Source organism: Paracidovorax konjaci (assembly GCF_900112675.1).
GTDB lineage: Bacteria > Pseudomonadota > Gammaproteobacteria > Burkholderiales > Burkholderiaceae_C > Paracidovorax > Paracidovorax konjaci.
In genome coordinates this window covers 1-56513 of sequence record NZ_FOMQ01000004.1, presented here as the reverse complement: position 1 = coordinate 56513, position 56513 = coordinate 1, and the positions used below count along the sequence as shown (strand labels likewise).

The 56513-nt window shown below is 63.7% G+C and carries 51 protein-coding genes and 6 pseudogenes (1 of these 57 running past the window's edge); 44 read left to right on the top strand and 13 right to left on the bottom strand.

The features are described 5' to 3' along the window. The 3 genes in view from BM144_RS06790 to BM144_RS06780 are tightly spaced (each overlapping or abutting the next) and all read left to right on the top strand, a layout consistent with a single transcriptional unit that may run on beyond the window. Nucleotides 1–266 carry the 3' portion of a Na+/H+ antiporter subunit E gene (locus tag BM144_RS06790; protein ID WP_092950554.1) on the top strand. The gene continues 229 nt to the left of window position 1, outside the view, so only the last 266 of its 495 coding nucleotides appear in the window; its start codon lies beyond the left edge, outside the window; it ends in the stop codon at nt 264–266. Continuing rightward, nucleotides 263–553 (top strand): K+/H+ antiporter subunit F, encoded by a 291-nt coding sequence (locus BM144_RS06785; protein WP_092950553.1) that lies wholly within the window; start codon nt 263–265, stop codon nt 551–553. Before BM144_RS06790 ends, BM144_RS06785 begins: the two co-directional genes overlap by 4 nt. Continuing rightward, a complete protein-coding gene (locus BM144_RS06780) occupies nt 550–924 on the top strand; it encodes a monovalent cation/H(+) antiporter subunit G (protein ID WP_092950552.1) in 375 nt (124 codons plus the stop codon). The genes BM144_RS06785 and BM144_RS06780 overlap by 4 nt, the downstream gene beginning before the upstream one ends. A 74-nt stretch (nt 925–998) precedes the next feature. Here the strand turns inward: BM144_RS06780 and BM144_RS06775 are convergent, their stop codons facing one another. Then, nucleotides 999–4685 carry a hydantoinase B/oxoprolinase family protein gene (locus BM144_RS06775; RefSeq protein WP_092950551.1) on the bottom strand — a complete coding sequence of 1229 codons (3687 nt, stop codon included), beginning with the start codon at nt 4683–4685 and terminating at the stop codon, nt 999–1001. A 163-nt stretch (nt 4686–4848) separates the two neighbouring features. Between BM144_RS06775 and BM144_RS06770 the strand changes: the two genes are divergently transcribed. The 6 genes from BM144_RS06770 (at nt 4849) to BM144_RS06745 (ending at nt 11217) form a co-directional block, all read left to right on the top strand. Then, complete coding sequence (locus BM144_RS06770) at nt 4849–6684, top strand: M14 family metallopeptidase (protein WP_092950550.1); 1836 nt, start codon at nt 4849–4851, stop codon at nt 6682–6684. Between the two features lie 216 nt (nt 6685–6900). Next, on the top strand, nt 6901–7899 hold the full coding sequence (locus BM144_RS06765) for a TRAP transporter substrate-binding protein (RefSeq protein ID WP_092950549.1): 999 nt from the start codon (nt 6901–6903) through the stop codon (nt 7897–7899). A gap of 7 nt (nt 7900–7906) precedes the next feature. Next, nucleotides 7907–8440, top strand: coding sequence for a TRAP transporter small permease (locus BM144_RS06760; RefSeq protein ID WP_092950548.1), 534 nt, complete (start codon nt 7907–7909; stop codon nt 8438–8440). Between the two features lie 102 nt (nt 8441–8542). Continuing rightward, nucleotides 8543–9859: a TRAP transporter large permease gene (locus BM144_RS06755; protein WP_175525966.1), complete on the top strand. Its 1317-nt coding sequence runs from the start codon at nt 8543–8545 to the stop codon at nt 9857–9859. A gap of 34 nt (nt 9860–9893) precedes the next feature. Beyond that, nucleotides 9894–10274 carry a fluoride efflux transporter CrcB gene (gene crcB, locus BM144_RS06750; protein WP_092950547.1) on the top strand — a complete coding sequence of 127 codons (381 nt, stop codon included), beginning with the start codon at nt 9894–9896 and terminating at the stop codon, nt 10272–10274. 79 nt (nt 10275–10353) lie between these two features. Beyond that, nucleotides 10354–11217, top strand: a complete 864-nt coding sequence (locus tag BM144_RS06745; RefSeq protein WP_092950546.1) for an LOG family protein — start codon at nt 10354–10356, stop codon at nt 11215–11217. Between the two features lie 75 nt (nt 11218–11292). On the opposite strand, the gene BM144_RS06740 is transcribed toward BM144_RS06745, so the two are convergent. The 4 genes from BM144_RS06740 to pncB form a co-directional block, all read right to left on the bottom strand. Next, entirely contained in the window at nt 11293–12492 is a 1200-nt protein-coding gene (locus tag BM144_RS06740) for an MFS transporter (protein WP_092950545.1), read from the bottom strand. 1 nt (nt 12493) lies between these two features. Continuing rightward, the gene (locus BM144_RS06735) at nt 12494–13918 is read right to left on the bottom strand and encodes a DNA recombination protein RmuC (RefSeq protein ID WP_092950544.1); all 1425 of its coding nucleotides are present in this window, start codon (nt 13916–13918) and stop codon (nt 12494–12496) included. 121 nt (nt 13919–14039) lie between these two features. Continuing rightward, nucleotides 14040–15020, bottom strand: coding sequence for a 2-hydroxyacid dehydrogenase (locus BM144_RS06730; protein WP_092950543.1), 981 nt, complete (start codon nt 15018–15020; stop codon nt 14040–14042). An 85-nt stretch (nt 15021–15105) separates the two neighbouring features. Beyond that, nucleotides 15106–16314 (bottom strand): nicotinate phosphoribosyltransferase, encoded by a 1209-nt coding sequence (pncB, locus tag BM144_RS06725; protein WP_092950542.1) that lies wholly within the window; start codon nt 16312–16314, stop codon nt 15106–15108. Nucleotides 16315–16643: 329 nt separating this feature from the next. Between pncB and ggt the strand changes: the two genes are divergently transcribed. Then, a complete protein-coding gene (gene ggt / locus BM144_RS06720; RefSeq protein ID WP_092950541.1) occupies nt 16644–18653 on the top strand; it encodes a gamma-glutamyltransferase in 2010 nt (669 codons plus the stop codon). 102 nt (nt 18654–18755) lie between these two features. Here ggt and BM144_RS06715 read toward each other — a convergent pair whose 3' ends face one another. After that, nucleotides 18756–19244: an acyl-CoA thioesterase gene (locus BM144_RS06715; RefSeq protein WP_092950540.1), complete on the bottom strand. Its 489-nt coding sequence runs from the start codon at nt 19242–19244 to the stop codon at nt 18756–18758. Between the two features lie 214 nt (nt 19245–19458). On the opposite strand from BM144_RS06715, the gene BM144_RS06710 reads away from it, so the two are divergent. The 6 genes from BM144_RS06710 (at nt 19459) to hemP (ending at nt 22848) form a co-directional block, all read left to right on the top strand. Beyond that, entirely contained in the window at nt 19459–20037 is a 579-nt protein-coding gene (locus tag BM144_RS06710; RefSeq protein ID WP_092950539.1) for a phasin family protein, read from the top strand. 245 nt (nt 20038–20282) lie between these two features. After that, entirely contained in the window at nt 20283–20555 is a 273-nt protein-coding gene (locus tag BM144_RS06705) for a (2Fe-2S)-binding protein (protein WP_092950538.1), read from the top strand. Between the two features lie 119 nt (nt 20556–20674). Then, on the top strand, nt 20675–21376 hold the full coding sequence (locus BM144_RS06700; RefSeq protein WP_092950537.1) for an energy transducer TonB: 702 nt from the start codon (nt 20675–20677) through the stop codon (nt 21374–21376). 35 nt (nt 21377–21411) lie between these two features. Continuing rightward, nucleotides 21412–22128, top strand: coding sequence for a MotA/TolQ/ExbB proton channel family protein (locus BM144_RS06695; protein WP_092950536.1), 717 nt, complete (start codon nt 21412–21414; stop codon nt 22126–22128). 6 nt (nt 22129–22134) lie between these two features. Next, on the top strand, nt 22135–22542 hold the full coding sequence (locus BM144_RS06690) for an ExbD/TolR family protein (RefSeq protein ID WP_092950535.1): 408 nt from the start codon (nt 22135–22137) through the stop codon (nt 22540–22542). Between the two features lie 93 nt (nt 22543–22635). Continuing rightward, entirely contained in the window at nt 22636–22848 is a 213-nt protein-coding gene (hemP, locus tag BM144_RS06685) for a hemin uptake protein HemP (protein WP_092950534.1), read from the top strand. A gap of 182 nt (nt 22849–23030) precedes the next feature. Here the strand turns inward: hemP and BM144_RS06680 are convergent, their stop codons facing one another. Then, nucleotides 23031–23438, bottom strand: a complete 408-nt coding sequence (locus BM144_RS06680) for a GlcG/HbpS family heme-binding protein (RefSeq protein WP_092950533.1) — start codon at nt 23436–23438, stop codon at nt 23031–23033. A gap of 250 nt (nt 23439–23688) precedes the next feature. On the opposite strand from BM144_RS06680, the gene BM144_RS06675 reads away from it, so the two are divergent. From BM144_RS06675 to BM144_RS06655, 5 genes and pseudogenes are all read left to right on the top strand, one after another. Further along, entirely contained in the window at nt 23689–24381 is a 693-nt protein-coding gene (locus BM144_RS06675; protein ID WP_092950532.1) for a Bax inhibitor-1/YccA family protein, read from the top strand. Between the two features lie 146 nt (nt 24382–24527). Then, on the top strand, nt 24528–24938 hold the full coding sequence (locus tag BM144_RS06670) for a hypothetical protein (RefSeq protein WP_092950531.1): 411 nt from the start codon (nt 24528–24530) through the stop codon (nt 24936–24938). 212 nt (nt 24939–25150) lie between these two features. Further along, the gene (locus BM144_RS06665) at nt 25151–26353 is read left to right on the top strand and encodes a tyrosine-type recombinase/integrase (RefSeq protein ID WP_092950530.1); all 1203 of its coding nucleotides are present in this window, start codon (nt 25151–25153) and stop codon (nt 26351–26353) included. Next, nucleotides 26350–27414, top strand: a complete 1065-nt coding sequence (locus BM144_RS06660; RefSeq protein ID WP_092950529.1) for a PDDEXK nuclease domain-containing protein — start codon at nt 26350–26352, stop codon at nt 27412–27414. Before BM144_RS06665 ends, BM144_RS06660 begins: the two co-directional genes overlap by 4 nt. Nucleotides 27415–27722: 308 nt before the next feature. Beyond that, nucleotides 27723–28213 (top strand): annotated as a pseudogene (locus BM144_RS06655) (JAB domain-containing protein). A gap of 66 nt (nt 28214–28279) precedes the next feature. Here BM144_RS06655 and BM144_RS06650 read toward each other — a convergent pair. Beyond that, nucleotides 28280–30583: an ATP-binding protein gene (locus BM144_RS06650; protein WP_092950528.1), complete on the bottom strand. Its 2304-nt coding sequence runs from the start codon at nt 30581–30583 to the stop codon at nt 28280–28282. A 548-nt stretch (nt 30584–31131) separates the two neighbouring features. Here BM144_RS06650 and BM144_RS06645 point away from each other — a divergent pair. The 3 genes and pseudogenes from BM144_RS06645 (at nt 31132) to BM144_RS06635 (ending at nt 35013) form a co-directional block, all read left to right on the top strand. Then, nucleotides 31132–31961 (top strand): annotated as a pseudogene (locus BM144_RS06645) (DUF932 domain-containing protein). A gap of 81 nt (nt 31962–32042) precedes the next feature. Next, a complete protein-coding gene (locus tag BM144_RS06640) occupies nt 32043–34127 on the top strand; it encodes a ParB/RepB/Spo0J family partition protein (protein ID WP_092950527.1) in 2085 nt (694 codons plus the stop codon). Nucleotides 34128–34699: 572 nt separating this feature from the next. Then, nucleotides 34700–35013: pseudogene (locus BM144_RS06635) on the top strand (DUF736 domain-containing protein). 42 nt (nt 35014–35055) lie between these two features. Here BM144_RS06635 and BM144_RS06630 read toward each other — a convergent pair. The 3 genes from BM144_RS06630 to BM144_RS06620 are packed head-to-tail and all read right to left on the bottom strand — an operon-like array spanning nt 35056 to nt 36546. Next, nucleotides 35056–35952 (bottom strand): TIR domain-containing protein, encoded by an 897-nt coding sequence (locus tag BM144_RS06630; protein ID WP_092950526.1) that lies wholly within the window; start codon nt 35950–35952, stop codon nt 35056–35058. Next, nucleotides 35952–36239, bottom strand: coding sequence for a YuaX family protein (locus tag BM144_RS06625; protein WP_028624774.1), 288 nt, complete (start codon nt 36237–36239; stop codon nt 35952–35954). Before BM144_RS06625 ends, BM144_RS06630 begins: the two co-directional genes overlap by 1 nt. A 13-nt stretch (nt 36240–36252) precedes the next feature. Continuing rightward, complete coding sequence (locus BM144_RS06620; RefSeq protein ID WP_092950525.1) at nt 36253–36546, bottom strand: helix-turn-helix domain-containing protein; 294 nt, start codon at nt 36544–36546, stop codon at nt 36253–36255. A 271-nt stretch (nt 36547–36817) separates the two neighbouring features. Between BM144_RS06620 and BM144_RS06615 the strand changes: the two genes are divergently transcribed. The 14 genes and pseudogenes from BM144_RS06615 (at nt 36818) to BM144_RS06540 (ending at nt 46261) form a co-directional block, all read left to right on the top strand. Continuing rightward, entirely contained in the window at nt 36818–37165 is a 348-nt protein-coding gene (locus BM144_RS06615) for a DUF2958 domain-containing protein (RefSeq protein ID WP_092950524.1), read from the top strand. 292 nt (nt 37166–37457) lie between these two features. Next, nucleotides 37458–37697 (top strand): annotated as a pseudogene (locus BM144_RS06610) (DNA -binding domain-containing protein); the annotation flags it as partial. Between the two features lie 83 nt (nt 37698–37780). Then, entirely contained in the window at nt 37781–38062 is a 282-nt protein-coding gene (locus tag BM144_RS06605) for a helix-turn-helix domain-containing protein (protein ID WP_003462972.1), read from the top strand. A 26-nt stretch (nt 38063–38088) separates the two neighbouring features. Continuing rightward, nucleotides 38089–38937, top strand: coding sequence for a replication initiator protein A (locus tag BM144_RS06600; protein WP_217644328.1), 849 nt, complete (start codon nt 38089–38091; stop codon nt 38935–38937). Between the two features lie 265 nt (nt 38938–39202). Beyond that, nucleotides 39203–39830, top strand: a pseudogene (gene parA / locus BM144_RS06590) (ParA family partition ATPase). Then, nucleotides 39827–40114 (top strand): chromosome partitioning protein ParB, encoded by a 288-nt coding sequence (locus tag BM144_RS06585; RefSeq protein ID WP_092950522.1) that lies wholly within the window; start codon nt 39827–39829, stop codon nt 40112–40114. The pseudogene parA and the gene BM144_RS06585 overlap by 4 nt, the downstream one beginning before the upstream one ends. Beyond that, nucleotides 40111–40656 (top strand): DUF2840 domain-containing protein, encoded by a 546-nt coding sequence (locus tag BM144_RS06580; RefSeq protein WP_092950521.1) that lies wholly within the window; start codon nt 40111–40113, stop codon nt 40654–40656. The genes BM144_RS06585 and BM144_RS06580 overlap by 4 nt, the downstream gene beginning before the upstream one ends. Beyond that, complete coding sequence (locus BM144_RS06575; protein ID WP_092950520.1) at nt 40653–41252, top strand: S26 family signal peptidase; 600 nt, start codon at nt 40653–40655, stop codon at nt 41250–41252. The genes BM144_RS06580 and BM144_RS06575 overlap by 4 nt, the downstream gene beginning before the upstream one ends. Before the next feature lie 460 nt (nt 41253–41712). Then, nucleotides 41713–43716, top strand: a complete 2004-nt coding sequence (locus BM144_RS06565) for a relaxase/mobilization nuclease domain-containing protein (RefSeq protein WP_092950518.1) — start codon at nt 41713–41715, stop codon at nt 43714–43716. 123 nt (nt 43717–43839) lie between these two features. Then, nucleotides 43840–44454, top strand: a complete 615-nt coding sequence (locus tag BM144_RS06560) for a DsbA family oxidoreductase (RefSeq protein WP_092950517.1) — start codon at nt 43840–43842, stop codon at nt 44452–44454. 68 nt (nt 44455–44522) lie between these two features. Then, a complete protein-coding gene (locus BM144_RS06555) occupies nt 44523–44843 on the top strand; it encodes a DMT family transporter (RefSeq protein ID WP_092950516.1) in 321 nt (106 codons plus the stop codon). A gap of 54 nt (nt 44844–44897) precedes the next feature. Continuing rightward, entirely contained in the window at nt 44898–45284 is a 387-nt protein-coding gene (locus BM144_RS06550) for a DMT family transporter (protein WP_092950515.1), read from the top strand. Next, nucleotides 45281–45769, top strand: a complete 489-nt coding sequence (locus BM144_RS06545; protein ID WP_217644327.1) for a nucleoside deaminase — start codon at nt 45281–45283, stop codon at nt 45767–45769. The genes BM144_RS06550 and BM144_RS06545 overlap by 4 nt, the downstream gene beginning before the upstream one ends. 78 nt (nt 45770–45847) lie before the next feature. Continuing rightward, on the top strand, nt 45848–46261 hold the full coding sequence (locus BM144_RS06540) for a MarR family winged helix-turn-helix transcriptional regulator (RefSeq protein WP_092950513.1): 414 nt from the start codon (nt 45848–45850) through the stop codon (nt 46259–46261). Between the two features lie 197 nt (nt 46262–46458). On the opposite strand, the gene BM144_RS06535 is transcribed toward BM144_RS06540, so the two are convergent. Then, the gene (locus BM144_RS06535) at nt 46459–47781 is read right to left on the bottom strand and encodes an efflux transporter outer membrane subunit (protein ID WP_092950512.1); all 1323 of its coding nucleotides are present in this window, start codon (nt 47779–47781) and stop codon (nt 46459–46461) included. Nucleotides 47782–47938: 157 nt separating this feature from the next. On the opposite strand from BM144_RS06535, the gene BM144_RS06530 reads away from it, so the two are divergent. The 6 genes and pseudogenes from BM144_RS06530 to BM144_RS06505 all read left to right on the top strand — a co-directional run. Beyond that, nucleotides 47939–48493 (top strand): TetR/AcrR family transcriptional regulator, encoded by a 555-nt coding sequence (locus BM144_RS06530; protein WP_092950511.1) that lies wholly within the window; start codon nt 47939–47941, stop codon nt 48491–48493. 142 nt (nt 48494–48635) lie between these two features. Further along, complete coding sequence (locus tag BM144_RS06525) at nt 48636–49652, top strand: efflux RND transporter periplasmic adaptor subunit (RefSeq protein WP_245783568.1); 1017 nt, start codon at nt 48636–48638, stop codon at nt 49650–49652. Then, the gene (locus BM144_RS06520) at nt 49649–52768 is read left to right on the top strand and encodes an efflux RND transporter permease subunit (RefSeq protein ID WP_092950509.1); all 3120 of its coding nucleotides are present in this window, start codon (nt 49649–49651) and stop codon (nt 52766–52768) included. The genes BM144_RS06525 and BM144_RS06520 overlap by 4 nt, the downstream gene beginning before the upstream one ends. A 185-nt stretch (nt 52769–52953) precedes the next feature. Next, nucleotides 52954–54180, top strand: coding sequence for a patatin-like phospholipase family protein (locus tag BM144_RS06515; RefSeq protein ID WP_245783567.1), 1227 nt, complete (start codon nt 52954–52956; stop codon nt 54178–54180). A 16-nt stretch (nt 54181–54196) separates the two neighbouring features. Beyond that, the gene (locus BM144_RS06510; protein ID WP_092950507.1) at nt 54197–55549 is read left to right on the top strand and encodes an NAD(P)/FAD-dependent oxidoreductase; all 1353 of its coding nucleotides are present in this window, start codon (nt 54197–54199) and stop codon (nt 55547–55549) included. A gap of 142 nt (nt 55550–55691) precedes the next feature. Next, a pseudogene (locus tag BM144_RS06505) lies at nt 55692–56180 on the top strand (LysR family transcriptional regulator); the annotation flags it as partial. Between the two features lie 9 nt (nt 56181–56189). Here BM144_RS06505 and BM144_RS06500 read toward each other — a convergent pair. Further along, a partial coding sequence (locus BM144_RS06500) for a transposase (RefSeq protein ID WP_139225677.1) occupies nt 56190–56513 on the bottom strand: 324 nt, incomplete at its 5' end.

Sequence of the window (56513 nt, the reverse complement as noted above, 5' to 3'; positions counted from 1 at the left end):
TGAACGTGGTGCGCTTCCTGGCGTTTCCGTCGCGGCGCGCCCACGCACCGGGCTTCGTGCAGATCCCGCTCGACCTGCGCGATGCCAACGGCCTGGCCGTGCTGGCGGTGATCGTCTGCATCACACCGGGCACGTCCTGGGCCGAACTGTCGCTGGACCGGTCGGTGCTGATGCTGCACGTGCTCGAACTCGACAGCCCCCAGGCCGTGATCGACCACGTCAAGCAGCGCTACGAGCGCCCCCTGATGGAGATCTTCGAATCATGACGATGACCACCAGCCCCGTGCTTTCCTGGGCCCTGCCCATCGCGTTGGGGATGCTTTCCCTGGCGATCGTGTGCGCCCTGGTGCGCATGCTCAAGGGCCCCTCGGCGCAGGACCGCGTGCTGGCGCTGGACTGCATGTACCAGAGCGGCATGCTGTCCATGCTGGTGCTGGGCATCTACTACGGCAGCACGCATTACTTCGAGGCGGCGCTGCTCATCGCGCTGCTGGGCTTCGCCAGCTCCACCGCGATGGCGAAATTCCTGCTGCGCGGCGAGGTGATCGAATGAACGGCGCCACGCTGCCGCTGTGGGCCGAGATCGCCGTGGCGGTGCTGGTCATCGCGGGTGCGGGCATCGCGCTGCTGGGCTCGATCGGGCTGCTGCGCCTGAAGACCTACTTCGAGCGCGTGCACGCGCCCTCGATCATCGCCACCATCGGCTGCTGGTGCATCATGCACGGCACCCTGCTGTACTTCTCGGTGGCGGGGCACGGCCTGGCGCTGCACCCGCTGCTCATCGCGCTGTTCGTGGCCGTGACGGTGCCGGTGACCAACATCTTCCTCATGCGCGCCGCCCTCTTCCGCGCGCGGCGCGCCGGCCGGGACGTCCCGCCCAGCCTCAGCCGGGACGCGGACAAGACCGCCGAGCGCGATTCCTGAGCGCATCCATTGCCGTCATTTGCTACGAAAATAATAGCAAACTATTCAATGGATACGTCGGCATGGAGGGTCTTTTACCCTGAATCCGGCGATCCGAAGCCCCCGCCGCCCGGCGTGTGGATCTCGAACACGTCGCCTGGCTGCATGGGGGCCTGGCCGATGTGCCCCAGCACTTCCACCTTGCCATGAGCGCGCACCACGCGGTTGAGCCCCGGCTGGCCCGCGCTGCCACCCGCCATGCCAAACGCGCCCGACTGCCGCCCGTTCGAGAGGATGCCCGCCATCATCGGCTCCAGGAAGCGGATGCGCCGCACGCCGCCGTCTCCGCCCTTCCAGCGCCCGGCCCCGCCCGAGCCCGCGCGCAGAGCGTAGCTCTCCAGCCGCACCGGGAAGCGGAACTCCAGCACCTCCGGATCGGTGAGGCGCGAATTGGTCATGTGGGTCTGCACCACGCTGGTTCCGCCGAAGCCGTCCACCAGCGCGCCCGCATCGTCGAACACGCCGCCCGCGCCGCTGCCGCCGGCGATGGTCTCGTAGTACTGGTGGCGCTCGTTGCCGAAGGTGAAGTTGTTCATGGTGCACTGGCTGGCGGCCGAAACCCCCAGGGCGCCAAGCAGTGCGTTGGTGATGCAGGTGGAGGTCTCCACGTTGCCGGCCACCACCGACGCCGGTGGCAGCGGGTGCAGCATCGAGCCGGGCGGGATGACGACGCGCAGCGGCTTGAGGCAGCCCGCGTTGAGCGGGATGTCGTCGTCCACCAGCGAGCGGAACACATACAGCACCGCCGCCATGCACACCGCCGTGGGCGCGTTGAAGTTGTTGTCCTGCTGCGGGGAGGTGCCGGTGAAGTCGATCACCGCGCTGCGGTCGGCCGCATCGATGCGCACCGCCACCTGGATGCGGGCGCCGTTGTCCAGCGGCAGCGTGAAGCCGCCTTCGCGCACGCGGGCGGCGAGGCGCGTGATCGCGCGGCGCACCGACTCCTCGGCGTTGTCCTGCACGTGGCGCATGTAGGCCTGCACCACGGGCAGCCCGAACTGCGAGACCATCCGGCGCAGCTCCTGCACGCCCTTTTCGTTGGCGGCGATCTGCGCTTTCAGGTCGGCCAGATTCTGCTGCGGGTTGCGCGCCGGGTAGTCGCCGCTGGCCAGCAGCGCCAGCATCTCCGCTTCGCGCAGCACGCCGCCCTCCACCAGCTTCACGTTGTCGATCTGCACGCCCTCTTCCTCGATGCGCGTGGAGAACGGCGGCATCGAGCCCGGCGTGGCGCCGCCCACGTCGGCATGGTGGCCGCGGCTTCCCACGTAGAAGGTCGGCCGCGCGCCGCTGCCTTCCGCATCGCCGCCGAGGTAGACCGGCGTGATGACGGTGATGTCGGGCAGGTGCGTGCCGCCATGGTAGGGATCGTTCAGCACGTAGACGTCGCCGGGCCGCATGCGCGCGGCGTTGCGCGCGATCACGGTCTTGATGCTCTCGCCCATGCTGCCCAGGTGCACGGGCATGTGCGGCGCATTGGCGATGAGCTGGCCTTCGGCATCGAACAGCGCGCAGGAGAAGTCCAGCCGCTCCTTGATGTTGACCGAGTGCGCGGTGTTCTGCAACTGCAGGCCCATCTGCTCGGCGATGTTCATGAAGAGGTTGTTGAAGACTTCCAGCAGCACCGGGTCCACCGTGGTGCCTGCCGCGTGGCGCCGGCTGCGCTCCGCGCGTCGCTCCAGCACGAGGTGGTCCAGCGCGGTGAGCGCCGCCTCCCAGCCGGGTTCCACGACGGTGGTGGCCGTGGGCTCCGCGATGATGGCGGGGCCGGGCACCACGTCGCCGGGGCGCAGGTCTTCGCGCACCACCAGCGCGGCATCGTGCCAGCGGGGTTCGCCGTCCGCGCCTTCGGTGTAGACACGCACGGTGCCGCGGCGCGGCGCCTCGCGCGGCGGGTGCAGCGCCTGCCGCGACTCGGCCGGTGCGTCGCCCGCCAGCACGGCCTCCACCGACACCGCCTCCACCACCAGCGCGCGGCCCGGCATCAGGAAGGCGAAGCGCTGCCGGTAGGCGGCCTCGAACGCGGCCACCACGCCGTGCGGCGCGCCGAACGGCACGGCCAGCGCGGCGTCGGAGCCAGCGTAACGCACATGCACGCGGCGGTGCACGGCGATGGCGCGGCCCTCGCCGCCACCCTCGGTGCCCTTGCCAAAGCGCTGCGCTTGCAGCTCGGCCTGCGCCTGCCCGGCCAGCGCATCCAGGGCCGCGGCCACCTGGGGCCACGCGTGCGCCTCCAGCGGCACCTCCACCGCCTGTTCGCGGATCACGCCCTGGTCGGCCAGCCCCATGCCGTAGGCCGAGAGCACGCCCGCGAGCGGATGCACGAACACGCGCTGCATGCCCAGCGCATCGGCCACCAGGCACGCATGCTGCCCGCCCGCGCCGCCGAAGCACTGCAGCGTGTAGCGCGTCACGTCGTAGCCGCGCGCCACGGAAATCTTCTTGATCGCATTGGCCATCTGCTGCACGGCGATGCGGATGAAGCCGTGGGCCACCTCCTCGGGCGCGCGGCCGGTGCGCTCCGCCCAGTCGCCGAACCGCTCGCGCACCACGCCGGCATCGAGCGGCGCATTCGCGGCGGGCCCGAAGACGTGCGGGAAATGCGCGGGCTGGATCTTGCCCACCATCACGTTCGCATCGGTCACGGCCAGCGGGCCGCCGCGCCGGTAGCAGGCCGGCCCCGGGTGCGCGCCCGCGCTCTCGGGCCCCACGCGAAAGCGCGCGCCGTCATACCCCAGCAGCGATCCGCCGCCAGAGGCCACGGTGTGGATGCCCATCATCGGCGCGCGCATGCGCACCCCGGCCACCTGGGTTTCGAACTCGCGCTCGAACTCGCCCGCGAAATGGCTCACGTCGGTGGAGGTGCCGCCCATGTCGAAGCCGATCACGCGGTCGAAGCCCGCGCCCTGCGCGGTGCGTGCCATGCCCACGATGCCGCCCGCGGGGCCCGACAGGATCGCGTCCTTGCCCTGGAAGCGCCGCGCATCGGCCAGCCCGCCGGAGGACTGCATGAAGTAGAGCGGCACGCCGGGCATCTCGGCCGCCACCTGGTCCACGTAGCGGCGCAGGATCGGCGAGAGGTAGGCATCGACCACGGTGGTGTCGCCACGCCCGACGAACTTCATGAGCGGGCTCGTCGCGTGCGACGCGCTCACCTGCGTGAAGCCCACCTCGCGCGCGATGCGGGCCGCCGCCGCTTCGTGCGCCGTGAAGCGCCAGCCGTGCATGAAGACGACCGCCACGCTGCGCAGCCCCGCATCGAAGGCCGCCCAGAGCCGCTCGCGCAGGTGCGCCTCGTCCAGCGGCTGCTCGACTTCGCCGTGCGCGCCCACGCGCTCCTGGGCCTCGATCACGCGGCTGTAGAGCAGCTCGGGCAGCACGATGCGCCGGTCGAAGAGCCGCGGCCGGTTCTGGTAGGCGATGCGCAGCGCATCGCGAAACCCGCGCGTGGTCACCAGCAGCGTGGGCTCGCCCTTGCGTTCCAGCAGTGCATTGGTGGCCACCGTGGTGCCCATCTTCACGCACTCCACCCGCTCGGGCGTGACCGGCGCACCGGCATCCAGCCCCAGCAGGTGGCGGATGCCCGCCACGGCCGCGTCGCGGTACTGCTCGGGGTTCTCCGAGAGCAGCTTGTGCGTCGCGAGGGATCCGTCGGGCCTGCGACCCACGACATCGGTGAAGGTGCCTCCACGGTCCACCCAGAACTGCCACGTGTTTCCTGCCATGCTTCGTCCTTGCGTCGAATTCCAGTCTGCGGCGCGCGGTGTGCGCACGCGCGGCCATCGGTTTCCATAATGTAGGGCGCCCGGCACCCTGCGCCCGGCATCGTGCTTTGCAGGGTCCGTGCCCGCCCCGCCTCGTTCCGCACCGCCGCCCACCACACGCCCCATGACCTCCTGCGCTCCATCCGACACCACCGTCCTGCTCGACGCCACCGAACCCCGCACGCTCGATACCTGGATCGACCGCTTCACCCAGCCCGGCTGGCAGGGCCGCTTCGTGGAAGGCTGGCTCTTCGAAGGCCCGGCCGAGCGCCGCGCGGCCGAGCAGCGCCTGGCCGCGGCCGGCGTGCATGCGCGGCTGCGCAGCGCCTACAAGCCGCTCGTGCACTGGTTCCTGGAAGAGCTGCCCGCCGGCCCCGGCGGCGGGCGCCCCGTCTCGGTGCAGGTCCGCTACCCGGTCCACCCCGGTGCGGGGCCGCAGCGCTTCCTGCTGGAGGCCTACCCGCTCGCCGCGCTGCTGCCGGGCTGCGAACTGTCGTTCGATGCCGGCGGGGACGATCTGCACTACGACGTGGCGCTCCGCTTCGGGGACGGCACCCGCCAGTCGCACCGCGTGTTCGCCCCCAACCAGGTGCGGCCCGACGTGCTGGACACGCCCCAGCTCTCGCCCACGGGCTGGCTGCGCGCGGGCGGCTCGGCCGGCGCGGCCGACCTGCTCGACGCCGCGCAGGACACCGAATTCGAGCGCCTCTTCTGGCGCGCCATGGAGGCCGTGTGGGCGCATCCGTGGCCGCGGCAGGAGCCGTATTTCGACCGGCTCGACCTGCGCGTGGACCTGCCCGGCTACGAAGTCCCGCTGGACCTGCCGGGCGAATGCGTCAGCACCTTCGAGGCCCTGCACGAAGACTTCTACTTCGGGTTGCTCGAATTCTTCCAGCGCCACTCCGGCCGCCCGCCGGGCGACCGGCGCCTGCAGCCGGGCCAGCTCGTGCCCGACATCCGTCCCGCCGCGGCCGGTGCGCCGCCGCGCGTGCGCGTGGCCATGCGCCCCTTCGACACCGCCGCGCAGGATGCCGCCGCCTGGGCCGATACGGATGCGGAGCTGCCGCTCGACGCCATGGGCAAGGCCCCACCCCCCTCCCGCATCGCCCGGGAGCTGCAGCAGTGGGGCGGCGAGCCCTTCGGCGCGCAGTCCCGCCAGGGCCGCGCGGTGTGGGGCCGCTACCTGCGCGGCACCGCGGCGCCGGTGTTCGTGAGCGGGGGCCAGCACGCCAACGAGACCTCGGGCGTGGTGGGCGCGCTGCGCGCGGCCCGCGCCCTGGCCGCGCAGCCCGGCGCGCACATCGCGCTGCTGCCGCTGGAAAACCCCGACGGCTACGCACTGCACCGCGAACTGGGGGCGCACCATCCGCGCCACATGCAGCACGCCGCGCGCTACACGGCCCTGGGCGACGACGTGGAGTACCGCGAAGCCAGCCTGCCCTACGAGCGCGAGGCCCGCGAACAGGCGCTGGCCCTCTCCGGCGCGCAACTGCACGTCAACCTGCATGGCTATCCCGCACACGAATGGACGCGGCCGCTCACGGGCTACGTGCCCCGCGGGTTCGGCCAATGGACCATTCCCAAGGGCTTCTTCCTGATCCTGCGCTACCACGCGGGCTGGGAGGCGCCAGGCCGTGCACTGCTCGAACGCGTGGCCGCCGCGCTGCAGGAAGTGCCGGGCCTGGTCGATTTCAATGCGCGCCAGATCGCTCTTTATGAGCGCCATGCCGGGCCGATGCCCTTCGAAGTGCTGCACGGCACGGCCTGCACGCAATCGGAAGTGCCGCGCGGCGCCCCCGTGACGCTCATCACCGAATTCCCCGACGAAACCGTGGACGGCGACGACTTCAGGTTCGCCCACACCGCGCAGTGCGCGGCCGTGCTGGCGGCCGTGCGTGCCTGGCAGGACATCGTGGCGGAACGCGCCCCCGACGGCCCGCCGCCGGCAGGAACGCGGTAGGCGGTATCGGCCGGCCCGTGCACGGATCGGTGCCCGGCTCTGGCACGGGATGTGCATAGCGCATGCACGGCACTGGGGGCATCCGGGTCGCACCCGAGGGTCCCTGCACCGGCACCGCGCGTACATTCGATGCGCCCCTCGTGGGACGTGTCGGCGTTCGCACGGCGCCGGCCTGCCCTGCCCCTTCTGGTCGATTCCACTTCTCCGGAGCACACGATGAAGCGTAGAGCCGTTCCCCTCTTTGCCCTGGCCCTGGCCGGCGCGCTGTCCGCAACGTCCGCCTTCGCGCAGGCCCGCTGGGACCTCGCGGCCGCCTATCCGGCGACGAACTTCCACACCGAGAACCTCATGCAGTTCGCCAAAGAGGTCGAATCGGCCACCGGCGGCAAGCTGCGCATCACGGTGCACGCCAATGCCTCGCTCTTCAAGGCCAACGAGATCAAGCGCGCCGTGCAGGGCGGGCAGGCCCCGGCGGGCGAGATCCTGCTGCCCAACTTCGAGAACGAGAACCCGGTGTACGGCGTGGACGGCATCCCCTTCCTGGCCACCTCGTATGCCGACTCCCGGCGCCTGTACGAAGCGCAGAAACCCGTGCTGGAGCGGCTGCTGGGCGCACAGGGCCTGCGCCTGCTCTACACCGTGGCGTGGCCGCCGCAGGGCATCTACACCAAGAAGGAGATCGCCTCGGTGGCCGACCTGCGCGGCATCAAATGGCGCGCCTACAGCCCGGCCACCGCCAAGATCGCGGAACTCATCGGCGCGCAGCCCGTGACCATCCAGGCGGCCGAGCTGTCGCAGGCCATGGCCACCGGCGCCGTGGAGTCGATGATGACCTCAGGCTCCACCGGCTACGACAGCAAGCTCTACGAAAGCATCAAGTACTTCTACGACACCCAGGCCTGGCTGCCCAAGAACGCCGTCATCGTGAGCCGCAAGGCGTTCGACGCGCTCGACAAGCCCGTGCAGGACGCGCTGCTGAAGGCCGCGGCCGATGCCGAAGACCGCGGCTGGAAGTCGAGCGCCGAGAAGAACGACTGGTACAAGAAAGCCCTCACGGACAAGGGCATGAAGATCCTGCCGCCGCCGGCCAAGCTCACGGCCGACCTGCGGCAGGTGGGCGACGTGATGCTGGCGGACTGGCTCAAGAAGGCGGGCCCGGACGGCGAGGCCATCATCGCGGCCTACCGCAAGTCCGTCCCGGCCGCCGCGAAGTGAGCCCCGCATGCGGCGCTTCCTCGACCGGCTCTACTTCGCGGCGGGCGCGCTCGGCGCCACCTTCGTCGCGCTGATCTGCGTGCTCATGGTCGCGCAGAGCGTGCTGCGCGAGATGGGCGTGCGCACCGGCGCGCTCAACGACGTGGTGGCCTGGTTCTGCGCCGCCGCCGCGTTCTTCGCGATGGCCCATGCCTTCAAGCACGGCGATTTCGTGCGCGTCACGCTGCTGCTGGAGAAGCTCCCGCCGCGCACGCGCCACGCGTTCGAACTGGTCGCGCTCGCCATCGGCACGGTGGCCACGGCCTACCTCGCGTGGTCCGCCTGCCTCTTCACCTACGAGAGCTGGGAGTTCAACGACGTGGCCCAGGGCCTGCTGCCGCTGCCCATGTGGATCCCGCAGCTGAGCTTCGCACTCGGCTCCGTGCTGCTGCTGGTGGCCGTGGCGGACGAGCTGCTCATCGTGCTGCGCGGCGGCAAGCCAACCTTCGTGCGCGCGGTGGACGAACGCCACGCCCGCGGGGATTTCTCCGCCGACATCTGAGGGCCTGGCGGCCCCTCCGCCCGCCTGCCCGCCTTTCCTCGTCCTTCTCTTTTCCGAGCAACCCCGCCGGCGCCTTGCACGCGCGGCAGAAAGACCTGTGCCATGGACATCCTGCTGGTGGGCGGCATCCTGCTGCTCCTGATGATCGTGCTGCTCGCGGGCGGCGTCTGGATCGCGATGACGCTCGCCATCTGCGGCTGGGTGGGCCAGGCGTTCTTCACGACCACGCAGCCCGGCAAGAACCTGTTCTCGGCCTTCTGGGAAAGCAATGCGAGCTGGGAACTGGCCGCGCTGCCGCTCTTCATCTGGATGGGCGAAATCCTGTTCCGCACGCGCCTCAGCGAAGAAATGTTCGAGGGCCTGCGGCCCTGGCTCAACCGCGTGCCGGGCCGGCTCATGCACACCACGATCCTGGGCTGCGGCATCTTCGGCTCGGTGTCGGGTTCGTCGGCCGCCACCTGCGCCACGATCAGCAAGGTGGCCCTGCCCGAGCTGCTGCGGCGCGGCTACGACGAGCGCCTCGCGCTCGGATCGCTCGCCACGGCGGGCACGCTGGGCATCCTGATCCCGCCCTCCATCACCATGGTGGTCTACGCGGTGGCCGCCGATGCATCGATCATCCGCATCTTCCTGGCCGGCTTCCTGCCCGGGCTGCTGCTGATGCTGCTGTTCTCGGGCTACATCGGCTGGTGGAGCCTGCGCCACCCCGACCGCGTGCCGCCCGCCGATGCGCCCACCACGCTGCGCGAGAAGATCCGCCGCTCCGGGCAGCTCATCCCCGTCACGGTGCTGATCGTGTTCATCGTCTGGGTGCTGGTGGCGGGCTACGCCACGGCCACCGAATGCGCGGCCTTCGGCGTGGTGGGCTCGCTGGGCCTCGCGCTCTGGAGCCGCTCGCTCACCTGGAAGAACTTCTCCGAAGGCCTCATGGGCGCCACGCGCACGAGCTGCATGATCATGTTCATCCTCGCGGGCGCGGCCTTCCTCACCAAGACCATGGCCTTCACGGGCATCCCGCGCGAACTGGCCGAATGGGTGGATGCGATGCACCTGCCGCCCTACGCGCTGATCGGCGTGCTCACGCTGGTCTACCTCGTGCTCGGCACGGCACTGGACGGCATCAGCATGATCGTGCTCACCAGCGCCGTGGTGCTGCCCATGATCCAGAAGGCCGGCTTCGACCTGGTGTGGTTCGGCATCTTCATCGTGCTGCTGGTGGAGATCGCCGAGGTCACGCCGCCCGTGGGCTTCAACCTCTTCGTGCTGCAGAACATGACGGGCAAGGACAGCAACACCATTGCGCGCGCCGCGATCCCGTTCTTCGTGTGCCTCGTGGTGTGCATCGCGCTCATCACCGTTTTCCCGCAGATCGTCACGGTGCTGCCGGACCTCGTGATGGGCAAGGACGGGGGCGGCTGAAAAGCACGGCCGCGTGTCCTGAGATACTCCGGGGATGTGGCTGCACATCACCGTCATCTGCCTTGCCGCCTGCGTGGGCGCCCTGATGCGCTGGGGTTTCGCGCTCTGGCTCAATCCGGGCGGGGCGATCCCCTGGGGCACCCTGGCCGTCAACCTCATCGGCGGCTACTGCATCGGCGTCGCGCTCGCGGTCTTCACGAGCCGCCCGGACATCGATCCGGCCTGGCGCCTGCTGATCGTCACCGGCTTCCTGGGCACGCTCACCACCTTCTCGAGCTTCTCGGGCGAGGTGGTCACGATGCTCATGCAGCAGCGGTTCGGCCTCGCGTTCGCCACCATCGGGCTGCACCTGGGCGGGTCGCTCGCGCTCACCTGGGCGGGCATGCGCACCGCGCTGTGGTGGATGGCCCGCTGATGGATGCCCTCTCCCGCCCCCTTCCGTTTCTCTTCCGCGCTGCCACGGCCGCGCCATCTTCGTACCGCACCATCGCTTCATGGAATCCAACACCGACCTCAACGACAGCCGCCTGGCCAATGCCTGGGCCGAACTCCACAACCACGCCGTCAACGGCAACCCGCTGCACGCGGACGCCTACCGGCTCGCGTTCGCCGACCCCGAATTCATGCTGCGCCGCGAGACGCGCGGCATCCGTTTCCAGCTGGAGATGCTCAAGCCCGACCTCGGCCAGACCGCCCAGGGCATCGAGAACACCGTGGTGGTCTACGGCAGTGCCCGTTTCCTGGCCCCGGAAGACGCCGCGCAGCAATTGACCGACGCCGAGGCCAGCGGCGACGCGGCCCGCATCGCCCGTGCGCGGCTCGCCGTGCGCAACGCCGGCTATTACGACCTCGCACGCCGCTTCGCCCGCGTGGTGGCCGAATACAGCGAGCAGCGCCCGCCCGCAGAGCGCATCTACATCTGCACCGGCGGCGGCCCCGGCATCATGGAAGCCGCCAACCGCGGCGCGCACGAAGTGGGCGCGCTCAACGTGGGGCTGAACATCGCGCTGCCGCACGAACAGAGCGGCAACCGCTACATCTCGCCCTCGCTCTCGTACAAGTTCCACTACTTCGCGCTGCGCAAGATGCACTTCATGATGCGCGCCAAGGCGCTCGTCGCCTTCCCGGGTGGATTCGGCACGCTGGACGAACTGTTCGAAGTGCTCACGCTGGTGCAGACCGGCAAGGCCAAGCCCGTGCCGATCGTGCTCTTCGGCACCGAGTTCTGGAAGAAGCTCGTCAACTTCGAGGCCCTGGTCGAGGAAGGCACCATCTCGGCCGCCGACCTGAACCTGTTCCGCTACACGGACGATCCGGAAGAAGCGTGGGGCTTCATCAAGGCGTTCTACAAGCTGTGAAGCCATCCTGAGAGGCCGCGGCATTCGAACTGCCGGGTGCGGGCCGTTCTCAAGAGCGGTGTGCGGGCACGCGCTTCACGGGTGCGGTCCGGGCGCGGTGGCCTGACGGGCGCCCGCGGTTCCCAGCTTCCGCGCCGACCGCGATCCGATCCCGACGATGCCCCCCACCACCCAGAACAGCCCGGCCACGCCGATCAGCGCCCCGGCCGACCCGAACAGCACGGGCATCGCCACGCTCGATGCATTGATCGCCATGAGCCGCAGGCCCAGCGCCTCGCCGTGGCGGTGATGCGGGGTCATCTGGTGCAGCATGCTCATGATCATGGGCTGCACCGAGCCGAGCGCGAAGCCCAGCAGCACCGAGCAGGCGCCCAGCGCCCAGGCCGAGGGCAGCAGCGGATAGACCGCGAACAGCACGGCGGTGGTCAGCATCGCCCACACCACCACCACCGATTCCTGCAGCCGCGCGGCCACGATGGGCATCAGCACGCGGATGGCCGCCGCCGCGATGGCGAAAGCCCCCAGGATGGAGCCGATCACCGATGCGGAGAGGCCCCGCTCGTGCCCCAGTAGCGGCACCACGAAGGTGTGCACGTCCCAGCACGACGAGAGCAGCCAGTTCACGATCAGCAACCGGCGGAATCCCGGATCGCCCAGCAGATCCCACGCGCGCCGCCGGGGCCCGCCCTCGGCGGCGATCACGGGCGGCAGCTCCACCGTGGCACGCACCCAGAACCAGGTGGCCACGGGCAGCAGCGCCATCAGCGCGAACGCGGCGCGGTAGCCTTCGGTGCTGCCGGGCGCGGGACCCGCATGGTCGATCAGGAGGCCCGCGAAGAACGGGCCCACGAAATTGGAGACGGCCGGCCCGATGGCCAGCCAGCTGAACACGCGCCGCAGCTGGGTGGAGTCGTGCGCCGCACGGCCCACGTGGCGCTGCAGCGCGATCATGGCTGCGCCCGTGGCGCCGCCGGTCATGAGCGCCGCCAGGCAAAGCACCGGAAACACCGGCCACACCACGGCCGCCGCAGCGCCCGCACAGGCCAGCAGCACCGACCCGCCCACGGGCCGCTTCAGGCCGTGGCGGTCGGCATAGCGGCCGGCCGGCAGCGCGAGGAACACCTGGGTGAGCGCGAACAGCGCCAGCAGAACGCCGACCGCCGCCGCGCTGTAGCCCTCGCGCAGCGCCAGCAGCGGCGCCGCCAGCCGCATGCCGGTCATGCAGGCGTGGATGCAGATCTGGCCGGCGATGAGCCGCGCGAGGGCCATGTCCATCTCAGGCGGCCTCCTCTTGCGAAGCCGCTGCCGCCACGCCAAGGGTCGGCGGCGCGGCCGCCGGCGGCGCCGGCAATTCCTGCACGTCGCGCAGCCGGCGCTGGATGGCGCGCGTGCGCACGCCGACCTCGTCGAAGCGCTTGGCCGCCGCATCGATGGACTTGCGCGTGGCCTCCACCACGTCGCCGAACTTGGCGAACTCGGTCTTCACGGCGCCCAGCAGGCCCCAGACCTCGGAAGAGCGCTTCTCGATCGCCAGCGTCTTGAAGCCCATCTGCAGGCTGCTCAGCATGGCCGCGAGGTTGGCGGGGCCGGTGACCACCACGCGGCATTCGCCCTGCAACGCCTCCACCAGGCCGGGCCGGCGGATCACCTCGGCGAAGAGCCCTTCGGTGGGCAGGTAGAGCACCGCGAAATCGGTGGTGTGCGGCGGCGAGACGTATTTGGAGGAGATCTTGCGGGCCTCCAGCCGGATGGCGGCCTCCAGCGCGTTGCCGGCCGCCTGGATCGCCACCTTGTCGGCCGCATCGTGCGCGTCGAGCAGCCGCTGGTACGACTCCACCGGGAACTTCGCGTCAATGGGCAGCCATACGGGCTCTTCCTGGCCACGGCCCGGCAGGCGGATGGCGAACTCCACCAGCTCATCGCTGCCCGGCACGGTCTTGACGTTGCGCGCGTACTGGTCCGGCGCCAGCACGTTGTCGATGATGGCGCCCAGTTGCAGTTCGCCCCAGGTGCCGCGCGTCTTCACGTTGGTCATCACGCGCTTGAGGTCGCCCACGCTGCCGGCCAGCGTCTGCATCTCGCCCAAGCCGCGGTGCACCTGCTCCAGCCGGTCGCTGACGAGCTTGAACGACTCGCCCAGCCGCTGCTCCAGCGTGGCGTGCAGCTTCTCGTCGACGGTGCGGCGCATTTCCTCCAGGCGCGCGGCGTTGTCGGCCTGGATGGCGGAGAGGCGCTCCTGCAGCGTGCCGCGCAGCGACTCGGAGGTCTGCGCCAGCTCGGCGCGGAAGGCACCCAGGGCCTCGTTCAGCTCGCGGCGCGCCACCGCGGCGTCGGCCTGGGCCTGCGCGAGGCGCTGCGCCAGCTTGGCCTCGAAGGCGTCGAAGCCCTCGCGCAGTTCCGCGCGGCCCGCCCGCGCGTCGTGCACGGCCTGCGCGAGCCGTTCGTCCACGGCCCCGCGCTGCGCCTCGAAGTGGCTCTGCGTGGCATGCGTGAATCCGCGCAGCTGCTGCGCCATGCCATCCAGCGCGCCGTCGTTCTTGGCCACGGCCAGCTGGGTGGCCTGCGCCACCTGCTCCAGGCGCTGCAGGCGCATCGCCCACTCGGGAGGAAGCTCCGGCCGCGGGTTGCGCAGCAGCAGCACGGCCAGGAGCACGGCGATCAGCACGAGCATCGCGAATACGGCCAGCATTTCAATCGACATGGGTCTCGGTCCACTCCATCGCTATCAAATTAATAGCAAACTATTGAATAAATCCGGCGGCATGGAGGCTGCCGGGCTTGAAACGGCTCTACAGGCCCTGCGCTGCGGGGCCAGGCCTTCTTCAGCGCGGCCGGGGCGTGTTCACCGGCGTGAGCGGACCGCGGCCGCCGAAGAAGGCGATCAGGTTGTCGGCCGCGAGGTGGGCCATGGCCCGGCGGGTCGGCACGGTGGCGCTCGCGATGTGGGGCGTGAGCACCACGTTGGGCACCGTGAGCAGGTCGGGGTGCACCTTGGGCTCGCCCTCGAACACATCCAGGCCCGCGGCGGCGATGCGGCGCTCGCGCAGCGCCTGGGCCAGCGCCGCATCGTCCACGATGCCGCCGCGCGCGATGTTGATGAGGTTGGCCGTGGGCTTCATCTGCGCCAGTTCCGCCGCGCCGATCGCATGGTGCGATTGCGGGGTGTAGGGCAGCACCAGCACCAGGTGGTCCGCCGTGCGCAGCAGCTCTTCCTTGCCGACGTAGCGGGCCTTGCATTCGGCTTCCAGCTCGGGCGAGAGGCGGGACCGGTTGTGGTAGACCACGTTCATGCCGAAGCCGTGCGCGCCTCGGCGCGCGATGCCCTGGCCGATGCGGCCCATGCCCAGGATGCCGAGCGTGGAGCCATGCACGTCCGAGCCCGCGAACATGTCATAGCTCCACTTGCTCCAGAGGCCCTGGCGCAGGTAGATCTCGCTCTCGGTCACGCGGCGGGCCGTCGCCATGAGCAGCGCGAAGCCGAAGTCCGCCGTGGTTTCGGTCAGCACGTCGGGCGTGTTCGTGGCCTGCACGCCCGCGGCGGTGAGCGCATCCACGTCGAAGTTGTTGTAGCCCACAGCCATGTTGGCCACGATGCGCAGGCGCGGGCAGGCCGCGATGAGCGCCGCGTCGATGCGCTGGCTGCCGGTGGTGAAGGCGCCGTCCTTGTCGGCCAGCCGCGCGGCCAGCTCCGCGGGCGTCCAGATCACGTCCTCGGGGTTGGACTCCACGTCGAAGTGCTGGGCCAGCTTGTCCACCACCTCGGGGAAGATGGCACGGGCGACGAGGATGCGGGGTCGGGTCATGGAGCGGTTTCCTGCAGTGGAGGGTGAAGAAAAGGCGGTGGGAAAAAGGCGGGCGGGCAGCCCGGAAGGCGCCGCGCCGCGGAGGTCATGCGGACGCGGGCACGTCGAACACCTGGCGCAGGTAGGCTAGGTACTTCTCGTCGTCGCACATGCCCTTGCCCGGCGTGTCGGACAGCTTGGCCACGGGCTGGCCGTTGCAGCGCGTCATCTTGATGACGATCTGCAGCGGCGTGCAGCCCAGGTCGTTGGTGAGGTTGGTGCCGATCCCGAAGGCGAGCTGGCAGCGGCCATGGAACTGGCGGAACAGCTCGATCGTGCGCGGCACGGTGAGCGCGTCGCTGAAGATCAGCGTCTTGGTGAGCGGATCGACGCGGTTGCGGCGGTAATGGTCCAGCAGGCGCTCGCCCCAGGCGAAGGGGTCGCCGCTGTCGTGCCGCGCGCCGTCGAACAGCTTGCAGAAATACAGGTCGAAGTCGCGCAGGAACGCGCTCATGCCGTACACGTCCGACAGCGCGATGCCCAGGTCGCCCCGGTATTCGCGCGCCCACATCTCGAAGCCGTAGATCTGGCTGTCGCGCAGCCTCGGCCCCAGCGCCTGGCAGGCCTGCAGATACTCGTGCGCCATGGTGCCGAGCGGCGTGACGCCGAGCTTCATCGCATAGAGCACGTTGCTGGTGCCGGCGAACTGGCCCGGGCCCGCCCTGCCGTCGGTGCGGCGCTCGCCCGTGCCCAGCCGGGCGATCAACGCGCGCAGCACTTCTCCGTGCCATGCGCCGCTGAAGCGGCGGCGCGTGCCGTAATCGGCGATCTTCAGTTCGCCCAGGCCCTCGCCCTGCAACTGCGCGATCTTGGTGTCGAGCCGCTGCCGGCCTTCGGGGAAGTCGGGCGCCTTCTGCGTGTTGCGGAAGTAGACCTCGTTCACGATCGCCAGCACCGGGATCTCGAAGAGGATGGTGTGCAGCCAGGGCCCGGCGATGCGGATGTCGATCTCGCCGGTGGGCAGCGGCGTGACGGTGATGTATTTCTCGTTGAGGCGGAACAGTCCGAGGAAATCGACGAAATCGCTCTTGATGAATCGCAGCGACCGCAGGTACAGCAGCTCGGCGTCCTGGAACTGCAGGCTGCACAGCGCCCGGATTTCCTCGCGGATCTCCGCCGCGTAGGGAGCGAGCTGCACGCCCGGATTGCGGCACTTGAAGCGGTACTCGACCTGCGCCCCGGGAAACTGGTGGAGCACCACCTGCATCATGGTGAACTTGTACAGGTCGGTGTCGAGCAGGCTGGTGATGATCATGGCGGAGGCATCGGCACGGCGCGGCGCCGGGAGGCGGTGGCGCGGAGAGAGGGGGAGCTGCTGGGGCCGCGGAGCGACTTGGGCATTGTGTCACCAAGCGCGCACCTGCGTGGGGCACGCGCGTGGTGCAGAACTTGCAATCCCACAGAGGTCCTGCACGCCCCCTGGTCCGTTCCAAGCATTGCGCAGGTTCCGCTGCACGGACCGCATTACCGGCAACGAAAGCGAGCCCTGCGCCGCAGGCGCATATGCTTATGCGGCGCCGACGGCGCAACACGCGCTTACATTGCATCCCCGTTTCCGTTTCCTTCACAAGAAAGTGTTTCCGGATGAATCCACTCTGCACGTCCCAAACCCCTTCCCTGGTCCGGCCCGCCTGGAGCTTCACCGCGGTACTGACCGCCGCCTTGCTGGCGCTGGCCGGCTGCGGCGGCAGCGGTGGCGGCAGCGCCTCCGCGCCGGTCAGCACCGACGGCGCCTGTGCCGTCACGAGCGACAGCGGCCTGGTCACCGTCGGCTCCGGCCTGCCCGGCGACCCTGCAGCACCCGAGCCGGCTTCCGGCTACCGCGTGGGCAAGACCGCCGTGCATGCCAAGCAGTACATGGTGACGACGGCCAACCCGCTCGCATCGCGCGCGGGCTGCGAAGTGCTGCGCAAGGGCGGATCGGCCGTGGATGCGGCGGTGGCCGTGCAGATGGTGCTGGGCCTGGTGGAGCCGCAATCCTCCGGCCTGGGCGGGGGCGCGTTCATGCTCCACTACGACGCGGCGCAGAAAAAGGTGCAGGCCTATGACGGCCGCGAAACCGCACCGGCCGCCGCCACCGAGAACTACCTGCGCTGGGTGAGCGACACCGACCGCACCGCGCCGCAGCCCGGCGGCGCCCGTGCCAGCGGCCGCTCCATCGGCACGCCGGGCGCCGTCCGCATGCTCGAACTGGCCCACCGCGACCACGGCAAGACCACCTGGGGCGATCTGTTCCAGCCCGCCGAACAACTGGCGCGCGACGGCTTCCAGATCGGCGGCCGCATGGCGGCAGCCATCTCCGGCGCCACCACCGGTCTCTCGCGCGACCCCGAGGCCGTGGCCTATTTCTTCAATGCCGACGGCACGCCCAAGGGTCTGGGCACGGTGATCCGCAACCCCGCATATGCCGACACGCTATCGTCCATCGCGCGCAACGGCGCCGACGCGTTCTACAACGGCGCCATCGCGCAAGGCATCGTCAACAAGATCAAGGCCACGAGCGGCGGCTCGCCGGCCGTGGCCATCACCCCCGGCCTTACGGAACTGAGCGACCTCACCAACTACCGCGCCAAGCGCCGCGACCCGGTCTGCACCACCTACCGCGAATACTGGGTGTGCGGCATGTCGCCACCGTCGTCGGGCGGTATCGCCGTGGCGTCCGCGCTCGGCATCCTGGAGAACTTCGACCTCTCCGCCCACAAGCCCACGGCCATCGACATCGAAGGCGGCAAGCCGACGGTCATGGGCGTGCACCTGGTGAGCGAAGCCGAACGCCTGGCCTATGCAGACCGCGACAAGTACATCGCCGACACGGATTTCGTGTCCCTGCCAGGCGGCTCGCCCGCCCTCATGCTGGGCAAGAGCTACCTGCGCAGCCGCGCCAACCTGATCAGCACCACCCGCAGCATGGGCACTGCGGCAGCGGGCGACTTCGGCACCAGCGCCGCGGGCGTCGTGCCGATCGAGGAACGCGGCACCACGCACTTCACGATCGTCGACAAGGACGGCAACGCCGTGGTCATGACCACCACCGTGGAAGCCGGCATGGGCTCGTTCCACATGACGCAGGGCTTCCTGCTGAACAACCAGCTCACCGACTTCTCGGCCACGCCGACCGATGCCGCCGGCCTGCCGGTCGCCAACCGGGTCGAGCCCGGCAAGCGCCCCCGCAGCTCGATGGCGCCAACCCTGGTGTTCCGCAAAGCGGCCGACGGCAGCATGGGCGAATTCCTCATGGGCACGGGATCGCCGGGCGGCGGCACCATCATCCAGTACGTGGTGAAGACCGTGGTGGGCGCGCTCGACTGGGGCCTGGACGCACAGCAGGCCACCTCGCTCGTGGACTTCGGAGCCAGCAACAGCGCCACCACCTCGGTCGGAGGGGAGCATCCCAACGTCAACACCAGCAACAACGGCAACAACGATCCGCTGATCACCGGCCTGCGCGCGCTGGGGCACACGGTGTCCACCACGGCGCAGTCGAGCGGAACGGCGACCATCATCCGCGTGCGGCGCAACGGCGAGAACGTCCTGCAAGGCGGCGCCGACCCCCGCCGCGAAGGCGTGGTGCTGGGCGATACCTTCAAGCCCTGAAGTCAGGCCGGCGGCGCCCCATCGGCGGGGCCCGCCACCGGTCCGGCCAGCCCGGCGGGAGCGCGTGCGCGCCCGCCGGGCTTTTTTCCGTGGGCAGATCGTTCAGTCCGCCGCGCCCGGGGACGCCGGCACGCGCAGCGGCTCCAGCACGCGCCGCAGTACGTCGGGCAGGGCGCGCGGGCGGCGGTCGGCGCGCCCGACATACACATGCACGAAATGCCCCGATGCTGCCGACAGGGGCTCGCCTTGGGCGAACAGGCCGACCTCGTAGCGCACGCTGCTCGATCCCAGGCGTGCCACGCGGATCCCGGCCTCGATGGTCTGCGGGAAGGCCAGCGGCGCGAAGTAGCCGCACTGCGTTTCGACCACCAGCCCGATGGTCTCCCCGGCATGGATATCGAGCGCGCCCTGCTCTATCAGGTAGGCGTTCACGGCCGTATCGAACCAGCTGTAATAGACGACGTTGTTGACGTGACCGTAGACATCGTTGTCGGCCCAGCGCGTGGTGATGGCGCGGAAGACGGGGTAGCGGTCGCGGGTTTCGGGTCCACGCCGGGGCGCGGCAAATTCGGCAGAGGGCGATGCGGTCATGGAAAGATTCTGCCAGCGGCCCTTCGCACCCGGGACGCGCTGCACGGAGGCCGGTTTTGGGGAGCCGCCTCTAAAAATGCTGCAATGCAGCAAAAACGCTTGCATCCCTCGCTCAAGTTTTTAGAATCGTGTCCATGCTGCACTGCAACATGCAACGGGTGTAGCACTGGTCCACCATCCGTCCGACGAGGACAACTTCCCGAGGAGATACACCATGTCGCTCACCCCAGAACAAGTCATCGCTTCCCAAAAGGCCCACCTCGACACCCTGTTCGGCCTGACGAACAAGGCCTTCGAAGGCGTCGAAAAGCTGGTCGAACTGAACGTGACCGCCTCGCGCGCCACCCTGTCGGAAGCCGCCACCCATACCCAGGCCCTGCTGTCCGTGAAGGACGCCCAGGAACTGCTGTCGCTGCAAGCCAGCTTCTTCCAGCCCCTGGCTGAAAAGACCGCTGCCTACAACCGCCACCTGTACGAAATCGCCTCGGGCACCACGGCCGAATTCAGCCGCACCCTCGAAGCACAGGCCGCCGAAGTGCAACGCAACTTCAGCAACCTGGTGGACAGCGCCGCCAAGAATGCTCCGGCCGGCACCGAAACCGGCGTGGCCGTGTTCAAGAGCGCCGTCTCCGCAGCCAACAACGCCTTCGAATCCGTCCAGAAGGCCGTGAAGCAGGCCAATGACGTGGCCGAAGCCAACTTCAACGCCGTCTCCAACACGGCAGCCAGCACGGCCGCTACCGCCACGAACGCGGCAGCCGCCGCCGCAACGGCAGCCATCCGCAAGCGCTGAGCCCGGCGCTGCCACAGCAGTTGTCTCCTGGATCCTCTCGAACGCCAGGTTCACGGATCCATTCAAAGCCCGGCCCGCGCCGGGCTTTTTTTTGGGCCGCATGGAGCGAAGACCGATTCCGATACAGCATCACGGTTATCGTCTGGCGGAACTTCTTACAATGGGCGTATCCAATGAATTGCAAATGCGATGAATTCGCATTTATAATGATTCATCGATAAACAGCCAGCCACCACTGCCGTCCCATGATCGTTTGTGTATGCCGTCGGGTTTCTGATCGCGAGATCGCACGCCATGCGCATGCGGGCATGAGCTTCGATGAAATCCAGTTCGAACTCGGCGTTGCCACCCAATGTGGCCGCTGCGAATCGTGCGCCAGGGATGTCGTCGCACAGTGCAGTGTTTCGCATCCGGTTGCGGCCCTGCACAAGGAAGCCGCGCCGCAGACGATCCAGCTTGCCAAATCCATCATGGAGAGCAACGCATGGAACTGTTCTACGTCCTCGCTGGCAGCCTGATCTTCGTTGTGGGGTCCATGTGGTGGATCTTCCGTAAGTAAACCCCTCCTCCCTCCTGCTGGTTCTCCAGTTCACCGGCGCGTGCGGCCCCGTTCCCTGCGCCGGCAGATATCTTTCCTATGTCCCAGTTTGATCGCTATGGCTCCTCCAAGGGCGTGAGCCGCAATGCGGTGATCGCCGGCTCGGTCGTACTGCTGCACGTGGCAGGCCTGTGGGCCCTGCAGTCCGGGCTGATGCGCAAGGCCGCCGAGATCATCGTCCCCGCCGAAGTCCTGAGCGAGTTCATCACGCCTCCGGCACCGCCCGCCCCGCCCGTGCCGCCGCCGCCCAAGCCGGCCCCCCCTCCACCCCCCAAGCCCGCGCCACGCACGCCCGCGCCACGCCCGGCCCCGATGCCGGTGGCGATCCCCGATCCCGCGCCGGCCCCGAATGCGCCGGTCGGCATCACCGAGCCCCAGCCGCCCGCGCCGCCGATCGCCGCACCCATGGCGCCGCCTGCTCCGCCCCCTGCACCTCCCGCCCCTCCGGCGCCTCCCAAGATCGAGTTGCCCTCCAGCGACGCGGCCTACCTGAACAATCCCAAGCCCACCTATCCGGCCATCAGCCGCCGGCTCGGCGAACAGGGCAAGGTCGTGCTGCGCGTGCTGATCGGCACCGACGGCCAGCCACAGAAGGTCGAGATCAACAAATCCAGCGGCTACGAGCGCCTGGACCGCCAGGCGGTCGATGCCGTCATGCGCTGGAAATTCGTGCCCGGCAAACGCAATGGCGTGCCGGAGACGATGTGGAACCTCGTCCCGGTCAATTTCGTTCTCGAATAAACGTTTCGAATACCTTTCAAGCTTCAGGAGTTTTCATGGAATCGCAATTCGGCATTGCCAACGTCTGGATCCAGGGTGATTTCGTCACCCGTGCTGTCGCAGTGCTGCTGCTCGGCATGTCCCTCGCCTCGTGGATCGTGATCCTCATCAAGGCCATGGACATCATCAAGTTCAAGAAGCATGCGCGGGCGGCGCGCGACTTCTGGCACAGCGAGGACTTCGCAGCCGGCATGGACAAGCTGGGCAGCGACGCCTCCAATCCGTTCCGCCATCTGGCGCTCGAAGGCCGCGAAGCCACGGCCCACCACCGCAACACCAAAGCCCACCTCCATGACAGCCTGGACGTGAGCGACTGGATCACCCGGAGCCTGCGCAACTGCATCGACGAATTCACCGCCCGCCTGCAATCGGGCCTGGCCATCCTGGCCTCCGTGGGTTCGACGGCACCGTTCATCGGCCTGTTCGGCACCGTCTGGGGCATCTACCACGCGCTTGTGGCCATCGGCACGTCGGGCCAGTCCACCATCGACAAGGTGGCCGGCCCCATCGGCGAGGCACTCATCATGACGGCGCTGGGCCTGGCGGTGGCCATCCCCGCCGTGCTGGGCTACAACGCCCTGGTGCGCGGCAACAAGTCCATCCTGAACAACCTCAACAGCTTCGCGCACGATCTGCACGCCTATTTCGTGACCGGTGCCCGCGTCAGCGCGCCCGGCGACCAAGGCAAGGTCCTGCCCATGAAGAAAGGCTGATGCGCCATGGCTTTCGGAACCCAGGACGACGCCGATGAGGTGATGAACGAGATCAACATGACGCCGCTGGTGGACGTCATGCTGGTGCTGCTCATCATCTTCATCATCACCGTGCCCGTGATGAAACATGCCGTGCCGGTGGACCTGCCCCGCGCTTCCAACCAGCGCGAGGACATCAAGCCGGAAACCGTGCGGCTGAGCATCACCGCCGACGGCAAGTACCACTGGAACGAGACCACCATCGGCGACGATGAACTCGAACCGCGCCTGAAGGCCGAGGCGGCCAAGGACCCGCAGCCGGACCTGCACATCCGCGGCGACAAGGAAGTGCGTTACGAGCGCGTGGCGCAGGCCATGTCGGCGGCGCAGCGCGCGGGCGTGCGCAAGATCGGTTTCGTGACCGATCCGCAGTAAGACAATTTCTTGCAAGAAGGCCAGGGCAGGTATTGACGATCATTTGAGAATGGTTATCATTAACCAATTGCCAACGCACCGAGGATCCATCCCATGCACGCCAGCCTGTCCATCCTGCCCACGTCCGCTGCCTTCTTCGGTTCCGCGGGCCTCCATGACCCGCAGGCGGACGCCCGGCAATCGTCGGCACCCGCCGTCGACAGCAGCGAGTTGCTGAAGGGCCAGAAAACGGTGGCGATCTTCCACAACGGCTCGATCTATCGCCTGCAGACCACCAAGCTGGGCAAGCTGATCCTCACCAAATAGGTTTCATCGTGGGGCGACTCCCGGGCGCCGTTCAGTGCCCGCCGGGTCGTGTTGGCCAGCCAACGGTTCGCCCGCGTAGCCAGGCTCTTTTTCATCCCACGCTCCAACGCAAGAAAGCCGGCCTCCGAAGAGGCCGGCTTTTTCTTTGTCCTCGTCGAGAAGGGGGCCCGGGCCCCGATGCGTCAGAGGCCGATGGCGGCGATGCCGGCGCGAGCGATCTGCGCATCCTCGGTGGATTTCACTCCGCTGACGCCCACCGCTCCCAGGCATTGCCCGTCCTTCAGGATCGGCACGCCGCCCTCGAGCAGGCCATCGACGAACGGCACCGTGAGGAACGCCGTGCGGCCGCCGTTGATGATGTCTTCGTAGGCCTTGCTCTCCTTGCGGCCGAGGGCCGACGTGCGGGCCTTGGCGGGGGCGATGTGCGACGACATCGGCGCGGCGCCGTCCAGGCGCTGCAGCGACAGCAGGTGGCCGCCGTCGTCGACGATGGCGATGGTCACCGCCCAGCCATTGCGCAGGGCCTCCGCCTCCGCGGCGGCAGCGATCTTCTTGACGTCGGCGAATTCAAGCTCGGGTTTGGTCTTCATGGAACTCCGGAAGGGGTGGATGAGGAAGCAGGAAAGAGAAATCGAACACGGTGCGTGCCGTAGGCCGGCACGCCAAGCGTCTGCCAGCATACCGGCTGGCGCCCCGGCCTTCAGCCCTGTGCACGGCAAAACACTGCATCCTAAAAGTACGGGAGTGCGAGAGGGTATTTGAAAGGTGGCTGGAGGGCACCACCTAGAATTTGCCGGTCTGCGTCGTGCAGGCCTCAACAGGCAAAGGGAGAGATAAAAGATGAACGATCAAGTCACGGTCCTGGACTCCGCGGGATATGGCGTCTCGCAGGAGCAGCGGCAGAAAGTGCTGCGCAATACCTACTGGCTGCTCGCATTGAGCATGCTGCCCACCGTGCTGGGCGCATGGATCGGCGTGTCCACCGGCATCACGCAGTCGCTGCGTGGCGGCGTGGGCCTGATCGTCTTCCTGGGCGGCGCGTTCGGCTTCATGTTCGCCATCGAGAAGACCAAGAACTCCGCGGCGGGCGTGCCCGTGCTGCTGGGCTTCACGTTCTTCATGGGCCTGATGCTCTCGCGCCTGATCGGCATGGTGCTGGGTTTCAAGAACGGCACCGACCTCGTGATGACGGCCTTCGCAGGCACCGCAGGTGTGTTCTTCGTGATGGCCAGCCTCGCCAGCGTGATCAAGCGCGATCTGTCGGGCATGGGCAAATGGCTCTTCGTGGGCGCCATGGTGCTGCTGGTCGGCTCGGTCATCAACGTGTTCCTGGGCTCCTCGGCCGGCATGATGGCGATCTCGGTGGCGGCCATCGGCATCTTCAGTGCCTACATGCTGTATGACCTGAAGCAGATCCTGGACGGCGGCGAGACCAACTACATCAGCGCCACGCTGGCGCTGTACCTGGACATCTTCAACGTGTTCCAGAGCCTGCTGGCCCTGCTGGGCATCATGGGTGGCGAGCGCGACTGACCCCCTCCCGCGCGCCATCGCGTTCCACGGACCCGGTTCCGCCGGCGCGAAGAAAAGGCCTCCCATCCGGAGGCCTTTTGCTTTTCATCAGGGCCGGTGCAGGGGATCCTCAATGATCCGGCCCACCTGCCGATAATGGTTGGAAGATGCCACACCGCAGCCCTCCCCTCCGCCGTTCGCCCGCCGGGCGCCTCCCGTGGCTCGCGGCCTGCCTGGCCGCCACACTGCTCCTGTCGGGCTGCGAGATTCCCGGGCTCGGGCCCGATCCGCGTGTGGTGCAGAAGGATGCCGAAGCAAAGGCCATCGGCGGTGCCTGCCGGCATGCGCTGCGGGGGCTGGAAGACTGCTTCACCCTGAACCCGAAAGCCACCAAGGCGCAGATCTTCGCGGGCTGGAAGGAAATGGACCAATACATGCGCGAAAACAAGCTCGAAGGCACGCCCTCGGTCCTGGGCAAGCTGGAGAAGCCCGCTGGAGCCTCCGGCCGGCGCGGCGAGGACGGCGGCGATGCCGAAAGCCGCGACGGCGGCGGCTCCTCCAGCCGCGGCCGGAGCTGAAGCGTTCCCCAGGGCAACGGATAGGCGGGTTTTTTATTTCAGGATGACTCCAGCACCGTACTTTGCTGGACTAAGACACAGCCAGATACAGCAGGTTTATCAATAGGTTAGGTGAGTTCAACATATGCCGGTGCTTTCTGAAACTTGACCCGGCTTCCCTTCTACTGGCTCCTACGAGGCTCTTGGGAATCGGGTCTTTCCGAGGAGTCTTCATGGCTAAGATCAAGCTCACCAAGTCCGCAGTCGATGCGGCACAACCCCAAGCGCAAGCCATCGAGCTGCGCGACACCCTCGTTCCCGGCTTCCTGTGCAAGATTACCCCGGCCGGTCGCAAGGTGTTCATGCTCCAGTACCGAACCAATGCTGGCGAGCGACGCAAGCCGGCCTTGGGCCTGTTCGGCGAGCTGACCGTCGAACAGGCCCGCTCGCTGGCACAGGAATGGCTGTCTCAGGTGCGCCGGGGTAGCGATCCGGCAGCGGACAAGGCCGAGGCGCGCCGGGCACCCACCGTTGAGGAGTTGTGCAAGAAGTTCATGGAGGACTACTCCAAGAGGCGCAACAAGCCCAGCACCCGAGTCGGCTATCAAGGCGTCATCAACCGCTGCATCATCCCGCTGTTGGGTCGCAAGAAGGTTCACGACGTGAAGCGGCCGGACATTGCCGGGCTGATGGAGAAGCTTTCATACAAGCAGACCGAGGCGAACAAGGCGTTCAGCATCCTGCGCAAGATGTTCAACATGGCGGAGGTGTGGGGCTATCGGCCAGACGGCACCAATCCTTGCCGCCATGTCCCGATGTTCCCTGCCGGCAAGTCCACCCATCTCATCAGCGACGACGACATGGGCAAGCTGTTCCGTCAGCTCGACAAAATCGAGGCCGAAGGGCTTGAGAACTACGTCATCCCTCTGGCTATCCGCCTGCAATTCGAGTTCGCTGCCCGCCGCTCCGAAATCGTCACGCTCGAATGGGAATGGGTCGATCTGGAGAATCGGCGCGTCGTGTGGCCCGATAGCAAGACCGGCGGCATGTCAAAGCCCATGAGCGAGGAAGCCTATCAGCTGCTTTCGACGGCACCGAAGCTGGAAGGCAATCCCTATGTGCTGCCGTCGCCACGCCATTCGGAGCAGCACCTGACCACGGGCGAGTATTACGGCGGCTGGTGCCGCGCGCTCAAGGCGGCGGGCGCGACGCATGTAGGGACGCATGGCATCCGCCATCGTTCTGCGACCGACATCGCCAATTCAGGTATCCCAGTCAAGGTCGGCATGGCGCTGACGGCGCACAAGACCGTCGTGATGTTCATGCGTTATGTGCATACCGAGGATGATCCGGTGCGCGAGGCGGCCGAACTGGTGGCGAACCGGCGCAAGACGATCACCGGCGCCAAGCAACCTCCAGCCGAGGCGACCGCATGACTAGGCGCAAGGTATCCACTCCTTCGCCCGCCGCGCCGGCAGCGCTGCTGGGCGACATTCGGGCGCTGATCGAAGCGGCGCGCAAGCGCGCCGCTTCGACGGTGAATAGCGAGCTGACGATGCTCTACTGGCGTATCGGCCAGCGCATCCATACGCAGGTCTTGGACGGGCGCCGGGGCGCTTATGGAAAGGAAGTGCTGCCCACGCTGGCGGCGCAGTTGGTGAAGGAGTACGGCAGCAGCTTTGCCGAGCAGAACCTGCGCCGCATGGTGCAGTTCGCCGCCACCTTCCCCGACGAGCAGATTCTCGTATCACTGATACGAGAATTGAGCTGGACGCACTTCATCGCCCTGATCCCGCTGAAAGACCCGCTTCAGCGGGATTACTACGCACAGATGGCCAGTACCCAACGCTGGAGCGTGCGGACGCTGCGCGAGCGCATCGACTCGATGCTGTACGAGCGCACGGCGCTTTCCCAAAAGCCGGAAGAAGCCATCGCGCAGGAGTTGGGGATCCTGCGCGATGCGCAGCGAATGTCGCCGGCCCTTGTCATGCGCGACCCGTACATCCTCGACTTCCTGGGCCTGCGGGACACTTGGCAGGAAGTCGACTTGGAAGCGGCGATCATCCGTGAAATGGAGTCCTTCCTGCTGGAGCTGGGCGCGGGCTTCTCATTCGTCGCCCGGCAGAAGCGCATCCATATTGACGGCGAGGATTTTCACCTCGACCTGCTGTTCTACAACCGCAAGCTGCGGCGGCTGGTAGCTGTGGAGTTGAAGGTCGGTGACTTCAAGGCGGCGTTCAAGGGACAGATGGAGCTTTACCTTCGCTGGTTGGATAAGCACGAGCGCGAGCCGGAAGAAGCCTCTCCGCTGGGGATCATCCTTTGCACCGGCAAGAAGCGCGAACAGATCGAGCTACTGGAGCTGGACAAGTCGGGCATCCACGTTGCCGAGTATCTGACCGCCTTGCCGCCGAGGGGCGTGCTGGCGGAACGGCTGCAACAGGCAACGCAGCGGGCACAGTTGCAGATCGAGCAGCGCAAAACCGACAACGAGTAGTCCTGTCCCAAACAGTCGGGCGTCCCGGCATGCTGCGGTCGCGCTGCGCGAGCCTCGCTCCTGTCGGGCCTCCATCACTGACGCCTCCGGCCCTTTCGGGGCTGCGCGCTTCGCTTGCTCCAAAACCGAGCGTGTGCAGTGAGCGGGTGTAGGCGGTCTTGCTGTTCCCTTCACCGTATCACGGTGTTCTCGCCGTCAAGGGCTACACGCGCTTGCGCCCTGGCGGCCAGCTGCGCCCCTGACTGCTTGCGCTGCGCCGAGCTAAACACGGTTCCGGGCAATTCCGCCCGAGCAACCGGAGCACGATCATGTCGCAACTGTCCTTTCCTTCGTTCGATTCCTCGCTGCTGGTGAGTGACGCGCACGGGCGCTATCTGCCGGCATCGGCCGACGACATTCTGGAAGCTGCGCGCCAGGTCATCGACCAGAAAATGCAGCGCGGGGCCGAGTTCACTTCGCCGGTGGCGGTTAAGGATTACTTGCGCACCAAGCTGTCCGGCTTCGAGCATGAGGTGTTCGCGGTGCTGTTCATGGATACGCGCCACCGGTTGATCGAATACCGGGAGATGTTCCGCGGTGCCATCGACGGTGCTTCGGTGTATCCACGCGAAGTGGTCAAGGAGGCGCTACGGCTCAATGCGGAGGCGGTCGTAATTTCGCAAAACCACCCGAGCGGAAGCCCCGATCCGAGCCTCTGCGGCACAGAGAAGCGCTGGGGCTGGTGGACGTATGCGTGCTCGATCACATCATCATTGCCAGCAACGCAACGGCATCGTTCGCCGAGTGTGGGCTGATCTAGTCCAAGGGGCTTCGGCCTTTTTTGCTGCGCCTCGTGACGCAACTATGGCCCTGGCGGGGCTGATGCTCAGGCCGTCGCCACCTGAATCATCTCGTGGTAATGTTTCTTGTCCACCTCTTCCAGCCACTGGAAGATGTGCCCAATGACGCTGTGGCTTTCGCCAGCCAAGTTCTCTGCAGACTCCTCTGTTATCTCAATAACATCGCTATGCGAATACTTGTTGATAAAACGATAGATCTTTTCTTTAAGTTCCGGTGTCGTGATGGTGCAGTCTTTCAAGCCAACATCCATTAGTTGACTAATATCACTTCTACGCTTTGGATATTTGAATGTAAAGAAGGATTCAATGAGCTTGCGTGCGAGGTTCGCCGTCAAGAATGCCTCGTCCCGGTTAAGAGTCGTATGCGCCCTGTATTCATAGAGTTTTCTGAATATGTAGTGGTACTCCGAGCCATAGTTCTTCAAAGAGTCGTCGGCATCAACAAGTAGGGAGTGACGGGGAGAGCCAGGCGGTGCATCCAAGCGATAAAAGAAGCAGTTCTCAGCCTTGCCCTTATTAACTCGGTTCCTATTTGTGCCAGTAAACCAGTCTCTCACCAGTTTGAAGTAGGTGAAGTTGTGGGTCAACACAAAAAGCTGCTTTGCATCAGTGCATTGCGTTCTCAAGAACGAATAGGCATGAAACAAGTGATTTGAATCAAAGCTTGACACCGGGTCATCAACGACGACGATCGTGTCCTTGATGTTGTTTCCGTTTTCCTTGAGTTTAGTGATGAAGTAGACAAACGCAATTGCAGTCTTTTCACCTTCACTCAAATTGCCGTCATGCTCACCAACCCCGTTTCTGATGATCTCATAACCCTTCTTCTCTTGATCGAAGCTTAGGCAAAGTTCAGAGCGGCCAATGAAGCGATGCAAGATGTCATTGAACTCCTTCGCCCCGACCGTTTCATTCGAGAGCAGTGCCTCTATGGCTCCAACCTCTTGACTAATCCTCTCAATTTCCTTGTGGTCGTTCTTTGCTTCTGCCTCAAGTTCATTGCATTTTTTTTCACTTCCGGCATAGTCAAATTCTTGCACCTCAGCCGCAGCAAAATGAAGTTCCAGTGCCACTTTGCTTTTTGAGGTTTCCGATTTGAAGTTTGAAGTCTTATTGTTGTGCTTTCCGACGAGAACAACAATTGACTTCAGGATGTCATTGAAATTGGCGACATCGCCTTCAACCACGTCAGATATCTGAATGTCTGTCTTCGCAGGGTCTGTGATCTTGGCTTTCAGGGCTTCCCGCCATACGTCCATTTGCTGGTCGATCTTCTCAGCAGCAGTTGCGTAGTCATTTTGGAGCTTTTCTGCCTCAGCGGACAGTTCTTTATAAAACTCGGTCACTGCAGGCAACTGATTGGTTGGAGCGCCTTGAGATTCAATCCAAGTTGCGGCGCTCTGAAGCCGATTCTGAAAATCCGTGAACTCCTTGCTGAAGTGGGCGGCGAGCGCCTCGGCACGAAGCTGGGTGAAAGGAGAGCCGCAGAACTCGCAGGATTTTGAGTCGTGGGTCTTATGGATTTCCAAGCCGGTTTGAACCCAGTCACGGATGTCCGGGTTTTCAGTCAGCCGCTGGATGGCTTGATTTACTGCTGTAGTCCCAATCAAATCCCTTATGCGAGTTGCCGCCTTCTTGAGATAATCCGGCTCAATAACTATTGAGGCGAACGTGATGCTTGGCAACTGATCTGGCTTGGCGGCGTTAGTAAGGTCAATGACCTTATCGTCTGGGAGAACCGATTCGGCCTTAGTAACGGCCTCACCGTTGCTCTGAATAAAGCTAGAGAGCTTGCGGCGATCGTAATTCAAGTAGTAGCTATCGCTCGTGTCGATTGCCTGAAGCCCCAGCTTCATCTTCTTCGCAGCGTTGGTTAAGAACTTATCTAGGGCATCACGCTGCTTCCTGATATCGCTTAGCTTCTCGTCGTGAGCCTTCTTTGCTTTCTGAAGATCACCTTTTAGCTTCTCCAGTTTCTGTAGGTCATCAATCTTCTCTTTCGCAATAAGAAGGATGCTCTTTACAGATTTATCCCAATCAATATTCTCGTGCACAAAACGCTGATTGAACACTTGGATATTTAATTGGGATGCGGGGAGAGTGGTTTCCGTGATTGTTGATCCGTTCTCCAAAACGACCGAGAACTGGCCCGCACTAAAGCGCGGAACCATCGAGCGGAGCTCAAAGCAAGAAAATAGATTCGATAGAGTTGACTTGCCTGTTCCATTCCAACCGTAGACGAGGTTATATCGGCCAAACTTCTGAATCTTCGTTCCATTGAAGTCGCTGAAGATACCGAACTGTTTAAGGCGGCTGATACTGACGATCATTATTAAGACCTCCGTGTTTTTTCTTCAGCAACATTTGCTTGCAAAACAAATAATAAATCAATATCTCGTTGGCGTCTCCACTTGGCGGACCACGCTGCTCCAGGTTCGCTATTCGCTCATCCCTGACGGGACTGGCTTCCGCCAGCCTTACACATCCCTGACGCCTCCGGCCCGGCTTCCAGCTTCGGGCCTGCGCGCTTCGCTTGCGTGCGGTTTGCACATCGTGGCGGCCGTTGCCATGTCCAGCCGTCTCTCCTAACTCCATCACCTTGCTCGCGACTGTAGCCCGTGGCCGCGTGCCGTCAAGGCGCGCCAGGCCGTGTCCTCGGCTACGCCTGCGGGCCGCACCTACCTGCCGCTTTGCTCCTTGACGGCCCACGTCCGAGGGCTCCTGACCGTCGCGGGCGATGAACTCAGGAAAGACGGTGGCAAAAGGGCCAACCGGGTTCCTCGTGCCAACCGCACCGAACAGCCGAAAGGCTGGGCTCCGAATCTAGGAATCCGGTGTGCGGTTTGAACAGCAAACCCTTTTCGTCAGGAGAAAGACCATGCAACTCGCATCCCGTTTTGCTTCCCGTTCCCCGGTACTGCGCAGCGATTCCCCGCTGTCCGATGACCAAATTCACCGCGTGGCCCCGTCAATCTTTGCGGAAGCGCCCCACGAAAGCCGTTCACAGCGTTACGCCTATATCCCCACCGCCACGGTGCTGACCGAACTGCGCAAGGAAGGGTTTCAGCCCTTCATGGTGACGCAGACCCGCACCCGCCACGAAGACCGGCGCGACTACACCAAGCACATGATCCGGCTACGCCACGCCAGCCAGATCAATGCCCGAGGCGAAGCCAACGAAATCATCCTGCTGAACTCGCACGATGGCACCAGCAGCTACCAGATGCTGGCCGGAATGTTCCGTTTCGTGTGCAGCAATGGGCTGGTGTGTGGCGATACCGTGGCCGATGTGCGCGTGTCGCATAAGGGCGACGTGGCCGGGCAAGTGATCGAAGGTGCCTATCAGGTACTGCACGGTTTTGACCGTGCGCTGGAATCCCGCGAATCCATGCAGGCCATCACGCTGGACGAAGGCGAGGCCGAAGTATTCGCCCGCGCTGCGCTGTCGCTCAAGTACGACGACCCGGACAAGCCCGCACCCATCACCGAATCGCAAATCCTGATGCCGCGCCGTTTCGACGACCGCCGCCCGGACTTGTGGAGCGTGTCAACCGCACCCAAGAGAACCTGACCAAAGGTGGTTTGCATGGGCGCAGCGCCAACGGACGCCGCCAGCAGACCCGTCCGGTGCAGGGCATTGATTCCGATATTCGCCTCAATCGCGCCCTGTGGCTGCTGGCCGATGGCCTGCGCCAGTTGAAAGCCTGATTTCCCTGCGCGGCAGGGGCAGGCAGCAACCCTTGCCGCGTCATTCGCTGCTGCATTCCATCATCGCAAGGAGTTTTCATCATGAACGCCATCAACCACACCGAAGCCCAAGCCATCCACGCCACGGCCAGCGCCGCGCCTGCCGTGCTGCTGGAAGCCGCCGACCCGAGCAAGAATCTGATTCTGGTGCCGCTGTCGCGGCTGGTATCGCGCCCCACGGGCCGCAACGTCCGCAAGACCCCGCGCATGTCGATTCCTGAACTCGCCGCCAGCATCCAGCGTGTCGGCCTGTTGCAAAACCTGATCGTGACCGCGACCGCTGACGGTGAGCGTTACGAAGTCGTGGCCGGAGGCCGTCGCCTTGCCGCCCTTAAGCTGCTGGCGAAGAGGCGCCGTATCAGCAGGGAATGGGAGGTGCCTTGCCTGTTGGTGGCCGATGGCACCGCCCGCACCGCCAGCCTGACCGAGAACGTGCAGCGCGAAGCCATGCACCCCGCCGACCAGTTCGAGGCATTTGCCGCGCTGGTGGCCGAAGGCCGCCCCATCGAGGACATAGCGGCAGATTTCAGCGTCACGCCGCTGGTGGTGCAGCGCCGCTTGAAGCTGGCGAACGTCTCGCCCCGGCTGCTGGCCGACTACCGGGCCGAGGCCGTGAGCCTTGACCAGTTGATGGCCCTTGCCATCACCGACGACCACGCCGCGCAGGAAACCGCGTTCTACGATGCGCCCACATGGCAGCGCAGCCCGCACAACCTGCGCGACCGCCTGACCGAGCGAGAGATTGACGCCCACCGGCATCCGCTGGTGCGTTTTGTCGGGCTGGATGCCTACGAGGCCGCAGGCGGTGGCACACGCCGCGATCTGTTTGCAGAAGCCGATAGCGGCGTGTATCTGACCGATGCCACGCTGCTGGAACGGCTGGCGCAGGAAAAGCTGGCCAGCCTTGCCGCCGAGGTGAAGGCCGAAGGCTGGGCATGGGTGGATGCCACCCCCGGCACGACCCATGCCGACCTGCAAGCCTTCCAGCGCGCCCCGAGGCAACGCCGCAGCCCGAACAAGCGCGAAGCCCAACGCATCGAGAAGCTGCAAACCAAGATGCAGGCGCTGGCCGAGGCCGTGGATGCCGCACTGGACGCTGACGATGAAGAAAAGGCCGACGCCTTGCAGGAGGAAGGCGAACATCTGGGCGAACAGTTGCAGGCGCTGGAAGATGGCTTGCAGGACTACGGGGAAGCCGTCAAAGCTGCCGCCGGTGCCATCGTCACCATCGACCGCAACGGCGATGCCGTGATTCATCGCGGCCTGCTGCGCGAAGCCGAGGCCAAGGCGCTGCGCACCTTGGAACGCTTGCGGCAGGGTTTCGGCAGTGAAGGCGAAGCTGGGAACGACGACGCAGGCGAGGAAGCCGACGACGCACCCAAGCCCGCCGCCATGTCCGACCGACTGGCGCAGCGCTTGAGCGCCCACCGTACCGCCGCGCTGCAAATCGAAGTCGCACGGCATCCGCAGGTGGCGCTGGCCTCGCTGGTGCATGGCATGGTGCAGACCGTCTTGCAGGAAAGCCACTACGGCCACGATCTGCCGCTGGGCGTGAAACTGACCCAGCAAGACCGGCTGGGAGGCTTGGCCCCGGATTGGCCGGAATCGCCCGCCGCCGTGGCACTGCGCGAACTGCAACAGGTAGCAGGTGAAGCCTTGCCGGAGGACAGCGGCGAACAGTTCGCCGCACTGCTGGCGAAGCCGCAGGATGAACTGGTGCGCCTGCTGGCCGTATGCGTGGCATCCACAGTCGATGTGGTGACGCCCCGCGCCACACCGCACCAGCCCGGCGCGGAGCTGGCGCAGGCCGTGGGGCTGGACATGGCGGCATGGTGGCACCCGACCGCAGACGGCTACTTCCAGCATGTACCGAAGGCCACGATTCTGGAAGCCGTGGGCGAATTCGCACCGGAGCACGTCACCCGGCTGGCGAAGTTGAAGAAAGGCGACATTGCCAGCGAAGCCGAACGGCTGGCGGACGGCACCGGCTGGATGCCTGCCATCTTCCGTGCCGCAGCCCCGCAGCAGGACGCGCAAGACGTGGCGGCAGACCAGGAAGCCGAAGCACCGGAGGAAGCCGCCGTCGTGGTGAATGAGCAGGCGCAGGCTGAGGCCCTGGCCGCGTGATCTTCCCATCCGTAAAGCAAGCGCCTTGGTTTCGACCAAGGCGCTTTGCAGCCCGATCAGCACCAGCCCCAAGCCGTTTCGCCTTGGGGCTGGTGGTCAAAAATCCGGGCGCGGCAGTGGCCGCGCCCGGTTGGACATCCACAACTCTAAACTGTCACGCCGCCACCTTCGATCAGGCGACGTGGAGACGCCCAAGTACCTTTCAGCCCCCCCCTGCAGCAGGGGCGCTCTTGCTTTGTCATTGGGGCATTGACCTGGCCGTGTTAGGGCGCAAGCCGGTGAAGCCGTCACGCGGGGAGCCGAGTCGGCCATGTTTCCTTTCGGAGCGGGTCGGGCCAAGGCGTCCTGTCTGTATGTGAATCCTGGCGGTGGCCGGTCTTCTATAGCTGCAACCTTCCAGCGAAAACAATTCCCCCTGCGCTGCGCGCATTCCTCGCGGGACAAATTCTTTTCGTTTTCAGGCGCTCCACTGCGTTGCGCCCGCAAGCGGTGCAGCCAGCCCGTCCCCCGCCGGTCGGATCACAACAGGACGCGATGGGCGCGAACCCTGTTCAACCGAAAGGAAATTCATCATGGCAAACATCGGCACCTTCACCGCAGAGAAAGACGGCTTCACCGGCACGCTTCGCACCCTGACACTCAACGTCAAGGTCAAGCTGGTTGCCAACGACAAAGGCGAGAACGAAAGCGCCCCCGACTTCTGCCTGCAAGCGGCTGGCCACGACATTGGCGCAGCGTGGAAGAAGACCAGCGAGGCGGACGCCCCTATGTGTCCGTGACCCTGGACGATCCTTCGTTCCCGGCGACGATCTATGCCCGTCTGATCGAGAACGAGGACGGCACGCACGACCTGATCTGGTCGCGCAGCAAGCCCAAGGCCGCCTGATAGTCGCTCACCGCGCCCCGCCCATTACGGCGGGGCACAACTCTATGCACGCATGACCTTATTCCAGTCGATGCTATGACCGGCAGCTTCAAGCTCACGCGCAAGTGCCTGTTTCCAGCCCCCGCCGCTATCCATCGTCTCCCAAACGACACCGGCGAAATCGCTTGGAATTTCCAGCGTCCCGCGTTTGAGAGCACATACCTTGTCTCTGCCCAGACGGCCAATGAAGTATCCTAATTCCAAAAGCACATTCTGACGGGCTCTTGGCTCAGGCGTTCCTCCTTTTACGCAACCCTCATCGTCTGGCGTAAGCAGAACTACTGCGAAACCAACATCACTGTGAGCCACCACTTTTTCGATAATTGTTCGCCCTTGGTTAGCCTGTTCGTGCAAGATAATGGCTTCAAGCCCGATTCGCTCAAGAAATCGCGCCACTGTTTCACGAGCACCATCATCATGACCATGAACAATAAATACCTTGCGCGAAAATTGAGCTTTTAACATGGCATCCGTGCTCCCCTTGGCCTGGATGTAATGCTTGTAATCCCGCACAAAGGGAATGATTAGCTGGCCAGTAAGTGCGTGGATTCCAGCAATGACCTTTTTCCCGGAATAGAAAAAATGGTGTCCGAAATTGGTAGCGTAGCCGGGATCTGCCGCCAGCTTCTCGATTAAAAGCAACGTCAACCCCAGCGCCTGTTTGGGGTCATCTGGCCAAGCAAGCTGGGCGCTTCCAACCATGCTGCCCCCGGTCTTTTCACTTTCAGCGATGAACGCCTCAACGTCGAGACCTTCCGTGAGCTCGGCGTTGTATGGCTCAAGGTCGGGATGTCGTAGCAGTTGAGCCAATTTTTTGAGAGGTCTTTCGTAGGTTTGAAGCTGTGAGGACTGCAAGTCTAGAACTGCATTGTTTATTTCCGAGAATAAGTCTTGAGCCATCAATCATCCCCGTCCGACTTCAATCTAGCTTCTGCCGCTTTTTCAAGAATACTCTCCCGATACTTTTCCTTCATTTGTTCTGCGAGAGGGCCAACGATAGGGTTCGAAGAATATTCTCCCAAGCGGTCGTCGATCATTCGATTGACCGATTGAATTGCACCCTCAATGCTGGCGGGATCATTTGGATCAAAGTTTACGACCCCCAGTTCGCCATCTAACTCACTCAAGGCGCGCTGCGCATCTTTCAGGTTTTTCTGAAGCTTATCCAGTCCGGTAATTTTGAACACGAATCACCTCCCTTTATTTATTCGGATGCTCGGAAAACGATGAAACTTCCCGAGCAATGTGATCCATCAGTTCGTGGACGTTTTTTGGATCACTACCTGCATACGCAAGGACCAGCAGCGTGAGTGGGTGAACATCCAGCACGGCACAAACATCTTCAATTTTATTCAATGTTGGGCTTTTCAGCCCTCGCTCTAGAGAGCTGAGGTAAGTTCGGCTGGATACATCCGAAAACGCCTCCTGGCTCAAACCACGTGCCTTTCTGATCCGCCGCAGTGCATCGGGCAACGATGGCTTGAACGCTGTCATTCTGAACTTTCCCCAAAATCCAGAATGACAACCTATTGAACCCTATAGAGCTACAATCTATAGTGTTCATTTAGTCTGTTTGTTCTTTTACTGAAATCCGCATCGGCGGCCTTCTTCAAAAGCGGAGAGCCTGATCCGTGTCTTTCCTGACTTCCGTGCATGTGCCTTCGTGCTTCTACGCTTCTGCGGATGCGTGGGCTTGCGCATCTGTGCTTTCGTGGGAAGGTGTGAAAGCGCCTCTGCTGCTCCGCACATCCGTGGGAATACAGATATGACCTCGCTCATCACCGCCGACGAGCGCACGAGCCTGCTATCCAACGGCCAGGCCCGCGCCGCCGGGCAGGACACCGACCCGCTGCCCGTGGTGCGCCTGTTCACGCCAGATGCGCATGCCACCTGGCTGCTAGCTTCGCTCGACCCAGCCGATGGCGATACTGCCCACGGCCTGATCGACTTGGGGATTGGCATGCCTGCATTGGGAACGGTGAAGCTATCCGACCTGGCCGCCATCGTCGGGCCGCGCCAGCAGTCGGTGATGCGGGATCGCTATTTCCAGCCTGTGCGACGGTTGTCGGAATACCTGCAACTGGCCGAAGACAACGGCTCAATCACCGATTGAGCGCCACCGCCAAGCGGGGCGCACTGTGTCTATTTCGGTCTGGTCTGTGACCCGTTCGGTCTGAATCGGCAGTGTTGCACCGTAGCGGTGCGTGCCAGATCGAATCGGTCATGATGCCTGGCGCGGGCTGCGGCAAGCTGACCGACGCGGCATGCCATTGGAGTGCATTGCCGCCGTCGCACTCGGACGATTTCAGCAACGCATCGGAGTTCATCGGTCTTGACACTGCCAGTTTACGCTTCACCCATGACGTTTTGACGATGGCCTCGTAGCACGCCGTTTCGCCGTGGCGCTTCAGGCGCTGGACGCGACCCTCGCGGGCGCGTCCTTGCGCGAGGTGGCCGAAGGGCTGTTTGGTGTGGATGCCGTGGCCGCCGACTGGCACGCCGACAGCGCCTTGCGCGCCCGCGTGCGGCGGCTGGTGCGCCGTGGCGATGGGCTGATGCGCGGCGGCTATCGCCGTCTGGCGCAGCTTCCCCCCATTCCGCCGCATGCGGAGGGACGTTTCGCATCCGCTGCAGAACGTCCCTGAGCAAGAACCCCACGTTTCTTGAGACTGCCTCCATCCGGTCGCGCTGTGTGGCCGGGCTTTACCGACCGATGGAGGTTCACATCATGCGACCCGCTCCCTTGCGGCCTGCCGCCGCTCCCGCTGCCACACCTGCGCAGCCCCAGCGCTATCTCACCAACGATGAAGCTGCCGACTACCTGCGCCTGTCACCGCGCACGCTGGAGAAACAGCGCGTCATCGGTGGTGGCCCGAAGTTTCGCAAGTTCGGCCGCCGTGTGATGTACGCCGTGGCTGACCTCGATGCCTGGGCGGAAACGCGCAGCTTCGAGACCACTTCCGATCCTGAATATGCCGAGCACCACTCGGCTGACAGCCGTGCGCGCTGATCGGCGCATCGCCGGTGGCCATCGCCATGTCCCGCCCACCAGGGCGCGCCTTGCAGCAGCGCGAACAGCTCGACCTGTTCCGCGCACTGCCGGGCGAGGATATGGCACCGCGCGATGCCCAGGACTTGATGGCCTATCCATTCTTCTCGCTGGCGAAGTCGCGGCGCACAGCACCGATCGACTTTCGCAGCGGCAACATCACCATCCGCGTGGAAGGCACGCAGGAGCATGGTATTGCCACCATCTGGGATGCCGACATCCTGATCTGGGCGGCCAGCCAGATCGTCGAAGCCAAGGACGCGGGCATCCAGCCGTCCCGGCGGATGCAGGCCACGCCCTACGAGATCCTGCGCTTCATCGGGCGCGGCAAGTCGCTGCGCGACTACCAGCGCCTCAAGGCCGCGCTGGATCGGCTGCAATCGACCACGGTGGCCACGTCCATCCGCGAGACGACCGGGAGGCGCCTGCACCGCTTCTCGTGGATCAACGAATGGAAAGAACTGGCCGATGCCAGAGGTACGCCGCTGGGCATCGAACTGATCCTGCCGGACTGGTTCTATGCGGGTGTGCTGGACGCCGCCCTGGTGCTGACCATCGACCCGACGTACTTCCGATTCACGGGCGGTATCGAGCGCTGGCTGTACCGCTTGGTGCGCAAGCATGGTGGCAGGCAGGAATACGGCTGGCAGTTCGACTTCCGGCATCTGCACCGCAAGTCGGGCAGCAGCACGCGGTTCTCGGATTTTGCCTACGACCTGCGGGCGCTGGTCGCCCGGCAATCGCTGCCGGGGTACGAGCTGGGCATCGTGCGGATTCCCGAGGACGACATGGAATTGCTGACCTTCCGACCCGTGCCGCAGACGGCACGGGGATAACAGCAGGACAAGCTGTGGATGGGGTCGTGCTATCAGGAGTACGCCTATCGTGCTATCAGGAGTACGAAAACGCCGGAAAGCCAGTAACGGCGCGGGTTTGCGACCCCTCTAACATTACTAACTTAAATTCTCTAACTATTGATAGAGAAGCAGCATTGCGGTGGACAACTGCCGCAGGCCGAAAAACCAGCCAGCAAAAACTCCAAAAACCACCCTGTTCGGCGCGGCAAAAACAGTCCGGTCTTCCAAGCTGGAGGGCCGCGCCATGATCGTTGCCTTGCTCAACCAAAAAGGCGGCGTCGGCAAAACCACGCTCGCCACGCACATCGCGGGCGAACTGGCGCTGCGCGGCCAGCACGTCATCCTGCTGGATGCCGACCCGCAGGGGTCATCACTGGACTGGACGCAGCGTAGAAGCCAGCAGGGCTTGCCCCGGCTGTTCAGCGCCGTGGGCCTGGCACGCGAAACACTGCACCTGGAAGCCCCAGAGCTCGCCAGGCGAGCCGATCACGTCATCATCGACGGGCCACCCAGGATCGCTGCCTTGGCACGCTCTGCGCTGCTGGCGGCCGAGCGCGTGCTGATCCCGGTGCAGCCTAGCCCCTACGACCTGTGGGCCAGCGCCGAGATGGTGGCGCTGATCCGTGAGGCCCAAGTGTTCCGGCCTGCGCTACACGCGGCCTTTGTCATCAACCGGCGCGTTAATCGGGCGCGAAGCACGGCAAGCCTTGGCAGAACAGCCGTTGCCAGCGCTGCGCAGCGAGGTGCGTCAGCGCATCGTCTTCGCCGACAGTGTGGCTGCAGGCCGGTTGGCGCGGGAGACGGCTCCCGCTAGTGCAGCGGCGCAGGAAATCACCGCGCTGGTCGATGAGCTGCTGCGGTGGCCGTCATGAGCGACAACAGCAACCCACCCAACGGCAAACGCCCGGCCAAGCGCGTTGGCATCGGCACGCGTCCGCCCGCCAATCCACACGCTGAAGCGTGGATTCGCCAGGGCGATGCCGATGCGCTCAACAAAGGCGACCTCTACACCGCGCGCCTGACCCTCGACATCACGCCCGCCATGCGGGCGCGCATCAAGGTGTCGGCCTTCACGCAAGGCGTGACCGTGGCCGACCTGCTGCGCGGTTTGCTGGAGCGCGAGTTTCCAGAACACCACAGGGAGAACACGCCATGACCACATCCGCATTGTCTGCTGCCGCACAGCCCGCCATCGCGATCACGGCTGCGCACGCTGCACCGTCCAGCGAACCGGCCAGCGCGCCGCTGACGCGCGTGGCGCTGGCTTATATCGAACCGCGCTTCAATCTCTACCTTCGCTTCGGCGAACCAGTGCGCACGCTCCAGCTCGACCGCTGGCGACGTTGCGCGATGTTCGTGCCGGGTGCAATCCTCTGCCGCGTTCGTTGGCAGGCCAACGACTACGGCACGATCCGCTGGCAGCTCATGGTGATGCAGGCAGCTACCCCGTTTGATGCCGTGCAGCGCATCCCCGGCGTGCAGCCAGGTGCGTGCCTGCTGCTGCATGCCGAAGGTGACGCCAATGTGCGCGCCGTACTGGAACGCATCGACGGCATCGAGGCGCTGGATATAGCTGCCATTGACGTGTCGCCTGCGTACTGGCGCACGCTCGCCAACCGGCTCGCCGCGCATTTGCCGCTGCCCGAATACACCGCCGAGCGGCATGCCGCCTGGCTGGCCGGGAGGGAGCTGCCATGACCGCTGATTCCATCACCGCACGCACGCCGGAAGCCGCGCCGCTTCCTCGCTCGCGCCTGCGCGCTCGCCTCGTGCTGGCGGGCTTCGCCGCCATCGGCCTCGCTGCGCTGGCCTGGGCAGCTTTCGTGCAGCCGTTGCCGCGCCTAATCTACAACCCGTCCGACAGCGTTACGGTCGGCTGGTATCGCGTCGATCCGCAGCGCCACGGCACCGACTCGCTGCCACGTCCCTTATCTGTGGGCAGCGTCGTCCTGACCACATTGCCGCCAGATGTAGCCGTGCTCGCTGCGCAGCGCGGCTACCTGCCGGCACACGTTCCGCTGCTCAAACGTGTGGGCGCGGTCGCGCCGAAACACGTCTGCATCGTCGCCGGTCAGATACGCATCGACGACGTGCCGGTGGCCGCTGCGCTGCCTGCCGACCGGCTGGGCCGGCCGTTGCCATCCTTGCAGCTTTGCCGTCGTCTTGAGGCGGGTGAGCTGTTCCTGTTGAGCGTGACCAATCCGGCGTCGTTCGACAGCCGGTATTTCGGGCCGGTCAGCGCATCCGCCGTGATCGGCGTCGCACATCCGGTCTGGATGGAGACACGCCCATGATGGCCACCGATTCGCTGCACGTTGCCGTGCCTCTTATCGTGCTATCAGGCGCGTCGTTCTGCCGGTCTTCGCCGTGTCGTCGGGCGTGCAGTGCGGGTGCCAATCCTACGCATTGGGCACCGCACTTCCCGCTGCATTCGGCGCAGCCGTCCAACGTGCAGGCGTCTTGCCTCGAACGCGCCCGGCCTGCGGCCATAGGCGCACTTGCAGGCGGGCTGCCAGCGAGTGCAGCAGCGCCACCGGGCCGACGATGCCCGCAGCGACAGCGAAGGGCAAAGGCGGAAGGCAAGACAAAAGGACGCGGCACTGGGCCGCGTCGAAAGCCAGTCTGCACATGGGGGTTGCGCGGCACGCAGCGGCTTCGCCGCCGTGCCGCGTGGGGCGCGAGTGTCGCGCCAATGCAGACATGCCCGCGTGCTTCGCACGACAGGAAACGCCGTAGCTTGCAGGGAGCGCAGCCATGACCGACCGCCGCGATGACGATTTCCGCGTGCGCCCGAGCGCCCCGAAGAACCGGAGCAAGGGCCAGGGCCAGAGCTTCGTTTCCAAGGTGCTCAAGCAGGCTGGCAAGGCCAGCAGCGGCAAGTCCTCGATGCGCCATTCCGCAGCGGGCGGCACCGGCGCACGCGCTGGCCAGCGGCCTGGCTCACGCCTGGGGCGCGGCCATACGGCGGCCCGCTTCGCGGGCGCGAAGCTGACGCCCATGTCTCGGCGCGTAACGATCAAGACTCTGCTGGTCAATCAGCGCCACGCCAGCCCACAGTCCCTAGCGAAACATCTGCGCTACATCGAGCGCGACGGCGTAGGCCGCGATGGCGAACCGGGCCGGGCCTACGGGTCGCAGGCCGACGAAGCCGACCTGGACGCCTTCAAGGAGCGCTGCGCCGACGACAGGCACCATTTCCGCTTCATAGTCTCCCCGGAGGACGGGGCGGAACTGGGCGACCTGCGCACCTATACCCGACACCTGATGAACCGCATGGAAGCCGACCTGGGAACGCGGCTGGATTGGGTGGCGGTCGATCACTGGAACACTGACAACCCGCACATCCACCTGATCGTGCGAGGGCGCGACGACACCGGCAAAGACCTCATCATCGCGGGCGACTACATCGCCCACGGCTTTCGCCATCGCGCCGGCGAGCTGGCGACCGAATGGCTGGGGCCACGCACCGAACTGGAGATCCAGCAGACCTTGCAGCGCGAAGTTGAGCAAGAGCGGTGGACGAGCCTCGACCAGACGCTGCAACGCGAGGCCGACGGGGATGGCCGGGTACAGATCGAATGCTTCAACGAACCCCGGCTACAGCGCCAGCGCCTGCTGCTGATCGGCCGGCTGCAACGCTTGCAGCGCCTGGGCCTGGCCGACGAGACGCAGCCCGGCACCTGGGCCGTCCATGCCGACGCGGAGAAGACCTTGCGCGCCCTGGGCGAGCGTGGCGACATCATCCGCACCATGCAGCGGGCCATGAGCGGCCAGCCGCGCGAGCTGGCGTTTTTCGAGCCGGGCCGAGAAGCAGATGGAAGCGGCCGCACCATCGTCGGCCGCGTCGCCGGCAAGGGGCTGGCAGACGAGCTGCACGACCGTGGCTATTTGGTCATCGACGGCGTGGACGGCAAGGCCCACTACTTCACCTTGAACGCCCGCGACGAATTGGTGAACTATCCCATTGGCGCGGTGGTGGAGGTACGCGGCTCTTCCGAGGTGCGGGCGGCCGACAAGAACATCGCCGCGCTGGCGAGCGATGGCCTGTACCGCACCGATCATCACTTGGCTATCGAGCAAGGCCGAGCCAAGCCCGGCCGCGACCCGCAGGAAGTCGTTGCGGCCCACGTCCGCCGGCTGGAAGCCCTGCGCCGGGCTGGCATTGTGGAACGTGTGGCGGACGGACTATGGAAGGTGCCACATGACCTGACCGGGCGTGGCCGACAGTACGACGCGCAACGGCTGGGCGGTGTGGCGGTGGAGCTGAAATCACACCTGTCGATCGAGCGGCAGGCCCGCGTGATCGGCGCCACCTGGCTGGATCAGCAGTTGATCGGTGGCGGCAAGGGGCTGGGCGACCTGGGCTTTGGTGGCGAGGTCAAGAACACCCTGCAACAGCGCGCCGACTTCCTCGCCGAACAGGGGCTGGCCGAGCGGCGGGGACAGCGTGTGATCTTCGCCCGCAACCTGCTGGGCACGCTGCGAAACAGGGAGCTGGCGCAGGCTGCGAAGGACATTACCGCCGACACCGGACTGGAGCATCGCCCCGTCGCCGACGGTCAGCGCGTGGCCGGCATCTATCGGCGCAATGTCGTGCTCGCCAGTGGGCGGTACGCGATGCTGGACGACGGCATGGGGTTCAGTCTGGTGCCGTGGCGGCCGGTGATCGAGCAACGGCTGGGGCAGCAGCTTGCCGCCACGGTGCGCAGCAGTGGGGTGTCGTGGGAGATTGGACGGAAGCGTGGCATGGCCATTTGACTTCATTCGGCTTGAAGTCTCGATCCATCCCTTTGCCTCAAAGTGCATGTGCATGCAAATACATTGACAGCCTGACGCACGCTGATTAATGTGCATGCACATGCAAATATATGGACATTTCAAATGACATCAATCACCATCTACTCAGACTACGTTTGCCCCTACTGCCTGCTTGCTGAGCAAGTGTTGTCCGAGGCCATTGGGGAGCGAGACATCGCTATCTCGTGGCGCGCCTTCGAGCTGCGCCCAGAGCCGGAACCCACGCTGAGGCCAGAAGATCCGTATCTGCCTGCTGTCTGGCAAAGATCCGTCTATCCCTTGGCACAGCGTCTCGGCGTACAGATCAAGTTGCCATCAATCTCCCCCCAACCACGCACGGCGGCAGCTTTCGAGTTGCTGGCAATGGCACAAGACGAGAGCCTTGATGATGAATATTCCATGCGCGTCCTGCGTGCCTTCTTTCAAGACGATGTAGACATTGGCGATTCACAGCATCTGGTTGAGCTTGCCGCCGAAGCGGGACTCGACGCAGAGAAGGCCCGAAAGGCGCTCGACAGGGGAACCTACCGCCAGCGCCAGCATGAAGCGCAGCGCCATGCCCGCGAGGACATGCGGATCACGTCCGTGCCCACCATCGTCGTCGGGGAGCGGGTCTTTCGTGGCACGCCATCTCTGGACGAACTCAGGCACGCCATCGACCAGTTGGAGCACGAGGGCGGCCAAATACCACGTACCTGAGTGCCATCTTCTTCCATCAACCCTTTATTCATTGCTCTCTGGGCACAACACCGAAAGGAAACCTCAGCATGCATTGGCTCTATCTTGGCATCGCCGTGATCTTTGAAATCGCGGTTGCCATTTCCGCAGGAAACGCAAAAGGCTTTACCCGACTTGGTTGGACAGCGGCCACGCTTGTCAGCGGGGGCATCGCCACCTACTTCCTCAGTCTGGCCCTACTGACCTTCGACGTTGGCGTCGGGTATGCCATCTGGACATCTGTAGCGGGTGTCGGAATTGTCATTCTGGGCGCGATGTTCTTCGAACAACGACTGAACTTGAGCAAGTTTTTCGGCATCGCGCTCGTGATTGGCGGCGTCATTGGTTTGCGCCTTAGCGGCGCGGCATAAAAGCAGCCGACCCTCTCCTCATTTATCTATCACTTATTCAATCGGGAATTTCACATGAGAACCAATGAAACTAACCAAGGCAATGGACGCGCATGGATCATGTTGCTGCTTGCCAGCGCTTTCGAGATTGGCTACGCACTCAGTGTCGCGGGCAGCCAGGCATTTACCGCGCTGAACTGGTCTATTTCTGCGCTGGTGTTCTTCTTGCTGACGTTGTATGCGCTCAGTGTTGCCTTGAAATCTATCGACGTGGGCATCGGCTACGCAGTTTGGGCAGGTATCGGTTCGGTCGGGGCAGCGGCCTTCGGCAGCGTACTTCTGGATCAAGCAGTCACGCTCGCCCAGGCGTTCTGGCTCGCTGTCATCATCGGCGGGGTCGTCTGGCTGAAGCTTGCGGACAGTGCCAAGCTCAAGGGTGCGCAGGGTGGCGCGGTTGCATGACGCTGACTGAATGCAGAAAGTCGCTCGCACAGCGCATGCAGGAAACGGTGGCCTACTCCATCGCCCATGTTCATGACGGTGGCATTCCTTTCTCTGCTTTCGTCATCAATGCCCATGGGCATGTGATTGGCCGTGGTGTCAATCGCGTTCGTGAGCGTCGCGATCCGACAGCGCATGCCGAGGTGGAGGCCATTCGTGATGCGTGCCGCCACCTTGGCATGCCGCAGCTTCATGGAATGACGTTGCTCGCATCGGGAGAGCCATGCGCCTTGTGCTACATGAGCGCGCGCTATGCCGGCATTACCCGCATGTTGTTTGCCGTGGATCGTCACGAAGCGGCTGCGCATGGCTTCGACTATCGCTCCAATTACGCGTTGCTTGCTGGTGATCCTCTGATTTGGCATGGACTACAAGCCGAAAAATTGACCGTCCCGGATAGCCTGGAACCGTTCCTGGCGTTTCGGACGGGCCCTCGTGCCCGGTAGCCGTCCCTTTCATATTTACTTGCATGGGCATGCATATGAGAAAATGCACCACTGATAGTTCAAGCGGAGAGCACTCAGATGATGTCGAAAAAGAGCGATGCATGGCTCAGGCTGACCCAAGTCATTGCCAATGTCGAGGCAGACTTGGGCAAGGTACTACAAGCCGAGCATGGACTGGGCTTGTCGGAATATCGCGCTTTGGACGTTTTGGCGCGGTCGCCGGATTCAGAGTTGCGCATGCAGGAGCTGGCCACGTATTTGCGTCTGAATCAAAGTTCGGTCTCGCGCATGGTCGAGCGCTTGGAGCGTACCGGATTGACCATCAGGGATCTTTGCCCAGACGACAAGCGAGGCGTGTACACGGTGTTGACGGCCAAGGGGCGCGATCTTCTGGAGAGCGCCCAACCCGACTACGTGAAGGCAATGGATGCGGCCCTCAAAGCACATGGCGGGGACAAGTTGCTGACCATACAAGCAGCCAAATCCAAGTAACGCCAAGTTGGATCAAGCCGAGCGTCGGGACACTTGCAGGCAAGGGCCGAGGAAGATGTTTCCATCTGCATGCCTGCATTGAGCGGTTATCGAAAAAGACCGAATGCATTCAGGCATTGGCGTGAGGCTGCCCGGTCATGCAGGCGCAACTCCAGTTAATCCCAGAACAACAGTCCCTTGCTACTTAAACTGGCGACTCATACCCCACCGGCGAATGCCCTTCGCAAAGCCACCGCTGCAGCAAAGTTTGCACCTTCTGCTTGAATCACGGCAGCCTGCGCCCTCATATGCACTCTACGAGCATCAAGCACTGATCCCAGGTCCACGACCCCTGCTTCGAACAAGCGCTCCGACCGATTGGCCGCCTGTTCCCCTGAAACTTGTGCTCGGTGCCAGTCTTGAAGTGCGGCTCCTGAAGTGGTCCACTGCGCAAGTGCAACTTCCACATCGGCGAGAGCCAAAAGCATGGCTTTCTCATACTCCGCCATAGCTTCCTGTGCTCTTGCTTCCTGCACTGCGATATTGCTGCGGATTCGTCCCCCATCCAGCAATGGAAGGGTTAGAGATATGCCGTAACCCACCACAGATACGGGGGATGCTGACCCGCCGGTGGCAGCCAACCGCTCACGTGCGCCGCTCCAGTCGATCCGCAAACTTGGATACACATCGCGACGGGCAACCCCTACACGCGCAAGTGCCGCATCCAGCGCGCGAGCTTGCCTAAGTACGTCTGGCCGACGTTCAAGCAGATCGGTTGGCATAACGGGGGCAGGTGCAGCCGGTACTGATGCAGCATCTTTTAGGGTCAACGTTGGTGCTTCGCTACTGCCCAGCAACACGGCAAGTTGCTGCTGGCGGATGCGCATCATTCCTTCGATCTCGGTCACCGAAGCTCTCTCTTGGGAAAGCTCTGCCTCCCAACGATCCACATCCAATGCTGAGGACTGCCCTGCATCGAACTTGCGTTTCGCGACCATCACTTGGCGGCTGGCCAACTGTGCTGAGTCACGGCCCAATACCGCGCGCGCGTTTAAAGTTCTAAGCTCGAAATACGCGTTCGCTACATCTGCCGTCAGGGCAATGCGAGCCGCACGAAGGGCGTTCGCCACGCTCTGCGCATCAGCTGCTGCAGCTTCCACGGCTAGCCCCCCCTTTCCAAACAGGTCGACTTCCCAACTAGCTCTGAAGCCAGCAACGCTGCGTTCGGTCTTTGGGTCAGCACTGCTGTCGCGACCGCGCTGCGCCCCAGCAACTGCGCCCAACTGTGGGCGTCGTTCTGCTTGTGCTCCGTCAACCAGTAACCGCGCCTGCGCAAGCCTCGCTGCCAACACCTGCAGATCACGATTCGACTCCAGAGCAGCTTCGATCAGCGCGTCGAGTTCTCGGCTATCAAATGCCTTCCACCAATCCGATTCAACGAGCGTACCTGCTTCAGCAGAGGAACCTGACCACTTCTTTGGCGCTTGGACTGTTGAGGTTTTGGGCATCGAGTCAGGTGGTGCAGAGGCGCAGCCAACCATGCCCAACAGCGAAGTGGCCGATGCGAGAGCTACGAAGGATCGTAGACAGCGTTCAGGTAGAAAAACGATTGGTAAGGACATTCAAGACTCCAGACGTTGACAGCTTCGATTTAATTACTTTACTATACGTATAGATTACTTTCAAGAAGGATTTCAGATGTCTACCGCTGCACGCCGACCCAGTTCACGAGAAAAACTACTGAGCGCTGCTGCAGACTTGGTTGCCGAACACGGCGTTCAGCACCTGACCATAGAAGCTACTGCTGCAGCCGCCGGTGTGACCAAGGCCGGGCTGATCTACCACTTCAAAACGCGGGACGACTTGTTGAGTGCACTGGTCGAGCACATGGTCGGCGAGCTGGACTTCCAGACCCGAGGTGGCTCGGTAGTTGACGGTGAGGTATCGCTTAAGTCGCTCGTTGATGGCCTGGAGCAATTCACGTTCGACATGCCGCCTGCGCAAAAGCGCCTCCTGACAAACATGCTTGCGGCGGCAACTACGCATCCCCACTTGCTTCCTCCTGTGCGCTCCTTGTTTGAAAAGAGCTACAGCAGTCTGGATCGCGGGCCCATGGCTGGTCGAGCACTTCTTCTCTCTGCAGCGCTGGATGGACTGCTCTTGCTCGAACTCCTGCAACTCCACACTTTCAGTCCGAATCAGCGCGATTCCATGCGCTCAGCGTTTCGTGATCTGAGCCGCGATCTACCTTGACAACTACCTCGCCAAAGAGCCAACCATGCGTACTTTCTCAACTCCGAAACCACTTCTGCCGCGCGTAGCTTTACTGGCTGCTATCGCGGTCCTGGCAGGGTGCTCACCCACGCCAGAGGTCAACACGCCCCCGCCCAAACCCGTGAAGACGGAAGTGGTTGGTATGAGCGCTTCGGGCAATTCAGCGAGCAGTTTTGTCGGAACCCTGCGTGCTCGCCAGCGCAGCGATCTTGGCTTTGAGACTGCCGGTCGCATCGTGGCGATTGCCGTCGAGGTAGGTGATCGAGTCAGCAGTGGGCAGGTGCTCGCGCGACTTGACGAAGCTCCTGCTCGCTGGCGCCTGGAGAAAGCCGAAGCGGACAGGGCTGCCGCTTCGGCTTCGCTGGTTGAACGCGACATGCAGTTGCAACAACAAGAGACACTGGCACGAGACAAGATCATCTCGCCAACAGCACTGGAGTCCTCCCGCACAGCCCAGCGGTTGGCGCGCAGCCAGGTAGAAGCTGCCGACGCTGCGTTAGCTACAGCACGCCGGGAATTGGCACTGACTCGGATCGTCGCTCCTTTCGATGGCGAGGTGGTTGGAAGGCTGACGCAGCCGTATTCCGATGTGGCACCTGGCCAAGTCATCCTGCAAGTTCAAGCCGGTCGCGCCTTAGAGGTTGTCACCACGTTGCCCGATACCGTGGCGGGGAAGCTTGATCGTGGCTCGAAAGCGCGCGGGTCAAACAGCGTCGGTAGCTTCGAACTTGAGTTGGAGCGAGTTTCAAACCGCAGCGACAACGGCTCGTTGGTTCAGGCCATCTATCGCGTTTCACAACCAAACAGTTCGCTTCGCAGCGGCGGAGTGGTTTCCGTTGAACTGCCGCGCAGCACTTCGCAGACAGACATCACATTGCCAGTCGCCGCCTTGCTTCCTGGAACCCAGGCCAAGCAAGCCAGTGTCTTCGTGATGGACACCGACGGCAAGTTGCTCCGTCGTGATGTGCAAACGGGAGCCGATCTTCTGCCTGAAGGACGAGTTGTCATTACCCAAGGGTTGAGCAGAGGCGATCAGGTCGTCGTAGCAGGAGCCGCATTCCTGCAAGACGGTCAAAAGGTCGTGAGCCATAAGCCGCAGACTCTTTTGCATGGTCAAAGCAGGGGGGCTGCGCAATGAAGCTCACCGAGTCCGCACTGCGCTCAAGCCGGCTTACGTTCTTCGTCGCACTATTGGTGCTGATCACCGGCGCTTTGGCATTTCTCAAGTTTCCTTCGCAGGAAGAGCCCTCCACAACTATCCGCGATGCACTGATCTTCGTGGCAAATCCAGGCTTACCGGCCGAGCGAATGGAGCAACTCGTCGCCAGGCCGCTCGAAGAACGGCTGCGCCAGTTGCCCGAACTCAAGCACGTGACGAGTACGGTGCGCAGTGGCAGTGTCATTGTGCAAGTGACCCTGCGGGAGGAGGTCAAGACCTTGCTTCCCGTTTGGCAGCGCATGCGCGCCAAGGTAGAAGAAGCCGTTCCGCTATTCCCCACTGGCACGCTGCCGCCGCAGATCGATGACGACTTCGGGCGCGTGGCAATCGCATCGATCGCCGTGACTGCACCAGGCTTCTCCATGAGTGAGATGCGCGAACCGCTGAAGCGGCTGCGGGAGGGAATTTACGGTCTGAAGGGGGTTCAGGGCGTGAGCTTTCACGGGCTGCAAGATGAACGCATTTACATTGAGTTTGACCGCAATCGTTTGGCAGGTTTGGGATTAGGCACTGCTGGAGTGGTTCAGCAGTTGCAGCAGCAGAACGTGGTGCTCTCCGGTGGGCAAGTAGTTCTATCGGGCCTCAACAGTGCTGTAGTCGCCTCTGGCGAAGTGCGCTCCGTGGACGCGCTGCGTGACTTCGTTCTAGCTCTGCCTGAAGGAGGCACCAAGGGTTCCACTGCCAGCGTGCGCCTCGGCGACCTTGCAAAAATTCGTGTTCTGCCTGCAGACCCGCCTGATACTGCTGCCATCTACCGGGGCGAGAACGCAGTCGTTCTTGGGGTCTCCATGCGCAGCGGCCAGAACATCAAAACGCTCGGCAAGGAACTCAAAGCGCGGGTGAATGAGCTGTCCCAGCAACTGCCAGCAGGTTTCTCGCTGGACTATGTGACCTTCCAGGCGGATGTCGTCGAGCGCGAAATGGGCCGCATGAACCAGGTGATGGGAGAGACCATCGTTATCGTGATGGCGGTGGTAGTCCTGTTCCTGGGATGGCGTGCCGGCATCATCGTCGGCAGCATCGTGCCGCTGACCATCCTGGCGACGCTGTTGGTGATGCTTTCGTTGGGGGTCGAACTGCACATCATCTCCATGGCTGCCATCATCATCGCGCTGGGCCTGCTGGTTGACAACGGCATCGTCATCGTGGAGGACGTTGAGCGCCGCCTGGCAGCAGGTGATGACCGGAAAGAGGCTTGCATCGCGGCAGGTCGAACGTTGGCAATTCCGTTGCTGACGTCTTCGCTGGTCATCATCTTCGCCTTCTCGCCATTCTTCTTCGGCAACACGGCGATCAACGAGTACCTGCGTCCCTTGGTCGTGGTGCTGACGCTGACTTTGCTCGGCTCCTGGTTGCTGTGTCTTACCGTCACGCCACTGTTGTGCTATCTGTTCTTGAAAACAGGCCAGCACGGTAGCGAAGAGCCGCCCAAGAACAGCCGGTTCTACCAAGGGTATGCACGTGTCATTCGCAAGGTTCTAGAGCACAAAGGCATCTTCCTGGCAGCTATGGCTGTGCTGCTCTCGGTTGCCATGTTCATGCTGTCCAGAGTGCCTGCTGGCTTTCTGCCTCCATCGGATCGCCCACAGTACCAAGTAGTCCTGGAGTTGCAGCCGGGTAGCGATGCACGGCGCACGCAAGCCGTGGTGCGCGATCTCAGTCGTTGGCTCAGTGATGCGAATATCAACCCAGAGGTGACCACCAGCATTGGCTATGTGGCTGATGGCGGCCCTCGTGTAGTGCTTGTGCTTAACCCACCTTTGCCGGCGTCGCACATTGGCTATTTCACAGTGAGTGTGAAGAACGCCAAAGACATCGACGCCATGATAGAGCGTACTCGTCTGTGGATGGCAGAGACACATCCTGAAGTCCGAATCGACGCCAAGCGTTTCTCACGTGGCTCCAACGATGCCGGCTTGGTTGCTTACCGTGTGAGCGGCCCAGACGAGGCGGTGCTGCGGAGCATTGGGCAGCAGATCGAATCTGTTCTTCGTCCGATACCAGGCGTCATTCAGGTGCGCAACGACTGGGGATCTCGTGTTCCGCGTGTTGACGTGCAGATTGATCAGGCCAAAGCCCGGCGTTTAGGGGTGAGCAGTGAGGATATTTCAACCTCTCTCAGCACGCGTTACTCAGGAACGGCTGTGTCAGTTCTTCGAGACAACGACACCCTGGTTCCATTGGTAGTACGTGGCGGCAATTCAGATCGTGCTCGACCCGAAGACTTGGCGAATACGCTGGTGTATCCAGTAAGCGGTGCTACTCCTGTTCCATTGTCGGCTTTGGCAAGCGTTTCACTGGAGTCGGAACCATCGGTCATCCGACGCCGAAATCTTGCACGCACTATTACTGTGGAGGGGCGAAGCACGCAGGCCACCGCACAGCAGACAGTGGATGTGGCAGCGCCAGAGATTGCCAAGATCGCTCTGCCGCCTGGGTATCGTATCGAGCTGGGAGCGGAAATCGAGGAAGCTGCAGAAGCGAACATGGCGTTGTCTGAGTACATGCCACATGCCATCGTCGCCATGCTGGTGTTGTTCATCTGGCAGTTTGGCTCATTCCGGAAGCTGGCGCTGATCATCGGCATCATTCCGTTCGCGCTGATTGGTGTGGCACCAGCCCTCATGTTGGCAGGCGAGCCCATCGGCTTCATGGCGAATTTCGGGCTGCTTTCGCTCGCGGGCATCATCGTCAACAACGCTGTGCTTTTGCTTGAACGGATCGAGGCAGAGCTGGCTTTGGGCAAGCCCCGCAGAGAAGCCGTGATCGCCGCAGCCGTTGCCCGGTTGCGTCCTATCGTGATGACCAAGCTCACTTGTGTCGCGGGGTTGATACCGTTGCTGCTGTTCGGCGGAACCTTGTGGGCAGGGATGGCCATCACCATCATCGGCGGGTTGTTGCTCGGTACTTTGATCACCTTGGGGCTTGTGCCCGTGCTCTATGAGTTGCTTTTCGGCGGACGGCTCGCTACCTGGCTTCAGCGATTCAATGCGGGAAACAGTCACGAGCAAAGCTCTTCGACGGCGGCGACATGAAGTGCGCGCCGCATTTGGAGCGACAGGCTGACGCGGCGTCAAGGCTGCTGGCATTGGCAGCTTTTACATTGCTGGCTGGCTGCTCTACCGCGCGCCCTTGGGTCAATGAGCCTGCCGGTCCTGGTGTTCTGGAGGCTGTTGTTCAGGCAGCGCCACCGACACAGCGCGGTTCGGTCGTGGCTGCGATGACGTTTTCTGGAGGCGGCGCGAGAGCCGCTGCCTTTGGCCTCGGCGTACTGCGGGAGCTGAAAGCAACGCCCCTTGAATGGGATGGACGCAAAGGCACGTTGCTGGACACTGTTGGCCTGGTCAGTGGGGTTTCTGGTGGCAGCATTTTGGCCAGCTACTACGCTGCGTTCGGGGACGATGTTTTCACGCGCTTTGAGCCGGACTATCTGCGTGTGGATTTCCAAGATCGCCTGTTGACCCAGGCGGTGATGCCAAACACCTTATGGCGCCTGACCTCGCCTTGGTACGGCCGAGGCCACGTGCTTGCAGACCACTTGGATGAGCTGTATCGCGGAAAGACCTTTGGCGATGCAGCAGCCCGACCCGGCGCCCCTTTGTTGGTCGTCACGGCCACCGACCTGAGCACAGGCGCCCCATTTGAGTTCAATTCTGAGCAAATGGCCTTGCTTTGCAGCGACCTGTCTCAGACACCGCTGTCCTTCGCAGTAGCGGCATCAGCCTCTGTTCCGCTGCTGCTTGCTCCTCTTACCCTGCGCAACCACGCAGATCGTTGCCGCTCAACTGAAGAGAGCGCCCTCATCAGCCCCAGCTCAATGGCAAAGAATGCCGACAACTTCCGAGCCCGCATGTTCAGGTTGTCAGCAGAAAGCTACCGAGATGCTCAGGCACGCCCTTTCATTCACCTCGTTGATGGAGGCGTCAGCGACAACCTGGGCGTGCGTCCACTATTGGACAGGGTCATCGTCGACGGCTCGCTCGACCATGCGTTCCGAGGGGCCAAGGCAGGATCGATACGGCGTGTAGTGCTCTTCGTGGTCAACGCAGAACGTGGGCTGGGAGAGCGAATTGACAAAAGCGACAGGGTTCCCGGGGTGATGCAAGTCATCAACACACTGGTCTTCGGAGCAGGGTCGCGTGAGACACAGGTGACTTTGGCTTTGTTGCGCGACGACTTGCAACGGTGGTCGCAGGAACTCACGACCCTGCGGGGGCAGACTGGAAGTCCTTTCGCATCCGACGCACAAATTCATGTGGTCGGTGTGAGCCTGGGCGATACCGGCGACGCATCGCTGGAACATATCCCCACGTCTTTCAGCGTGACCCCCGAAGACATGCGGCGACTGCAAGAGGCGGGGAGTGTAGCCCTGCGCCGCTCACAACCGTTTCAACACCTCCTTCGTGAACTTCAAGAACCTTCCGATGACTCCAAAAACGAAAAATAGTAGGCCTAGAGACTTCATGAATGATGCTCAATACCCTCATAAATCTCCGCTATACCCGTCTCGGCCAATCGTCGTTGTAGGTGGAGGGGTCGCGGGGTTGGAGATAGCGACTGAACTTGGGCGATTGCATCGTCGCGAACCCCTACTTCACCCGCCGGTCAAACTGATTGACAGGGACTTTGCACACGTATGGAAGCCTATGCTGCACACAATCGCCGCAGGAACTCGCGATGTGCACCAGCAACAGACGCCTTTCATCGCGCAAGCAAGCGCGGCCGGCTTCAGCTTTGAACCAGGTGAACTCTGCGGTCTGAACCGCAAATCGCGCGCGATCTTCCTCGCTCCATACAAAGCACCAGACGGTCGCGTTCTGGTTCCTGCAAGGCGCGTTACCTATACCGCACTCATCATTGCGGTAGGTAGCCAGGCCAATGACTTTGGTACACCCGGAGTAGCAGAACATTGCCACACTATTGACTCCCGCTCTCAAGCAGAGGCGTTCAGTGCAGAGATCCGGATTCGAATTCTGCAGTGCTTGGCCGAGGAGGAGCTGGAAGGCATCACACAAGATCTATCCATCGCAATCGTCGGTGGTGGTGCAACGGGCGTCGAGTTGGCTGCGGAGCTGATCGGCTTGGCAGATGCGGCTGAGGCCTATGGGGGCCATGGATTGCGATCTTGCATCCATATCACTCTTATCGACAGCGGTACGCGTTTGCTATCGGCGTTCCCCCAGAACATTTCAGATGCGGTTCAAAAGCGCCTTGAAAACCTGGGGGTAAGAGTGCTCAAAAACGTCCGTGTGGCAGCAGCAACTACACATGGCTTCACGTTGGGCGACGGACGGGAGGTAAGTGCGTCCTTGCGCGTTTGGGCAGCCGGAGTCAAAGCACCTGAGTTTCTAGGGACGCTGGATGGATTGCAGACGACTCGAACCAATCAACTGGTCGTGCGCCCAAATCTTCAGACCACGCTTGATCCTAATGTGTACGCAGTTGGCGATTGTGCGAACCTGCAGTATGAAGGTGAAGAGCGTCCTCTTCCTCCAACTGCACAGGTTGCGCACCAACAGGCACAGCATCTGATCCGCCATTTGCCCGAGTTCTTCCGGCGTGATGTTCCCGTGCCGGATTTTCGACATCGAGACTTTGGCTCGTTAGTTTCTTTGTCGGAATACGACGCTTATGGATCGCTAGGGAAAACGGGGCTTTTAAAGGGAACAACGTTCAAGGGCTGGCTTGCCCAGTTCAGTCATGTGCTGCTCTATCGCAGTCACCAAGCCAGATTGCACGGCTTCTGGCGTGGCGGCATGTTGTGGCTTGTTGACTTGGTTAACGCTCGATTGCGTTCAAAGATTCGACTGGACTAGAGACGTCTCAAGTGGTTGTTGAATTTCACAGATTTAGTGGCCCTACACTTCGAACAATTCTGTATGCATAAAGCTCGATCAATGTGAAAGCATGCTATGGGTTGGCAACGAAGTGCGGCGTCTATGTTGGAGATCTTACGGCATGGAATTACGTCACCTTCGATGCTTTCTAGCAGTAGCAGAGGAGCTTCATTTCGCTCGTGCGGCGGTGAGGCTGCACATCGAGCAGTCTCCGCTGTCTCGCACCATCAAGGAGTTGGAGGAGATTCTTGGCGAACAGCTGTTTGTCCGCACCAGCCGCAGTACGCGGTTGACCCGAGCGGGCAAACTTTTTCTGGAACACGTGCCTCGCGTATTTACTGCCGTGCAACAGGCCCGTGACAGCGTTAAGGCCGCGACCAATGGTTTCCACGGCCAATTGCGCATCGCACTGTCCGATGGCATTACGCCGTCGCGCCTGCCGGCTTTGCTTGCGATGTGCAGACAAGAGGAGCCAGAGATAGATATCCGTCTTTTTGAGGTGCCGTTGACGCAGCAAATCAAGGGGCTGCATGAGGATCTGTACGACGTGGGCTTTGCGCAGTCCGATGAGGTGGGTGAAGGAATCACTGCCGAATCTGTCTGGAGCGATTTAGAGCGGCTAACAAAACGGTGCGAGATGGCGAATGCAAATGACGCAGCAAGCCAGAGAAAGCAGCGCGACATGAATATCGATGCGACGTTCGAAGCGAGTGCGCAACTTGCCGAAGGCAGCCAACCAAGCGTGGGTGCGCTCCACCACCCAGCGATGACGCCCGAGCCGGTCATTGCGCTCGATACCACGCCGGGCAATACGCGCCGTGATGCCCAGCTTGCGCAGGTGGGCTCGGCAACGCGCAAAGTCATAGCCCTTGTCGGCATGCAACTTGTGGGGCCAACGTCTGGGCCGGCCACGACAGCCTCTCACCGTGGGCAAGGCATCGAC

Excerpts from the sequence above, each read along its gene's own strand:
- BM144_RS06660 (WP_092950529.1), top strand. The coding sequence starts at position 26,350 with ATGACTAGGCGCAAGGTATCCACTCCTTCGCCCGCCGCGCCGGCAGCG.
- BM144_RS06630 (WP_092950526.1), bottom strand. The coding sequence starts at position 35,952 with ATGGCTCAAGACTTATTCTCGGAAATAAACAATGCAGTTCTAGACTTG.
- BM144_RS06540 (WP_092950513.1), top strand. The coding sequence starts at position 45,848 with ATGATGTCGAAAAAGAGCGATGCATGGCTCAGGCTGACCCAAGTCATT.
- BM144_RS06520 (WP_092950509.1), top strand. The coding sequence starts at position 49,649 with ATGAAGCTCACCGAGTCCGCACTGCGCTCAAGCCGGCTTACGTTCTTC.
- BM144_RS06580 (WP_092950521.1), top strand. The coding sequence starts at position 40,111 with ATGACCACATCCGCATTGTCTGCTGCCGCACAGCCCGCCATCGCGATC.
- pncB (WP_092950542.1), bottom strand. The coding sequence starts at position 16,314 with ATGATCATCACCAGCCTGCTCGACACCGACCTGTACAAGTTCACCATG.
- BM144_RS06600 (WP_217644328.1), top strand. The coding sequence starts at position 38,089 with ATGTCCCGCCCACCAGGGCGCGCCTTGCAGCAGCGCGAACAGCTCGAC.
- BM144_RS06760 (WP_092950548.1), top strand. The coding sequence starts at position 7,907 with ATGCGGCGCTTCCTCGACCGGCTCTACTTCGCGGCGGGCGCGCTCGGC.
- crcB (WP_092950547.1), top strand. The coding sequence starts at position 9,894 with ATGTGGCTGCACATCACCGTCATCTGCCTTGCCGCCTGCGTGGGCGCC.
- BM144_RS06620 (WP_092950525.1), bottom strand. The coding sequence starts at position 36,546 with ATGACAGCGTTCAAGCCATCGTTGCCCGATGCACTGCGGCGGATCAGA.
- BM144_RS06785 (WP_092950553.1), top strand. The coding sequence starts at position 263 with ATGACGATGACCACCAGCCCCGTGCTTTCCTGGGCCCTGCCCATCGCG.
- BM144_RS06745 (WP_092950546.1), top strand. The coding sequence starts at position 10,354 with ATGGAATCCAACACCGACCTCAACGACAGCCGCCTGGCCAATGCCTGG.
- BM144_RS06780 (WP_092950552.1), top strand. The coding sequence starts at position 550 with ATGAACGGCGCCACGCTGCCGCTGTGGGCCGAGATCGCCGTGGCGGTG.
- BM144_RS06770 (WP_092950550.1), top strand. The coding sequence starts at position 4,849 with ATGACCTCCTGCGCTCCATCCGACACCACCGTCCTGCTCGACGCCACC.
- BM144_RS06515 (WP_245783567.1), top strand. The coding sequence starts at position 52,954 with ATGACGTTTTCTGGAGGCGGCGCGAGAGCCGCTGCCTTTGGCCTCGGC.
- BM144_RS06605 (WP_003462972.1), top strand. The coding sequence starts at position 37,781 with ATGCGACCCGCTCCCTTGCGGCCTGCCGCCGCTCCCGCTGCCACACCT.
- BM144_RS06775 (WP_092950551.1), bottom strand. The coding sequence starts at position 4,685 with ATGGCAGGAAACACGTGGCAGTTCTGGGTGGACCGTGGAGGCACCTTC.
- BM144_RS06565 (WP_092950518.1), top strand. The coding sequence starts at position 41,713 with ATGACCGACCGCCGCGATGACGATTTCCGCGTGCGCCCGAGCGCCCCG.
- BM144_RS06710 (WP_092950539.1), top strand. The coding sequence starts at position 19,459 with ATGTCGCTCACCCCAGAACAAGTCATCGCTTCCCAAAAGGCCCACCTC.
- BM144_RS06575 (WP_092950520.1), top strand. The coding sequence starts at position 40,653 with ATGACCGCTGATTCCATCACCGCACGCACGCCGGAAGCCGCGCCGCTT.
- BM144_RS06550 (WP_092950515.1), top strand. The coding sequence starts at position 44,898 with ATGAGAACCAATGAAACTAACCAAGGCAATGGACGCGCATGGATCATG.
- BM144_RS06690 (WP_092950535.1), top strand. The coding sequence starts at position 22,135 with ATGGCTTTCGGAACCCAGGACGACGCCGATGAGGTGATGAACGAGATC.
- BM144_RS06730 (WP_092950543.1), bottom strand. The coding sequence starts at position 15,020 with ATGACCCGACCCCGCATCCTCGTCGCCCGTGCCATCTTCCCCGAGGTG.
- hemP (WP_092950534.1), top strand. The coding sequence starts at position 22,636 with ATGCACGCCAGCCTGTCCATCCTGCCCACGTCCGCTGCCTTCTTCGGT.
- BM144_RS06735 (WP_092950544.1), bottom strand. The coding sequence starts at position 13,918 with ATGTCGATTGAAATGCTGGCCGTATTCGCGATGCTCGTGCTGATCGCC.
- BM144_RS06615 (WP_092950524.1), top strand. The coding sequence starts at position 36,818 with ATGACCTCGCTCATCACCGCCGACGAGCGCACGAGCCTGCTATCCAAC.
- BM144_RS06555 (WP_092950516.1), top strand. The coding sequence starts at position 44,523 with ATGCATTGGCTCTATCTTGGCATCGCCGTGATCTTTGAAATCGCGGTT.
- BM144_RS06675 (WP_092950532.1), top strand. The coding sequence starts at position 23,689 with ATGAACGATCAAGTCACGGTCCTGGACTCCGCGGGATATGGCGTCTCG.
- BM144_RS06765 (WP_092950549.1), top strand. The coding sequence starts at position 6,901 with ATGAAGCGTAGAGCCGTTCCCCTCTTTGCCCTGGCCCTGGCCGGCGCG.
- BM144_RS06545 (WP_217644327.1), top strand. The coding sequence starts at position 45,281 with ATGACGCTGACTGAATGCAGAAAGTCGCTCGCACAGCGCATGCAGGAA.
- BM144_RS06680 (WP_092950533.1), bottom strand. The coding sequence starts at position 23,438 with ATGAAGACCAAACCCGAGCTTGAATTCGCCGACGTCAAGAAGATCGCT.
- BM144_RS06665 (WP_092950530.1), top strand. The coding sequence starts at position 25,151 with ATGGCTAAGATCAAGCTCACCAAGTCCGCAGTCGATGCGGCACAACCC.
- BM144_RS06650 (WP_092950528.1), bottom strand. The coding sequence starts at position 30,583 with ATGATCGTCAGTATCAGCCGCCTTAAACAGTTCGGTATCTTCAGCGAC.
- BM144_RS06755 (WP_175525966.1), top strand. The coding sequence starts at position 8,543 with ATGGACATCCTGCTGGTGGGCGGCATCCTGCTGCTCCTGATGATCGTG.
- BM144_RS06510 (WP_092950507.1), top strand. The coding sequence starts at position 54,197 with ATGAATGATGCTCAATACCCTCATAAATCTCCGCTATACCCGTCTCGG.
- ggt (WP_092950541.1), top strand. The coding sequence starts at position 16,644 with ATGAATCCACTCTGCACGTCCCAAACCCCTTCCCTGGTCCGGCCCGCC.
- BM144_RS06530 (WP_092950511.1), top strand. The coding sequence starts at position 47,939 with ATGTCTACCGCTGCACGCCGACCCAGTTCACGAGAAAAACTACTGAGC.
- BM144_RS06740 (WP_092950545.1), bottom strand. The coding sequence starts at position 12,492 with ATGGACATGGCCCTCGCGCGGCTCATCGCCGGCCAGATCTGCATCCAC.
- BM144_RS06535 (WP_092950512.1), bottom strand. The coding sequence starts at position 47,781 with ATGGTTGGCTGCGCCTCTGCACCACCTGACTCGATGCCCAAAACCTCA.
- BM144_RS06700 (WP_092950537.1), top strand. The coding sequence starts at position 20,675 with ATGTCCCAGTTTGATCGCTATGGCTCCTCCAAGGGCGTGAGCCGCAAT.
- BM144_RS06640 (WP_092950527.1), top strand. The coding sequence starts at position 32,043 with ATGAACGCCATCAACCACACCGAAGCCCAAGCCATCCACGCCACGGCC.
- BM144_RS06585 (WP_092950522.1), top strand. The coding sequence starts at position 39,827 with ATGAGCGACAACAGCAACCCACCCAACGGCAAACGCCCGGCCAAGCGC.
- BM144_RS06705 (WP_092950538.1), top strand. The coding sequence starts at position 20,283 with ATGATCGTTTGTGTATGCCGTCGGGTTTCTGATCGCGAGATCGCACGC.
- BM144_RS06670 (WP_092950531.1), top strand. The coding sequence starts at position 24,528 with ATGCCACACCGCAGCCCTCCCCTCCGCCGTTCGCCCGCCGGGCGCCTC.
- BM144_RS06560 (WP_092950517.1), top strand. The coding sequence starts at position 43,840 with ATGACATCAATCACCATCTACTCAGACTACGTTTGCCCCTACTGCCTG.
- BM144_RS06715 (WP_092950540.1), bottom strand. The coding sequence starts at position 19,244 with ATGACCGCATCGCCCTCTGCCGAATTTGCCGCGCCCCGGCGTGGACCC.
- BM144_RS06695 (WP_092950536.1), top strand. The coding sequence starts at position 21,412 with ATGGAATCGCAATTCGGCATTGCCAACGTCTGGATCCAGGGTGATTTC.